General features: G+C 65.0%; 46 protein-coding genes and 2 pseudogenes. 33 read left to right on the forward strand and 15 right to left on the reverse strand.

Annotated elements, in window-relative coordinates:
* Positions 1-862: 862 nt before the first annotated feature.
* The 4 genes from KGQ91_RS02855 to KGQ91_RS02870 form a co-directional block, all read right to left on the reverse strand.
* On the reverse strand, positions 863-2,164 hold the full coding sequence (locus KGQ91_RS02855) for a TRAP transporter large permease (protein WP_163650610.1): 1,302 nt from the start codon (positions 2,162-2,164) through the stop codon (positions 863-865).
* Positions 2,161-2,658 carry a TRAP transporter small permease gene (locus KGQ91_RS02860; protein ID WP_163650611.1) on the reverse strand — a complete coding sequence of 166 codons (498 nt, stop codon included), beginning with the start codon at positions 2,656-2,658 and terminating at the stop codon, positions 2,161-2,163. Before KGQ91_RS02860 ends, KGQ91_RS02855 begins: the two co-directional genes overlap by 4 nt.
* Positions 2,659-2,722: 64 nt before the next feature.
* The gene (locus tag KGQ91_RS02865) at positions 2,723-3,754 is read right to left on the reverse strand and encodes a TRAP transporter substrate-binding protein (protein WP_224420196.1); all 1,032 of its coding nucleotides are present in this window, start codon (positions 3,752-3,754) and stop codon (positions 2,723-2,725) included.
* 90 nt (positions 3,755-3,844) lie between these two features.
* Positions 3,845-6,193, reverse strand: a complete 2,349-nt coding sequence (locus KGQ91_RS02870) for a cytochrome P450/oxidoreductase (RefSeq protein ID WP_224420197.1) — start codon at positions 6,191-6,193, stop codon at positions 3,845-3,847.
* 152 nt (positions 6,194-6,345) lie between these two features.
* Here KGQ91_RS02870 and KGQ91_RS02875 point away from each other — a divergent pair, with 152 nt between their 5' ends.
* The gene (locus tag KGQ91_RS02875; RefSeq protein WP_224420198.1) at positions 6,346-7,017 is read left to right on the forward strand and encodes an IclR family transcriptional regulator; all 672 of its coding nucleotides are present in this window, start codon (positions 6,346-6,348) and stop codon (positions 7,015-7,017) included.
* A 115-nt stretch (positions 7,018-7,132) separates the two neighbouring features.
* On the opposite strand, the gene KGQ91_RS02880 is transcribed toward KGQ91_RS02875, so the two are convergent.
* From KGQ91_RS02880 to KGQ91_RS02890, 3 genes are all read right to left on the reverse strand, one after another.
* Entirely contained in the window at positions 7,133-7,615 is a 483-nt protein-coding gene (locus KGQ91_RS02880) for a YqhA family protein (protein ID WP_224420199.1), read from the reverse strand.
* A 101-nt stretch (positions 7,616-7,716) separates the two neighbouring features.
* Positions 7,717-8,298: a hypothetical protein gene (locus KGQ91_RS02885; protein WP_224420200.1), complete on the reverse strand. Its 582-nt coding sequence runs from the start codon at positions 8,296-8,298 to the stop codon at positions 7,717-7,719.
* 124 nt (positions 8,299-8,422) lie between these two features.
* On the reverse strand, positions 8,423-8,668 hold the full coding sequence (locus KGQ91_RS02890; RefSeq protein ID WP_163650616.1) for a hypothetical protein: 246 nt from the start codon (positions 8,666-8,668) through the stop codon (positions 8,423-8,425).
* Positions 8,669-8,952: 284 nt separating this feature from the next.
* Between KGQ91_RS02890 and KGQ91_RS02895 the strand changes: the two genes are divergently transcribed.
* A complete protein-coding gene (locus KGQ91_RS02895) occupies positions 8,953-9,135 on the forward strand; it encodes a hypothetical protein (RefSeq protein WP_224420201.1) in 183 nt (60 codons plus the stop codon).
* A gap of 58 nt (positions 9,136-9,193) precedes the next feature.
* Here the strand turns inward: KGQ91_RS02895 and KGQ91_RS02900 are convergent, their stop codons facing one another.
* Together KGQ91_RS02900 and KGQ91_RS02905 are read right to left on the reverse strand one after the other, a co-directional pair.
* Positions 9,194-11,236 carry a CocE/NonD family hydrolase gene (locus KGQ91_RS02900; RefSeq protein WP_224420202.1) on the reverse strand — a complete coding sequence of 681 codons (2,043 nt, stop codon included), beginning with the start codon at positions 11,234-11,236 and terminating at the stop codon, positions 9,194-9,196.
* Between the two features lie 38 nt (positions 11,237-11,274).
* Positions 11,275-12,576 carry an ATP-grasp domain-containing protein gene (locus KGQ91_RS02905; RefSeq protein ID WP_224416363.1) on the reverse strand — a complete coding sequence of 434 codons (1,302 nt, stop codon included), beginning with the start codon at positions 12,574-12,576 and terminating at the stop codon, positions 11,275-11,277.
* A gap of 352 nt (positions 12,577-12,928) precedes the next feature.
* Between KGQ91_RS02905 and KGQ91_RS02910 the strand changes: the two genes are divergently transcribed.
* Together KGQ91_RS02910 and rapA are read left to right on the forward strand one after the other, a co-directional pair.
* On the forward strand, positions 12,929-13,735 hold the full coding sequence (locus tag KGQ91_RS02910) for a TlpA family protein disulfide reductase (protein ID WP_224420203.1): 807 nt from the start codon (positions 12,929-12,931) through the stop codon (positions 13,733-13,735).
* Positions 13,736-14,037: 302 nt separating this feature from the next.
* Complete coding sequence (gene rapA / locus KGQ91_RS02915) at positions 14,038-16,974, forward strand: RNA polymerase-associated protein RapA (RefSeq protein ID WP_224420204.1); 2,937 nt, start codon at positions 14,038-14,040, stop codon at positions 16,972-16,974.
* Between the two features lie 126 nt (positions 16,975-17,100).
* On the opposite strand, the gene KGQ91_RS02920 is transcribed toward rapA, so the two are convergent.
* Positions 17,101-18,012 carry a TIGR01777 family oxidoreductase gene (locus KGQ91_RS02920; RefSeq protein ID WP_224420205.1) on the reverse strand — a complete coding sequence of 304 codons (912 nt, stop codon included), beginning with the start codon at positions 18,010-18,012 and terminating at the stop codon, positions 17,101-17,103.
* Positions 18,013-18,138: 126 nt separating this feature from the next.
* On the opposite strand from KGQ91_RS02920, the gene KGQ91_RS02925 reads away from it, so the two are divergent.
* From KGQ91_RS02925 to KGQ91_RS02965, 10 genes and pseudogenes are all read left to right on the forward strand, one after another.
* Positions 18,139-19,179, forward strand: a complete 1,041-nt coding sequence (locus KGQ91_RS02925) for an NAD(P)/FAD-dependent oxidoreductase (RefSeq protein ID WP_163650623.1) — start codon at positions 18,139-18,141, stop codon at positions 19,177-19,179.
* Complete coding sequence (locus KGQ91_RS02930) at positions 19,172-19,552, forward strand: sirohydrochlorin chelatase (RefSeq protein ID WP_224416360.1); 381 nt, start codon at positions 19,172-19,174, stop codon at positions 19,550-19,552. Before KGQ91_RS02925 ends, KGQ91_RS02930 begins: the two co-directional genes overlap by 8 nt.
* Before the next feature lie 123 nt (positions 19,553-19,675).
* Entirely contained in the window at positions 19,676-20,587 is a 912-nt protein-coding gene (locus tag KGQ91_RS02935) for a MerR family transcriptional regulator (RefSeq protein ID WP_224420206.1), read from the forward strand.
* A 27-nt stretch (positions 20,588-20,614) separates the two neighbouring features.
* Complete coding sequence (gene phrB / locus KGQ91_RS02940) at positions 20,615-22,030, forward strand: deoxyribodipyrimidine photo-lyase (protein ID WP_224420207.1); 1,416 nt, start codon at positions 20,615-20,617, stop codon at positions 22,028-22,030.
* Between the two features lie 353 nt (positions 22,031-22,383).
* Entirely contained in the window at positions 22,384-22,812 is a 429-nt protein-coding gene (locus KGQ91_RS02945) for a nuclear transport factor 2 family protein (RefSeq protein ID WP_224420208.1), read from the forward strand.
* Positions 22,813-22,836: 24 nt separating this feature from the next.
* Positions 22,837-23,634, forward strand: a complete 798-nt coding sequence (locus KGQ91_RS02950; RefSeq protein ID WP_224420209.1) for an SDR family NAD(P)-dependent oxidoreductase — start codon at positions 22,837-22,839, stop codon at positions 23,632-23,634.
* Positions 23,631-24,944 carry an NAD(P)/FAD-dependent oxidoreductase gene (locus tag KGQ91_RS02955; protein WP_224420210.1) on the forward strand — a complete coding sequence of 438 codons (1,314 nt, stop codon included), beginning with the start codon at positions 23,631-23,633 and terminating at the stop codon, positions 24,942-24,944. Before KGQ91_RS02950 ends, KGQ91_RS02955 begins: the two co-directional genes overlap by 4 nt.
* A pseudogene (locus tag KGQ91_RS16780) lies at positions 24,941-25,081 on the forward strand (DUF1365 family protein); the annotation flags it as partial. The gene KGQ91_RS02955 and the pseudogene KGQ91_RS16780, both read left to right, overlap by 4 nt.
* Before the next feature lie 88 nt (positions 25,082-25,169).
* Positions 25,170-25,760 (forward strand): DUF1365 domain-containing protein, encoded by a 591-nt coding sequence (locus KGQ91_RS02960; protein ID WP_318010234.1) that lies wholly within the window; start codon positions 25,170-25,172, stop codon positions 25,758-25,760.
* Complete coding sequence (locus KGQ91_RS02965) at positions 25,757-27,028, forward strand: class I SAM-dependent methyltransferase (protein WP_224420211.1); 1,272 nt, start codon at positions 25,757-25,759, stop codon at positions 27,026-27,028. Before KGQ91_RS02960 ends, KGQ91_RS02965 begins: the two co-directional genes overlap by 4 nt.
* Before the next feature lie 24 nt (positions 27,029-27,052).
* Here KGQ91_RS02965 and KGQ91_RS02970 read toward each other — a convergent pair whose 3' ends face one another.
* On the reverse strand, positions 27,053-28,882 hold the full coding sequence (locus KGQ91_RS02970) for a putative bifunctional diguanylate cyclase/phosphodiesterase (RefSeq protein ID WP_224420212.1): 1,830 nt from the start codon (positions 28,880-28,882) through the stop codon (positions 27,053-27,055).
* Positions 28,883-29,105: 223 nt separating this feature from the next.
* On the opposite strand from KGQ91_RS02970, the gene fabA reads away from it, so the two are divergent.
* Both fabA and fabB read left to right on the forward strand, forming a co-directional pair.
* Positions 29,106-29,621 (forward strand): 3-hydroxyacyl-[acyl-carrier-protein] dehydratase FabA, encoded by a 516-nt coding sequence (gene fabA / locus KGQ91_RS02975; RefSeq protein ID WP_224420213.1) that lies wholly within the window; start codon positions 29,106-29,108, stop codon positions 29,619-29,621.
* A gap of 13 nt (positions 29,622-29,634) precedes the next feature.
* Entirely contained in the window at positions 29,635-30,852 is a 1,218-nt protein-coding gene (fabB, locus tag KGQ91_RS02980; RefSeq protein ID WP_224420214.1) for a beta-ketoacyl-ACP synthase I, read from the forward strand.
* Between the two features lie 143 nt (positions 30,853-30,995).
* Here fabB and KGQ91_RS02985 read toward each other — a convergent pair whose 3' ends face one another.
* Together KGQ91_RS02985 and KGQ91_RS02990 are read right to left on the reverse strand one after the other, a co-directional pair.
* Positions 30,996-31,751 (reverse strand): lysophospholipid acyltransferase family protein, encoded by a 756-nt coding sequence (locus tag KGQ91_RS02985; RefSeq protein ID WP_224420215.1) that lies wholly within the window; start codon positions 31,749-31,751, stop codon positions 30,996-30,998.
* Entirely contained in the window at positions 31,748-32,620 is an 873-nt protein-coding gene (locus KGQ91_RS02990) for a sugar nucleotide-binding protein (RefSeq protein WP_224420216.1), read from the reverse strand. Before KGQ91_RS02990 ends, KGQ91_RS02985 begins: the two co-directional genes overlap by 4 nt.
* A 192-nt stretch (positions 32,621-32,812) precedes the next feature.
* On the opposite strand from KGQ91_RS02990, the gene KGQ91_RS02995 reads away from it, so the two are divergent.
* The 17 genes and pseudogenes from KGQ91_RS02995 to KGQ91_RS03075 all read left to right on the forward strand — a co-directional run bounded on the left by KGQ91_RS02995 (position 32,813) and on the right by KGQ91_RS03075 (position 55,334).
* Positions 32,813-33,676, forward strand: a complete 864-nt coding sequence (locus KGQ91_RS02995; RefSeq protein WP_224420217.1) for an SMP-30/gluconolactonase/LRE family protein — start codon at positions 32,813-32,815, stop codon at positions 33,674-33,676.
* Between the two features lie 257 nt (positions 33,677-33,933).
* Positions 33,934-34,791 (forward strand): hypothetical protein, encoded by an 858-nt coding sequence (locus KGQ91_RS03000; protein WP_224420218.1) that lies wholly within the window; start codon positions 33,934-33,936, stop codon positions 34,789-34,791.
* A gap of 319 nt (positions 34,792-35,110) precedes the next feature.
* Positions 35,111-36,271 carry a DUF4214 domain-containing protein gene (locus KGQ91_RS03005; protein WP_163650639.1) on the forward strand — a complete coding sequence of 387 codons (1,161 nt, stop codon included), beginning with the start codon at positions 35,111-35,113 and terminating at the stop codon, positions 36,269-36,271.
* 123 nt (positions 36,272-36,394) lie between these two features.
* Entirely contained in the window at positions 36,395-38,923 is a 2,529-nt protein-coding gene (locus tag KGQ91_RS03010) for a glycosyltransferase (RefSeq protein WP_224420219.1), read from the forward strand.
* On the forward strand, positions 38,907-41,282 hold the full coding sequence (locus KGQ91_RS03015) for a glycosyltransferase family 2 protein (RefSeq protein ID WP_263478935.1): 2,376 nt from the start codon (positions 38,907-38,909) through the stop codon (positions 41,280-41,282). The genes KGQ91_RS03010 and KGQ91_RS03015 overlap by 17 nt, the downstream gene beginning before the upstream one ends.
* Positions 41,283-41,432: 150 nt before the next feature.
* Positions 41,433-42,032: a class I SAM-dependent methyltransferase gene (locus KGQ91_RS03020; RefSeq protein WP_224420220.1), complete on the forward strand. Its 600-nt coding sequence runs from the start codon at positions 41,433-41,435 to the stop codon at positions 42,030-42,032.
* A 49-nt stretch (positions 42,033-42,081) separates the two neighbouring features.
* On the forward strand, positions 42,082-43,140 hold the full coding sequence (locus tag KGQ91_RS03025; protein ID WP_224420221.1) for a tetratricopeptide repeat protein: 1,059 nt from the start codon (positions 42,082-42,084) through the stop codon (positions 43,138-43,140).
* Complete coding sequence (locus tag KGQ91_RS03030; protein ID WP_224420222.1) at positions 43,137-44,897, forward strand: coiled-coil domain-containing protein; 1,761 nt, start codon at positions 43,137-43,139, stop codon at positions 44,895-44,897. The genes KGQ91_RS03025 and KGQ91_RS03030 overlap by 4 nt, the downstream gene beginning before the upstream one ends.
* Before the next feature lie 51 nt (positions 44,898-44,948).
* Positions 44,949-45,947, forward strand: a complete 999-nt coding sequence (locus tag KGQ91_RS03035; RefSeq protein ID WP_224420223.1) for a class I SAM-dependent methyltransferase — start codon at positions 44,949-44,951, stop codon at positions 45,945-45,947.
* Between the two features lie 37 nt (positions 45,948-45,984).
* Positions 45,985-46,608 carry a hypothetical protein gene (locus KGQ91_RS03040; protein ID WP_224420224.1) on the forward strand — a complete coding sequence of 208 codons (624 nt, stop codon included), beginning with the start codon at positions 45,985-45,987 and terminating at the stop codon, positions 46,606-46,608.
* Between the two features lie 18 nt (positions 46,609-46,626).
* The gene (gene rfbB, locus KGQ91_RS03045; protein ID WP_224420225.1) at positions 46,627-47,706 is read left to right on the forward strand and encodes a dTDP-glucose 4,6-dehydratase; all 1,080 of its coding nucleotides are present in this window, start codon (positions 46,627-46,629) and stop codon (positions 47,704-47,706) included.
* A pseudogene (rfbD, locus tag KGQ91_RS03050) lies at positions 47,703-48,580 on the forward strand (dTDP-4-dehydrorhamnose reductase). The gene rfbB and the pseudogene rfbD overlap by 4 nt, the downstream one beginning before the upstream one ends.
* A 77-nt stretch (positions 48,581-48,657) precedes the next feature.
* Positions 48,658-49,527, forward strand: a complete 870-nt coding sequence (rfbA, locus tag KGQ91_RS03055; protein WP_224420226.1) for a glucose-1-phosphate thymidylyltransferase RfbA — start codon at positions 48,658-48,660, stop codon at positions 49,525-49,527.
* Between the two features lie 73 nt (positions 49,528-49,600).
* Positions 49,601-50,158, forward strand: a complete 558-nt coding sequence (gene rfbC / locus KGQ91_RS03060; protein WP_224420227.1) for a dTDP-4-dehydrorhamnose 3,5-epimerase — start codon at positions 49,601-49,603, stop codon at positions 50,156-50,158.
* A gap of 28 nt (positions 50,159-50,186) precedes the next feature.
* Positions 50,187-52,547, forward strand: a complete 2,361-nt coding sequence (locus KGQ91_RS03065; RefSeq protein WP_224420228.1) for a glycoside hydrolase family 99-like domain-containing protein — start codon at positions 50,187-50,189, stop codon at positions 52,545-52,547.
* 204 nt (positions 52,548-52,751) lie between these two features.
* A complete protein-coding gene (locus KGQ91_RS03070; protein WP_224420229.1) occupies positions 52,752-53,636 on the forward strand; it encodes a hypothetical protein in 885 nt (294 codons plus the stop codon).
* Positions 53,637-54,056: 420 nt separating this feature from the next.
* On the forward strand, positions 54,057-55,334 hold the full coding sequence (locus KGQ91_RS03075; RefSeq protein WP_224420230.1) for a coiled-coil domain-containing protein: 1,278 nt from the start codon (positions 54,057-54,059) through the stop codon (positions 55,332-55,334).
* A 142-nt stretch (positions 55,335-55,476) separates the two neighbouring features.
* On the opposite strand, the gene KGQ91_RS03080 is transcribed toward KGQ91_RS03075, so the two are convergent.
* Together KGQ91_RS03080 and KGQ91_RS03085 are read right to left on the reverse strand one after the other, a co-directional pair.
* Complete coding sequence (locus tag KGQ91_RS03080) at positions 55,477-55,758, reverse strand: anion permease (protein WP_224420231.1); 282 nt, start codon at positions 55,756-55,758, stop codon at positions 55,477-55,479.
* A gap of 60 nt (positions 55,759-55,818) precedes the next feature.
* Positions 55,819-57,335 (reverse strand): IS3 family transposase gene (locus KGQ91_RS03085; protein ID WP_231514359.1). Its coding sequence is split into 2 segments (ribosomal slippage): positions 55,819-56,898 and positions 56,901-57,335, totalling 1,515 coding nucleotides; the frame shifts between segments, so codons are not numbered across the junction.
* Positions 57,336-57,427 lie beyond the last annotated feature (92 nt).

Below are 57,427 nucleotides of genomic sequence, written 5' to 3' on the forward strand. Positions count from 1 at the left end.
CGCCGCTGGAAGTTTATGCCGAAGTGCTCAAGAAATCCGTCGCCGGTCCGAGCACCCTTCAATAGCGTTGCACTTGGAACTTGAGACCGCCACCCTTCCCGCTGAAACCACGCTGGTAATCACACGGCGCAATCCCAGAGCCGTCGACCGCCTCGATGCCAGTCTTTTTAGACCACGCGAAGCGCAAGACACGTCTATTAGACGCCACCCTCCAATAGCCTCAGGCAACCAGCGGAAAATCCCTCCCATCATAGGGATTCAGGCGATACGGCGATATTCGCAGCCCGTCATGCAGAGCTGCATATCGCTGGGCAAGGGGGAGCCAGGGTCCCAATCCACAGCGCTACAAAAGGTGTCTCCAGGACAGGGTTTGCCGGTGTGGGCATGCCATAAAGGAAGCCCGGCCCCCCTGGGCTGGGGCCGGGCTTTCCTTAAGCGCTTAGAGCGCCGCCTTCCTTGCTTACCTTTCGCAGGCTTCCAGCCCGCGCATCCTTGGCAACCGGAGCCATCCTGGCTCGTCCTTCCATGAATTGGGCTTCCTGCCCAACGAGGCTCATTGTGCCAAAGCCACTCCGGCCTCTACATAACCTATGTTAGGTTTATTTGTAAGATATTGCCTACAAAATACTGGAGATCGCCGCGCCCCATCCTTGACCGTGCCCTCCCCCGGAAACCGGTCTGAATCGCTCATGCCATGACGTCACTCCGGACTCATCCCCTCACAACCTGCTACTCATGCATTCTGGGAAAAGGTCCTCCGCCCGGCCCGCCAGCCTCGCCTCGCCTCGCCTCGCCTCGCCTCGCCTCGATAGTCACATTACCTACAGAAACAAGGCGTTGTGATGAAGAATAGCCATTGCCCTCAGAACATCTTGCCGGGCAGCCACAGGGTCAGGACGGGAAGTGCCGCCAGCAGCACGAGCCGTAACACATCCGCCAGGATGAAGGGCAGGATGCCACGGATGACCATTCGCTGGGTCAGATGGGGCTGGGTTGCCTGGACCACGAACAGGTTCATGCCGATGGGCGGGGTGATCAGGCCGATCTCGGCCACCGTCACCACGAGCACGCCGAACCACACCATGTCGAAATCCAGCGAGGCCGCGACCGGCGCCAGGAACGGCACGGTCAGCAGGATCATCGACATGGCGTCCATGAAGCAGCCCAGGATGATGTAGAACAGCATGATCAGGACCAGCACCATGGCCGGCGACAGCCCGCTGGCCTCGATGCCGTCGATCAGCGCGCTGGGCAGCCCGGTGGTTTCCAGGAAATAGTTGAACAGCGACGCACCGATCAGAATGAAGAAGATCATTCCGGTCAGGCCCGCGGTTTCCCGCACCGCGCCCCACAGTGCCTGACGATCGAGCTCCCCGGAGAGCAGTGCCAGGCCGAAGGCGCCGACGGCGCCGACCGCGGCGGCCTCGGTGGGCGAGAACCAGCCCAGATAGATGCCCCCGATCACCAGCGCGAAGAGCAGCAGCACGCCCCAGACCCGACGCAGCGTGGCCAACCGGGTGCCCCACCCGGCCCTGGGCGCGGAAGGCGCCAGATGCGGGGCCATGCGGACCCGCACGATGATCGCCAGCCCATAGAGCACCGCGCCGATGATCCCGGGCAGGATGGCGCCGATGAACAGCTGGCCGATCGAGGTCTGGGTGAGGATGCCGTAGATCACCAGCAGGATGGAGGGTGGGATCAAGACCCCCAGCGTGCCGCCCGCGGCGATGGAAGCGGACGACAGCGAGCCGTCGTAGCCGCGTTTCTCCATCTCGGGGATTGCCACGCGCCCCATGGTCGCGACCGTGGCTAGGGACGATCCACAGATGGCGCCGAAGATCGCGCAGGCGCCGACCCCGGTGACGGCGAGCCCGCCACGCACATGGCCGAGGAAGCTGTTGACCATGTCGAACAGCGAGCGCGACAGCCCGGCCCGCGCGGCAAAGACGCCCATCATCACGAACAGCGGCACGACACTCAGCGAGTACGGGAAGATCGCCTCGAAGGGCGACGAGCCGAGAATGAAGCCGGCGCCCATGAGCCCGTTCAGCCACCAGAAGCCACCGACCCCCACCAGCGCCATGGCCACCGCGACCGGGAAGCCGAAGGCAATCAACACCAGCGTCAAGCCGAAACCGGCCAGACCGAGCATCGCGCCACTCATGAGGCGACCTCCGTGGAAACCGTCGGCTGGGGAGACGGCAGCAGGCCGAGCCCCGTCCCGACGATGGACAGGCCGACACCAAACAGCAGCGGCACCCAGTAGTAGAAGATCGGGATGCCCAGTTGCTGCGAACGATCACCGAACATGACCTGCTGCTGGAAGGTGGCGTAACAGAAGTACAGCATCATCCCCAGCAGCGCCATGGCCGCCAGCCCGGCGATGCCCCGCATCACGCTCGTCCACTGACGGGGCAGCGACTCGACGAGCAGATCCACGCCCACATGGGCCCCGGTCATGAAGGCGTAGGGAATGACCAGCCAGGCCCCGCCCAGCACGCACAACTGAACCAGATCGACCACCCCGGGCACGGGGTAACCGATCTGGCGGCCGATGATGTCGGCCACCGTCAGCAGCGCGGCCGCCGCATACGCCGCGACCCCGGTCACGGCGACCAGCGTGACCAGGGAGCGCAAGGCGGTTATCACATATCGCATAAACAGGGTCACCCTAAGGACGGCGGACCGTCACCCTGACGGGCACCGGTCCGCGCAAGGAGGCTCAGGAGGAGGCGTCTTGCTGCTTCTCGGCGAGCAGCTCGCGCATGCGCTCGTAGATCTCGCGCGCGTTGTCGACCCCGTGGTCGGCGGTCTCCTGAATATAGTGATCAATGGTGGGCTGCAGCGCCTCGCGCCAGCGCTCCCGCTCGGCGTCCGTCAGATGGGTGATGACATCGCCGGAGGCCACGGCTTCCTCGCGGCCGGCGGCGTCCCACTTGTCCCACCAGTCCCCGAACTTGGCCTCCAGCGACGCCCCCGACGCCTCGTCGATGCACGCCTGGACGTTCTCGGGCAGCGAGTCGTACTTGCGCTGATTCATCACGAAGAAGAACGGGACCGTATAGGCGCCGGCATCCAGGTGATAGTGGAGCACCTCGTTCAGGCCGAACGACTTCACCGGGTCCCAGGGGAACACGGTCCCGTCGATCACGTGCTTCTGAATGTTCTCGTAGACCTCGCCCGGCGGCAGGCCCTGCGGGGTGGCACCCAGTGCCGTGAGCATCTGCGAGACGGCGGGGCTGGGGGTGCGCAGGCGCAGTCCCTGCATGTCCTCCATGGTTTCCACCTTCTTGTCCGCCGTGTGGATGAGCCCGCCGTTATGGGCGAACAACGCGAGCACCTTGAGGCCACGATATTCAGGCGCCAGGTACTCGGGATACATCTCCCACAGCGTCTCGCTGGCAGCCCCGGCATCGCGCGTCATGAACGGCAATTCGATCAACGAGGTACGCGGGAAGCGCCCGCGGGGAATCCCCTGGAGGCCAAGTGCGATGTCCACAACACCGGCCAGCACCTGCTCCTGCTGCTTGGCGACATTGCCCAGCTGCGTCCCGCCCGGATAGATCTCGAACTGGACCTCGCCGTTGGTGCACTTTGTGACCTGCTCGGTCCAGGGCTCGATGAAGTCGGTATGGAGGCCATGCACGGGAGGCAGGTAATGGCTGACCTTGAGCGTGGTCTGGGCGGCGGCTTGCGACATCAGCAGCGTCGCGCCGATGGCAAGCGAGGCGAAGGTAAGCGTCTTGTTGTTCACAGGGTGCTCCTGATTGCTCCGCAGGCGCGGAGATGAGGTTGGTATTGTTGTTTGGCCGTCAGGGGCCGGGAGAAAGACGTTATCGACCCACTAGAGCCCCAGCACGAGCTTGCCGCGCTTCGCACGGGAGCAGCAGGTCATCATGCGCCGGCTGGCGGCTCGCTCGTCGGCGCTCAGGACCTTGTCGCGGTGATCCACCTCGCCCGCCATGACGGCTACCTCGCAGGTGCCGCACAGCCCCTCCTCGCAATCGCTGGGCACGTCGACACCGACCGCGCGCAGCGCCTGCAGCACGGTCTGGTCGGCGGCCACGGGGACGGTCAGTTCGGAGTCGCTCAATTCCACTTCGAAGGCCTGCTCCCGGCGGGGATCGAGGATCGCGTGACTCGCGCTGAAGTGCTCGACATGGATGGCATCCGCGTCGTCCCGGGTGAGCGCCGCCAGGGCATCGAGCAGACGCGCCGGGCCACAGGCATAGACCCGAGCCTCGCCGCGCCCGCCCACGACAGCCGGTAGATCGAGGCGCCGCCCCTCGTCCGCGGGGTACAGGCACAGCCGATCGCCATGATCTCGCTTCAGGCGCTCTAGCAGCGGCATGGAGCCCCGGGAACGGCCTGCGTAGTGAATGGCGTAGCGCTTGCCGAGCCGCTTGAGTCGATCCGCCATCGCGATGATCGGGGTGATACCGATGCCCCCGGCGATCAGCAGGTAGCCGTCGGCGGTCTCGTCCAGCCGGAAATGATTGCGCGGCCCCCGCAGGCGCACTCGGGTCTGCGGCTTGACCGTGTCATGAATAAGTCGGGAGCCGCCCCGCCCCGGTTCTTCGCGACGGATGGCGATCTCCAGGCGCTGTTCATCGTCCGGGTCGCCGCACAGGGAGTACTTGCGCGTGATGTCGCCCACGACCAGATCGATGTGCGCGCCGGGGGTCCAGCGCGGCAGCGGCCGACCGCGCGGATCTTCCAGCACCAGGCGGATGACGTCGGGCGTCTCGTGGATGACCCGAGTCACCACGGCCTCCCGCTCGGCATCGCGCCGGGAGGGCGCGCCCAGCGGGAAATCACGCCCCTGCTCCCGTAGCGAGTTGTCGCGGCGTTCGGGGTTACGGGCCGGGTCCCAGCGTACCCACAGATGCTCCGGACCACGGAACGAGGTGTTGGGCACGAAGGTGAATGTCTGGTCGGGAACCAGGGTCATGTGCGGCAGGCGACGCGTGAATTCTTCGAGGAAGATCCGCATCTCCAGGCGGGCGAGGTTTTTGCCCATGCACTGGTGGCTGCCGTAACCGAAGGTCAGGTGGTCGGTGGTGTTGTCCCGGTAGATGTCCAGCTCATCGGGGTTCTCGAAGTGCCGGCCGTCGTGGTTGGCCGAGGCGCTGACGATCAACAGCTTCGCCCCCTGGGGGATCGCCACGTCACCGACCTGCGTATCGGTCGTGGCGATACGCCGCCAGGCGGCCACCGACCCCGACAGACGCAGGCACTCTTCGACGGCATTGGGAATAAGGGACGGGTTGGCACACAGATCCTCCCAGACCGCGCGGTTTTCCAGCAGCAGGCGCAGCATGTTGGCGGTGGCATGCGCCGTGGTCTCGTGGGCGGCGACGATGCCGGCCATCATCATCGAATGCAGGTAGGAGTCGGTGACCACCTCCGGCAGTTCCTGCTGGCGACGAATGGCGTATTTCATCCAGCCATGGCCGGCAGGGTCCTGCCGCATCTTCTCCAGCACCTGGCCGGCATACTGCCAGAACTTGCCCACCGCCTCGGCGACGGCGACCTGCTCGTCCGGCGAGGGCCGCCCCCAGGTGTTCACGGTGTGGGCGATGGAGTACTCGCGAAGCGTGTCCATGTCTTCCTCGGGCACGCCGAGAAAGTGCAGCGCCACGGTCAGCGGGATCTCCCAGAGCATCTCATCGACCAGATCCGCCTCGCCTTTGTCGACCAGCCGATCCAGATACTCGCGCGTCAGGCGCCGCACCATGGGTTCGTGATGGGCCAGCTCCTCCAGCTCGAAGGACTTCATCAGGGCGCGGCGGCGCTCCATGTGGGCCGGCTCGTCCTCGTTGACCAGCGTGCGGTTCATGGCATAGCCGTAGCGCTGGAGCGTGTCCTGCGCGGCCTGGGTGGTCGGCGTGATCTTCTCCAGGGCGATGGACGGCGAGAACGTCCGGTTGTCGCGGAAGATGGCCTTCACGTCGGCGTAACGGCTGACCACCCAGTAGCCGAGCCGGGGACTGTAGAAGACCGGCTCCTGATCGCGGGACCAGCGCAGCGCCTCTGCCGGATCCAGCTGATAGTCGCTTTCGAAGGGGTCGAACGATGCCGCCTGCGGCGATACCGGGCAGCCGTTCGGCGCAGTATCGGGGGCATGAGAGGCGGCGTCGCGAAAAGGACAACGTCCTTCGTCGGCACGCGGCGAGGTCCGAGGCGTGGGCATGGCGAGTCTCGTTATTTACTTTTATTGAAAAGACTTGTTCCGTGAACGAACATAGGTAAGCCCTTGACCGGGGTCAAGGGGCGGACAGGTGATACCCTGGGCTCTCTAGCCCAAAGTCTAAGTTGCAGTTTCTGAACGGCGAGCCACGCACGATGAGTCAATTGCAAACCCTCGATCGGGGGCTCCACGCCCTCAGGATCATCGCCCGTCACCCGGGTGGCCTGAGCATTGCCGAGCTGGCGGAGGCGCTGGGTATCAACCGGGCGATCGTCTATCGCATCGTGGCGACGCTGGAGGCGAACGCCCTCGCCTATCGCCGGGAGGATGGGGCCATCTGTCTGGGTGGCGGGATCCTCGGCCTCGCCGCGCAATTTGAGCCGCAGCTGCGCAGCGTGGCCGAGCCCTTGCTGCGCCGCCTCGCCCGCGAGACGAACGCCACCGCCTACCTGTCGGCCGCGCAAGGCGACGAGTGCGTGGCCTTGATGGTGGCCGAGCCCGAAGAGGCGTTACTGCGCGTCGGCTATCGGGTGGGGAGCCGGCATCCCCTGACCATCGGTGCGGCGGGCATTGCCATCCTCTCGGCACGCCCCGAGTCCGAGTCGGACAGCGACGCAGTGCGCGACGCTCGCCGCCAGGGCTACAGCATCACCCGCGGGCAGCTCCAGCGCGGCGCCGTGGGCGTGGCCTGTCCGCTGTGCGATCCGGCATCACGCCCGGGGTTCGAAGGCAGTGTCGGGGTCGTTGCGCTGGACGACCTGAATGCCGACGCGGCGGCAAGCGCCGTTCAAGCCTGCGTGAAGCGACTCAATGGCCTGCTGGCATGACGAGACGGCGTGCCAGAGTCGGGGCAGGCGTCTGGCAAGGCGGGGCGCCGAGACCAAGACAGATCATCAGGGCGGCGCCCAGGCATCAGCAAGCCGGCTGACGGGCAAGGCGCCTTCAATGCCCCTTGTCGGCTCCCTTGCTGGAGCGGAACGCCCAGCCCGAGGCGGCGATCACCAGCGCGATGGCGATGCCCAGCTCGAGGATCGGCCGCCCCGCACCCAGCTTGACGGCGTTCTCCACGAACAGGATCACCAGCACGATGCCGGCCACCGTGACCAGCGAGTGCTTGAGTTCGGTGAAACTAGCTACCTGCAGAGGCCCGGGGCTTTCGAAGTCGGGGCGCAGGAACAGCCGATACATGCCGTGGGCCATGATCTGAAAACTTGCCGCGATCAGCAGCAGGTCCATCATCTTCAGCAGCCCCACGGCGCTTGCCTTGAGGGTATCGCCATCCCCGGCGCCGCCGGCCACCAGGGCCCACAGCGTCTGCAGCAGGCTCAGGCAGGCCAGAGCGTAGAGCACGAAGGCCGCCAGGATGGCCAGCACCACCGTGACATGAATCATCTGTCGGCTGCGCCGCAACCAGCGCTCGATCATGGCGGTACCTCGGGTATCAGGCTGTCCAGCCTGTTATGCCATCCCTGGTACGGAGGCGCCACTCTCGATGACCTACTCTCGATGATTTCGTGGCGAGCGCGTTACGCTCGAGCGGCGGGACGGCGGATCTGCTGCACCTGGATCTTGAGGTCCGGGCCACCACTCTGGAACACCGCCACGTTGACCTCCCCTCGCGGATTGACCCATTCCATCTGGTTGGAGCCGCTTTTCACCAGGCTATTGGCCTCGGCTGCCGTGGACGGCATTCCGCCATTGAGGGTGCGAATCACCGCCCATTCCGGCACCTTCCCCCGCAACGGACTACCCTGGGCCATGCGCAATATACGTAACCCGACATCCTGATCGTCGGCCAGAAGGTCGATATCCTTGATCGGCTTTCTGCCTCTCGATTTCCGAGAAAAGGCGTCGTCACTTTCGGCGTCATTCTCCTGCATGACCGTATCGAGATCCTCATTCAACTTAGAACAAAGAAAGGCAATCCCGATGAATGCCATCACGAAAAACGCCAGCATCACGGCCACGAATTCCCGCCGCGATAACGGCAGACCGGCGTAGACAGCAGGATTGAAGCGCATCACCACTGCCATGGCGCCGGGAATAAGCAACAGCGTAAAGCTCCAGCAGGCCACAACGGCTCGCTGCCGCACCTTGCGCGCCAGCATGGTGTTCCTCACTTTTCTTATATGGCATCTCTTATAGACGTCAGCGTGAGAAACAACAATTTCATCAACGTTTTATACTGTTTACTTGCGCATCCTTTTGTTAATTGCCGCACAAGGGAAGACGTCAGTCAGACATCCAGGTCTCGGAAGCCCGCCGGGCCCGCTCGGCGGCCGCCTTGCGCGCCCGATTGCGGCGGTAGAGACGCACCAGGGCGATGCTCAGTGCCGCCGTCAGCATCACCGCCAGGGTCACGCCCTGCCAGGGGCGCGCCGCATCGCCGAGCATGGTTTCCAGGGTGATGATGAGGATGAAACCCACGGCCTGACTGGCAATCGCCAGGGCGCGCAGGGTGTCGACTCGCTTTGCCATGGACACTCCGGGCGGCAGGACCGCCTCAAGCCAACGGAAATCAGGCTCCGGGCCACAGCCCGCAGGCGGCTCATTGTAGCCCGGCGTCACGCCGCTGGCGACGCGCGGCCGTCGATCCGCCCGTCAGCGGTACTTCTGGCTCCCGCAGGACGAGTTTCCTGCTCTTCCCAGGACAGTTTCCTCCGCGCGTCTGACGGTCTTATTCACGAAGGAAACCGCGTTTCCCGCCTCATGCCACTCTTCCATGCTTGTTTTGTATCCTTGTGTAACATCAGGAGGATGTCATGGCGATTCGCAGCTTCAAGATCGCGCCGGCCAACCTCGGCTCGGGCAGGCAGCTCAAGCAACCCGACTACTGGCTGCTGCTGGAAACCACCGGCGGCAAGATCCGCGAGGTCGACCGCTACCCCACCTATACCCAAGCTCTTCAGGCCAATCGCGCCCTGAGCGAGCCCCGGCTGCACTGACGTGCCGCCGGTGCCACTACCGGCAGCATCCCCGGCGGCCTGGCGCAGCGTCAGAGCGTCACACCAGGTCGCGCGGGATCGTCTCGTCCCAGGTCTTGGCGAACACCCGGCTCTCGCCCTCGTAGGCATCCAGGGTGGCACGCAGGCGGAAATGCTCGGCGTCCGAGGTCATCAGTGTGCGGGCCACGGTGTGCACCTGCCAGTCGCCACGGGCGAAGCTGCGACGCCATTCGGTCCAGCCGCTCAGGCTGTCGTAGTTGCCGTAGGCATAGCTGTAGCGCTCGGTGACCCGCACCGCGAGCTCGAGGTCGATGTCGTCGAGGCGGTAGGTGCCTTCATCGTTGATCACTTCCAGGGTGGTGCGGTCGTTGCCCAGGTCGCGGATCACCCGCCAGGCCTCCTGGCTGGGCTGGATCAGCGTACGCGCCAGCGGCGTCGCGCCCTCGGGCTCGGCGAAGGCGGGCAACGCCGCCTCCTCGTCCGGCTGCGGCTCGCGACACGGCAGGACCAGCCGGCACTCGGCCGGGTGCAGGGTCAGCTTGGCCGGGATCGGCGCCGGCCAGGCCAGCGGCCAGTAGCTGCTCGACAGCGACAGGCGGATCGCATGCCCCGCGGGGAACTGCTGGGCGATGTGCTTGAGCAGGACGCGTACCCGGTAGCGCCGGCCCGGCTCCAGCGGCTCGGGAAACTCGTCGCTGTCGCGATGGGTCAGGTTGAGCAGCCCGTAGGAGACTCGCGTCGCCTTGTCGTCCTCGCCGACATCGATCAGGCGCAGCGCGACCATCGCCACCGGCTGGTCGGCCTCCAGGTCGAGCTCCACCACCGGCTGGCCGCAGATCTCCAGTGGTGCCTCGAGCGGGGCGGTCTGGAAGATCAGCGCGCCGCCGTCCTCGTCGCGCTGGTCGTGGGGCAGGTCGGGCGGCGCGTTGTAGGAGCACCATTTGCCGGCATACAGGCCGACGAACAGCGGCGAACGGATCGTCAGGGGCACGTCGTCGAGCGCGCTGTCGGCACCGATCCGCGCCACCTCGGGCTCCAGGTCGTGACCGCTGGTGAGGCGAAACGGCGTCGGCACGATCCGCGGCGAGGGCCACTCGGGCTCGCTGACCCAGCGCCCCGGACGCACGTCATAGCGTGCCGAGGGCGGCACCGACTCCTGCATCCACACGCGCAGCATCGGTTCGTCCATGATCCCGGTATCGATGCCCTTCAACCAGTGGTCCCACCAGCGCAGTGCATCCTGCAAGAAGCCGATCGCCGGCCCCGGCACGCCCAGATGCGGGTACTTGTGCGCCCAGGGCCCCACCAGCCCCTTGCGCGGCACCTCGAGCCCGTCCAGCAGCCGGAATACCGCATTGCAGTAGCCGTCGGCCCAGCCGCTGATGGCATAGACCGGGCAGCGGATGCGCGAGAAGTCCTCGCATACCGAACCGTGCTTCCAGTAATCGTCGCGGCGCTGATGGGCCAGCCAGGTGGCCAGCCACAGCCCGCTGCCCTCGAGGCGCTCCATCCACATCTCGCGCCAGCGCTCGCCGACCAGCGCCGGATCCGGCGGGCAGGCGTTGGCGTCGAACATCGTCGAGGCCCAGGACAGGTTGTCACCCAGCAGGCAGCCGCCCATGTGATGGACGTCGTCGGCATAGCGGTCATCGGTGGAGCACAGGGTGATCACCGCCTTGAGCTCGGGCGGCTGCAGCGCGGCGATCTGCAGGCCGTTGAAGCCGCCCCAGGAGATGCCCACCATGCCGATGTCGCCGGTGCACCAGGGCTGTGCGGCGATCCATCGCAGCACCTCGACGCCGTCGTCGAGCTCCTGCTGCAGGTACTCGTCAGTGAGCACGCCATCCGACTCGCCGCTGCCGCGGATGTCCACCCGCACCCCGGCGTAGCCGTGCCCGGCCCAGTAGGGATGGGTCTGGGCGTCGCGGCTCGCAGTCAGATCGCGCTTGCGATAGGGCAGGTACTCGAGGATCGCCGGCACCGGATGGCGCTCGGCATCGACCGGCCGCCAGAGGCGTACCGCCAGCCGACAGCCGTCGCTCAGGGTGATCCAGGTCTCCTCCTCGTGAACCCGGTGCGAATAGGTCTCGACGATGCGCATCCGCTCCCCTCCTTTCCCGTGTCGTTGTCGCCCCGGTGTCAGCCGATGATGTCCTCGAACGCGAAGACCAGTTCCTCGGCCAGCCGGGCGTAGTTGGCCTCCAGCGCCTCGTCGCTGTCCGCGCCCATCCAGACCAGCGCCAGCGCATAGCTGTAGCTGTCCTGCTCGGGCAGCTCCGACAGCCGCATGCCCGGGGTGACCTGAAGCTCGATGTGGGTGCCGGGGAAGCGCCGCTCCAGCGCCGCGATCGCCTCGGGATCGGGAACGCTCACGATCGTGGCGTCGACGAAGAACACCCGGTAGAAGAACTTGCCGGCCACCGCGTACTCGCCCTCGCGATGAGGCATGTCGGGACGCTGGCCCAGCGCCAGGTCGACGGTGACCTGCTGATGGCTGACACCGTCGACCTTCTCGAACAGGTCGCAGTGCGACTGCGAGATGCGGGTATTGATCTCCAGCAGCCAGATGCGGTTCTGGACCTCGTCCCAGAAGAACTCGATGTTGAAGGCCGCGTTGTCGTAGCCAATGTGGGCCATGATCGTGCGGGTGAGTTCCTCCATCCGGCTCTGGATGCGCGCCGGCAGTCGCGACGGATAGCGGTAGCAGAAGAAGCTCAGCACCTGCGGATAGCGGATCGAGTCGACGATGCCGTAGGGCACCACCTCGCCCTCGAAGACATAGCCTTCCACCGTGCACTGCCAGCCGCCGATGATCTCTTCGGCCATGCAGTGGCCGCCGTCCACGGCACGCACCGCCTCGGGCAGGCTGGCCTGCTCGAGGACGAAGTTGAACGGCTCGGAGATCAGGCCGATCTCGTCGCGCAGCCGCCCGGTCGCCATGATGAAGTCCTCGGGGCTGTCGATGCGAAAGCCCAGCCGCGAGCCCGACGACTTGATCGGCTTGACGAAGAACGGGAAGTAGAGCCCCGCCTGGCCGATCTTCGACAGCGCCTCGTCGTCGAAGGGATCGAAGGCGGTGAAGCGCGGAATGTAGTTGCCGATCACCTCGCGCTGGACCAGCCGGCTCCAGTACTTGTGCTCGCACTTGAGCAGGCTCTCGAGACTCGCCGTGCGCGTGCCGAAGCGTTCGCAGAGCAGCGGCAGCATGGTCGACACCGGAAAGTCCATATAGCCGACGATGGCGTCCACCGGGCCGTCGAAGTCGCGCAGCGTGGCCTCGGCGCGCGACAGCATGTCCTCGATCGGAAAGACCTCGGTGTCGTAGACCTCGGCGGGTTCGATGACGCCGTGAAAGCGATAGTCCTGCGCGCCGCGCAGCTGCTCGAGACGCGCGCGATTGAAGTCGTTGAGTCCGACGACGAAGATGTTGCGCTGACCCATGGCAGCCTCCCGGGCGGCCCGCCAGGCCCGCCTCGCCGGCGAGGAGCTGAGAAAGGAACGCGCCACGGCAGGCAGCGGCCGGCGGCCGACCCTCGCCCCGTCGGCCGGCCGCGTCCCGGCGTGCAACGTTGAAGTCACGTTGTGCTCGGAAACGTCGTTCTCAGGATAGTCGCTCTCGCCGCGAACAGGGGAAATGCCGGGATAAAACCGTCACACGCCGGTTGGCACCCCACGGGCAATGACAATCCAGGGCGCGGGCCGTAGGCTGGTCGCTGGTCCCGACGCCGTCGCGCCGACGGTGCTCGTTCGGCCGCCCTGACCCTTGATCGCCCCAGGCTCTGCTCGACCGCCCATGAATGCCCTTGCCCTCGGCTCCTGGCTCGTCCCCCTGCCGCACCTCTACGCCGGACTGATCGCCGGCGGGGTGCTGGTCGCCGCCACCTGGCTGCTTGGCCTGCCGCGCCGACGCCGCGCCGCCTGGTTCGGCGGCGGCCTGGTCGGCGCCCTGCTCGCCGCCCGGCTGGGCCATGCGGCCCTGCATCCCGCGGCCACGCTCGCCGCACCGCTGGACCTGTTCCGCCCCTGGCTGCCGGGCTACCAGCCGCTCGCCGGCTGGCTGGGCGCGGCGGCCTGGAGTGCGTGGGCCCTGCGCGACCGCCGACGCCCCCGGCTCGCCGCCCAGGGGCTGCTCGTGGCCGCCGCCCTTGCCTGGCTGGGCCTGACGGCCTGGCAGCCGTTGGGGCGAGCCCCGACGCTGACCCACCTGCCCGACCTGGCCCTCGACACCCTCGAAGGGCGGAGCGTCACCCTCGCGCCCGCCGACGACCGGCCGCTGATCGTCACCCTCGTCCAGACGCGCTGCCGGGCCTGCCGGCATACGCTGCCCCGCCTGGCGGCACTCGCCGCGCGGGGCGAGGCCCGGGTGGCGGTGATCGCCGAGGGCGACAGCCTGCTCGCCGTCGGCCGCTATCTCGACCGGCACGGCCTCTCCCTGCCCCGGGTGCTGCTCGACCCGCACGAAAAGTGGCTGGCGCTGAGCCACGCCCCCGGGCTACCCGCGACCCTGGTGTTCGATCGCCACGGCCGCCGGGTGGCGAGCCACGCCGGGGAGCCGACACGGGCGCTGCTCGACAGCTGGACCCGGCTGGCTCAACGCTGAGGAACGAGAAAACGCGGGCGGCGCTTGGAACTCGTTCCCAAGCTTTCGGAACGATGGGCGCCGGGGGACAAGGCGAAGCGAGGGTCCTTTGCCATGGATGGCAAAGGTAGCGCCCAGGGAGGGGTTTACAGCGCCCTCGCGAAGCCTTGCCGCCGGAAAAGCCCATCCCGACGACCGGTTGTAAAAGGAGCGCTTAAGCCACCTGCCGCTTTGCGTTAGTATACGGCGCCCCATCGCCGGGCGGCCGGGACCGCAAGCCCGCCGGCCCGCAAGCCCCGATTTCTTCGAGCATTTAGGACACCATGAGCGACTTCATTCCCGGCCAGCGCTGGATCAGCGACGGCGAGGCCGAACTGGGCCTGGGTACCATCCTCAACGTCGATTTCCGCAGCGTCACCGTGCTCTTCGCCGCCAGCCAGGAAACCCGCACCTACAGCGCGCGTCAGGCACCGCTGACCCGCGTGGTCTTCGGCAGCGGCGATCACATCGAGTCCGCCGAGGGTGTCACCCTGACCGTCGACGACACCAAGGAAGTCGACGGCCTGGTGATCTATATCGGCATCGACGCCGCCGGCGAGTGGCACGAGCTCTCCGAGGCCAAGCTCTCCGACCGCATGCAGTTCAACCAGGCCCGCGATCGCCTGCTCACCGGCCAGGTCGACCGCAACGACTGGTTCGACCTGCGCTTTCGTACCCTGCATCACCACCACCGCATCAGCCAGAACCCGGCGCTGGGCCTGGCAGGGCCCAAGATCGACCTAATCCCCCACCAGCTCTATATCGCCGACGAGGTCTCGCGCCGCCATGCACCGCGCGTGCTGCTCGCCGACGAGGTGGGGCTGGGCAAGACCATCGAGGCCGGGCTGATCCTGCACCGCCTGCTGCTCACCGGGCGCGCCGAGCGGGCGCTGATCCTGGTGCCCGACAGCCTCACGCATCAGTGGCTGGTCGAGCTGCTGCGCCGCTTCGCCATCGAGGTCACCCTGCTCGACGAGCGCCAGAGCCAGGCCCACGGCGAGGCCAACCCCTTCGAGGCCGGCCAGCTGATCCTCGCCAGCCAGCAATGGCTGTTCGCCAACCCCCACCGCCAGAGCCAGGCCGAGGCCTGCGCCTGGGACCTGCTGATCGTCGACGAGGCGCATCACCTGGACTGGACGCCGGAGGAAACCGGGCCCGGCTACGCCTGCGTCGAGCGCCTGGCCGCCGTGGCGCCGGGGCTGCTGCTGCTCACCGCCACCCCCGAGCAGATGGGCCTGGAGAGCCACTTCGCCCGGCTGCGGCTGCTCGACCCCGACCGCTACCATGACCTCGAGCGCTTCCGCGCCGAGGAAGCCGGCTACGTGCGGGTCGCCGAGGCCATCGACGCCCTCGACGCCCTGCCCGGCGACGCCGCGGCGCTCGACACCGCCGCCACGGTCATCGACGACGCCGACAGCCGGGCGCTGCTCGACACCCTGGCCGACCCCGAGAGCGATAGCGCCCAGCGCGAGGCCGCGCGGACCCAGCTGCGTGACCAGCTGCTCGACCGCCACGGCACCGGCCGGGTGATGTTCCGCAACAGCCGGCGTCACGTCGGCGGCTTCCCCGAACGGCGCCTGCACGTCGCGCGCCTCGACCCGCCCTCGGCCTACCGCCGCGTGCTGCGCAAGCTCGCCCGCGACGAGGACTCCCTCGACGAGCTGCTGATCGAGACCGGACTCGACCACCCCGACGTGATGCTCTATCTCGACGCCACCTACCGGGCGCTGGACGACGACCCGCTCAACGGCGAACCCTGGTGGCAGATCGACCCGCGTGTCACCTGGCTGCTCGAGCGGCTCACCGAGATGGGCCGCGACAAGGCGCTGGTGATCGCCCACGACCGCCGGACCGCCACCGACCTGGCCGAGGCGCTGCGCGTGCTGGGCGGCGTCCACGCCCCGGTGTTCCACGAGGGGCTGACGCTGGTCGAGCGCGACCGCGCCGCCGCCGACTTCGCCGACGCGGAGGACGGCAGCCAGCTGCTGATCTGCTCGGAGATCGGCTCGGAAGGGCGCAACTTCCAGTTCTGCCGCCATCTGGTGATGTTCGACCTGCCCCAGCATCCCGACCAGCTCGAGCAGCGCATCGGCCGCCTGGACCGCATCGGCCAGCGCCACGCCATCGAGATCCACGTGCCGGTGTTCGCCGACAGCCCCGGCGAGCGGCTGCTGCGCTGGTACCGGGAAGGCATGGATGCCTTCAGCGCGCCCCACGGCGTGGGCAGCGAGCTGTTCGACGCCTTCGGCGACGAGCTGGCCGAATCGCTGCTCGACGACGAGGCCCTCGCCGAGGTGATCGACGAGACCCGCGCGCTGTTCGACGCCAAGCTGGCCGAACGCAACGCCGGACGCAACCGCCTACTCGAGCTCAACGCCTGCCGCAACGAGCGCGCCGATGCCGTCGCCACGGCGATCCGCGAGCTCGACGCGGACCGCGCCCTGCCGCGCTACCTGGACCAGGCGCTGGACATCTTCGGTGTCGACAGCCAGGACCTGGGCGGCGAACTGCTGCACCTGCGCGCCGGCCCGCAGATGCTCGACGGCCTGCCGGGGCTGGTGAAGGGCGAGGAAGGCTTCACCGCCACCCGCTCCCGCGAGCGCGCCCTGGCCCGTGACGACGTCCAGCACCTCTCCTGGGAGCACCCGCTGGTCCGCGAGATCATGGAGCGCATCCTCGACGGCACCCTGGGCAACACGGCACTGGCGCTGCTCGATCATCCCGCCATCCCGCCCGGCCGGGTGCTCACCGAGCTGGTCTTCTGCACCCACTGCCCGGCGCCCACGCACCTGCACGTGGACCGCTTCCTGCCGCCCACGGCGATCCGCGTGCTGCTCGACGAATCCGGCGCCAACCTGGCCGACAAGGTCTCGTTCACCGGACTGGCCAAGAACCTGCAGAAGGTCAAGAAGGCAGTGGCCCGCGACCTGATCAAGTCACGCCACGAACAGCTCCGCGACCTGCTGACCCGCGGCGAGAGCGAGGCCGAGCGCGAGCTGCCGACCATCCTCGAGGCCGCCCAGAGCCGCATGCGCGAACGCCTCGACGGCGAGCTGACCCGCCTGCAGGCGCTGGCCCGCCACAACCCCTCGGTGCGTCAGGACGAACTCGACGCCCTGCGCGACGAGCGCGCGGCCCTCGACACCGCCATCGAGGGCGCGCGGCTGCGCCTCGACGCGGTGCGGGTGATCGTGACGGTGGACAAGGAAACTCGACGCTAATATCACGTCGTTGCGGGAGCGAGTTCATCCGCGACAGGCAAGCCCCGGGGCTCCGTCCTCGGGGATGAATCCCCTCCCACAAGCAGCCATCGAGACATCTTCCCTGTGGGCATTGTGGGAGCGACGTCAGTCGCGACGCTTGCCCCGCGAAAGGATCGCGGCGAGCGCGGCGTCCAGCGTCTCGTAGTCGAAGCGAAAGCCGGCATCGAGCAGCCGGCGCGGGCGCATGTCCGCGCCGGTAAGCAGCAGTCGCGCCATCTCGCCCAGCGCCAGCTCGAGCAGCCTGCCCGGCACCGGCAGCAGCGCCGGGCGATGCAGCCGCTGCGCCAGAGTGCGGGTGAACTCGGCGTTGGTGACCGGGTGCGGGGCCGAGGCGTTGAACGGCCCGTCAAGGTCGTCCCGCGCAAGCAGGAACTCGATGCTGCGCACGTGATCCTCGCGGTGGATCCACGGCATGAACTGGCGGCCATCGCCGAAGCGCCCCCCAAGGCCCAGCCGGAACGGCGGCAGCATCTTCGCCAGGGTGCCGCCGCCGGCATCCAGCACCAGCCCGGTGCGCAGCAGCGCCACCCGCACGCCGGTCGACTCGGCCTCGCGGGCCGCCGCCTCCCACTCGGCGCACAGCCGGTGGGCGAACTCGTCGTGGGGCGGCGTGTCCTCGTCCACGACCCGCTCGCCCTGAGCACCGTAATAGCCCATCGCCGAGCCCGAGACCATCACCCGGGGCGGCGTGTCGGCCGAGCGGCACAGCGTCACCAGCTCGCGGGTGATGGTGACCCGGGAGTCGACCAGGCGCCGCTTCTGTGCCGCGCTCCAGCGCTTGTCGGCGATCGGCTCGCCGGCCAGGTTGACGATCGCCTCGACGCCGGCATCGCGGAAGTCGAGCACCCGGGAGCGGATCGCGGTCGCCGACGGCAGCACCCGGGCCGCCGCCTCGGGGTCCCGGGACACCACCGACAGCGTGTGGCCGGCCGCGGCCAGCCGCTCGGCGAGCCGACGTCCCACGAAGCCGGTCCCGCCGGTCATCAACACATGCATCGGGCCTCCTTGGCTCGGCTGAAGCCGAGTTATACAGACGTTGTACGCTTTGCTAGTCTAGTCGGCGCAGTGCGCCGCCGACCACCTGCTCGGCGGCCTCTTTCGCCCCGCACAGGAGAGCCTCGCATGACGGTCGCCCCGCTTGCCATCATCGGTGCCGGCATCGCCGGTCTGGCCTGCGCCCGCGCACTCGTCGACCAGGGCCGGGCCGTGCAGCTCTTCGACAAGGCCCGCGGCCCCGGCGGCCGCCTGGCCAACCGTCGCATCGGCGAGACGGTCTTCGACCTCGGCGCCCAGCACTTCACCGCGCGCCACCCGACGTTTCGCCGGGCCCTGAGCGCCTGGCGGGATGCCGGCCTCGTCGCCCCCTGGCCGACCCGCCCGTGGCGGGTCAGCGCCGATGGATGGCAGCCGGCGAGCGCCGCCGAACGCTTCACCGCCGTGCCGCGCATGAGTGCTCTGGCCCGGCATCTGGCACAGGGGCTCGATGTCCACACCGGGCAGCGAATCACCGCCCTGCAATCGACCCGTGACGGCTGGTGGCTCGAGACGGAGTCCGGCGCGCACCATGGCCCCTTCGCCGGCGTGGTGCTGGCGCTGCCGACGCCCCAGGCCGCCGCGCTGCTCGGCCCGGTCGCCCCCGAACTGGCGGCGGCCTGCACGCAACGCCCGATGACACCCTGCTGGGCCGCCTGCGTGCGGTTTTCCACGCCACTGCCGGCACTCGACGCCCCGGCCCCGGACTGGCAGACGGCGGCCTTTCTGACGGGCCCGACGCGGACGCTGCATCGTGCCATCCGCAATCACACCAGGCCCGGCCGCCACGCCCAGGGCGAGAGCCTGACCCTGCTCGCCGATGTGGCCTGGAGTGTCGAGCACCTGGAGGACGACCCCGCCACGGTGGCCGACGCCCTGCTCGCCGCCTTCGCCGCGCAGTACCCCGCGCCCCTGCCCGCCGCCGAGTGCCTGACGGCGCACCGCTGGCGCTACGCCCAGCCGGCCGCGGCGGACACCGGCGGATCCGGCTATCGGCTGGGGGCGGACGGCCTGGCGCTGTGCGGCGATGCCTGGCGGAACGGGCGCATCGAGGACGCCTGGCTGTCCGGCCACGCCCTGGGCCATCACCTGGCCACCCATTCCGCCGACAAGGAGAACCTGCATGCATGATGCCCTGATCCTGCTCGCCCACGGGTCCCGCGACCCGCGCTGGCGCGCCCCCTTCGACAGCCTGGGCGAGGGCCTGGCCGAACGCCTCGAACGCCCGCTGCGCCTGGCCTACATGGAACTCTGCGAGCCGTCGCTGGACAGTGTCGCCGCCGAACTGGCCGCCGCCGGCTGCCGCCGCGCCGAGATCCTGCCGCTGTTCTTCGCCGCGGGCCGCCACCTGCGCGAGGACGTCCCCGGCCAGCTCGAGCGCCTGAACGCCGAGCACCCCGACCTTGCACTAACGCTGCTGCCGCCGGTGGGTGAGCATCCCGCCTTCGTCGACGCCCTGGCAATGATCATCGAGAGTCGCGCACACCCCACGGCGTCGCGATAGAATGAACGCGGATACGATTTGTACAACGCGGTTGCCTTGTACAACTATCTCCCCCATTCTGTAAATGACAACGGCCTCCGGGAGGCGTGCCTTGTCGTTGGACTGCAAGAGGCCCGAGTGCGCATGAGTGACAAATCAACGGATCCGACCGGCGCTCCGCTGTATCCGATTCGCGAAGTTTCCCGCCTGACCGGGGTCAACTCCGTCACCCTGCGGGCCTGGGAGCGACGCTACGGCCTGATCCGCCCTCAGCGCACCCCCAAGGGGCACCGCCTCTACGCCCGCGACGACATTCAGCGCGTCGAACGCATCCTGCAGTGGCTCAACCGCGGCGTACCGGTCAGCCAGGTCCGCGACCTGCTCGACCAGCCCGAGACGCCCCCCGAGCCGGTCGCCGACGACGGCGGCGACTGGGAGGCCCAGCGCCGCCAGCTGCTGGCCGGCATCGAAGCCCTCGACGGCGCCCGGCTGGAATCGTTGTTCAATCAGGGGCTGGCGCTCTACCCCGTTGCCACCTGCCTGCACGAATTGTGGGAGCCGCTGATCGGTGAACTCGAGGAGCGCTGGGGCGACCAGTTGGGCGCCGGCCTGCAACGCCAGTTCCTGAGCGCCTTCCTGCGCACGCGCATCGGCACGCGGCTCTACCACGCCAACCTCCGCGCCAGCGGCGGCCTGATCGTGGTCGCCTGCCTGCCCGACGACCCCGGCTCGCTGTGGTCGCTGCTGTTTGCCCTGGCCGCCGGCGATGCCGGCTATCGAGTGCAGCTGTTCGATGCGCCGCTGCCCCAGGGGGACTGGCCGCTGGCGGTGGAACGCCTGCGCCCGTCCGCCGTGGTGATGCTCAGCGGCCGAGCCGAGCGCAACGAGCTTGTACGCCGCCAGCTGCCGCGGCTCGCCGACCAACTGCCGGTGCCGGTGTGCCTGGCCGGGCCGGTGACCCGTATCCGCGCCGGCGACATCGAGGCCACCGCCCTGGCCTCGCTGGGCGACCAGCCCAGCCAGGCGCTCGACCGGCTGCGCCCGCTGATCGGCTGATTTCACGTCTTCCCGGAAGGAGCCCCCATGGCCCGCCAACTCGTCTGGTTCCGCAGCGACCTGCGCACTCTCGACAACTCGGCGTTGGCCGCCGCGGCCAGCCGCGGGCCGGTAATCGCGGTGTTTTTGCACTGCCCGGCGCAGTGGCAGGCCCATGGCCACGGCGCCAACAAGGTCGACTTCCTGCGTCGCGGCGTGGCGGCGCTCGGCGATACCCTGGCCGGCTACAACATTCCGCTGCTGCAGCGCGACATCGGCGACTTCTCGGCCACCGCCGAGACCCTGCTGGCCATCGCCCGCGAGCATGACGTCGCCGCGCTGCACTTCAACCGCGAATACCCGCTGAACGAAGCCCGCCGCGACGCCGCCGTACAGGCAGCCTTCCACGCCGCCGGACTGGCCAGCCACGCCTGGACCGACGCCGTGGCCTTCGAGCCCGGCGAGCTGCTGACCGGCCAGGGCCACTACTACAGCGTCTTCACCCCGTTCGCCAAGGCCTGGCAGCGCCAGGTCGACGCCGGGCGGCTGGCCCTGCGCGACGCACCGTCCGTGCAGGCCGCGTTGCCGATCGCCGCCGAGGCGCTGCCGGACGCGCCACGGCTGGCCGATACCCCGGTCGACGCCCGGCACTGGCCCGCCGGCGAAACGGCTGCCGCCGACCGGCTGGCGCGATTTTTGCGCTACCGAGCGCGCCACTACCATGAACAACGCGACCTGCCGGCCATCGCCGGCACCAGCGAACTCTCGCCCTACCTGGCGCTGGGCATGCTCTCCCACCGCCAGTGCCTGCAGGCGGCGATGGCGGAAAACGACGGGCATCTCGGCGACGGCGACGCAGGCCTCACCGGCTGGGTCAACGAACTGATCTGGCGCGAGTTCTACCAGCATATCGTGGTCGGCTTCCCCGAGGTCTGCCGCCACCGTCCCTTCCAGCGCCACACCGAGGCCCTCGCCTGGCGCGACGACGACGCGGCCTTCCGCGCCTGGTGCGAGGGGCGCACCGGCTACCCGCTGGTCGACGCGGCGATGCGCCAGCTGGTCCAGACCGGCTGGATGCACAACCGCCTGCGCATGGTCACCGCCATGTTCCTGACCAAGCACCTGTTGATCGACTGGCGGCGCGGCGAGGCCTTCTTCCTGCGCCACCTGATCGACGGCGAGTTCGCCGCCAACAACGGCGGCTGGCAGTGGGCGGCCTCCACCGGCACCGATGCGGCGCCCTACTTCCGCCTCTTCAATCCCACCACCCAGTCGCGGCGCTTCGACCCCGACGGGCGCTTTCTCGCCGCATACCTGCCCGAGCTCGCCGAGCTACCCGCGAAGGCCCGGCACGCCCCACCCCGCGACGCCCTGGGAGCGGCCGACTATCCGCCGCCGATCGTCGACCACAAGGCGGCCCGGGAGCGAGCCCTGGCGGCCTTCAAGGCCCTGCCCAGGAGCTAGATGAGATCTCTCGGCAGGTTGTCCATCCGGAGCCTGGCCGTGGGAGCGACTTCAGTCGCGATGGGTCGACTACCGGGCTCCGCCGTCGGGGATGAGTCGCCTCCCCCCAGGTAACTCCGGCGGGTCGGCCAGCCTGGCCACCGTCGTGGTGGGAGCGACTTCAGTCGCGATGGGTCGGCTACCGGGCTCCGCCGTCGGGGATCAATCGCCTCCCCCAGGTAACTCCGGCGGGCCGGCCAGCCTGGATGCCTCTCCGGTTAGCCGGCCAAGCCCTTTCGTGAATAACCTGGCGGGGTTACACCGCTAGCTCCGCTTTCTCCCGGCCGATCCCGGCCCACACCCCGGAGGCGACGATGACTCGCGACCCGTCCCTGGAGGCCTTCTGCGCCTTCTACAACAAATTGGACAAAACCTGTACAAATCGACTCGCGGAGTTTTACACTGAGGACGTCAGCTTTCGCGATCCCTGGCATCGCATCGAGGGGCGGGAGGCACTGATCCGCTACTTCGACACGCTCTACGCGCGGGTCGGCGAGTGCCGCTTCACCTTCGCGGAACGGCTGCGCGACGGCGATCAGGCCTTCGTCCGCTGGACCCTGACGGTGACGCACCCGGCGCTGGCCGGCGGTGATCCCGTCACGGTGGACGGCTGTTCGTACCTGCGCTTCGAGGCCGAGCGGGTCCGCGAGCATCACGATTACTTCGATGCCGGCGCGCTGCTCTACGAACACGTGCCGCTGCTCGGCGGCGCGATCCGGTACCTGAAGCGCCGACTGGACTGATCGACGGCGCGAGGAGGGGGCATCATGCAGGGACTGTCCGGCCGGCGGCGCATCTGGCTCGTCGGCGCCAGCTCGGGGATCGGCGAGGCGCTCGCCCGCCGGCTCCTCGAGCAGGGCCACCGGGTGGCACTCAGCGCGCGCCGCCGCGACCCGCTCGAGCGCCTGGCCGAGCAGCACGCCGGCGCGCTGGTCCTGCCCTGCGACCTGACCGACGCGCAATCGGTGCACGAGGCCGCCGGCACGCTCGATGCGCGCTTCGGCGGCCTGGACGTCCTCCTGCACGTCGCCGGCACCTGCGAATACCTGGACGCCCACCGCTTCGACCCGGCGCTGGTGGAGCGGGTCTTCGCGGTCAATTTCCACGGTGCCGTGCGGGTGATCGACGCCGCGCTGCCGCTGCTGCGCCACGCCCGCGACCCGGACACCCCGCGGCCGCTGCTGGCCGCGGTGTCGAGCGCCGCCGCCTACCTGCCGCTGCCCCGGGCCGAGGCCTATGGCGCCTCCAAGGCCGCGCTCAGCCACTTCCTCGAGTCGCTGCGCATCGACCTGGCCGACGAGGGCATCGACATCAGCCTCGTGCACCCCGGCTTCGTCGCCACGCCGCTGACCGCGCGCAACGACTTCACCATGCCGATGCGCATCGACGCGGACACCGCCGCCCGGGCGATCCTCGACGGCCTGGAGCGCCGCCGCCTGGACATCCACGTCCCGCGCCGCTTCACCACCCTGGTGAAGCTGGCCGGCCTGCTGCCACCGGCGCTGCGGCTGCGCCTGGGGCGGCGGCTGATCCGTCGCCGCTCCCCCTCGGAGGCCGCATCATGAGTCACGCCCAGCACATCGCGGTGGTCGGCAGCGGCATCAGCGGCATGGCCGCCGCCCACTACCTGTCGGCCCGTCACCGGGTCACGCTGTTCGAGGCCGGCCCGCGCCTCGGCGGCCACACCGCCACCGTCGACGTCACCCTCGGCGGCCGAGACTACGCCGTGGATACCGGGTTCATCGTCTTCAACGACCGCACCTACCCGCACTTCAACCGGCTGCTGAGCCACCTCGGCGTGCCCGCCCAGCCCACCGAGATGAGCTTCTCGGTGCACGACGCCCGGCACGACTTCGAGTACAACGGGCATACCCTGGCCACGCTGTTCGCCCAGCGCCGCAACCTGCTGCGGCCGCGCTTCTACCGGATGCTCGCCGACATCCTGCGCTTCAACCGCGAGGCGACGCGCGATCTCGACGGCGGACGCCTGGACGCCTCGCTCACCCTCGGCGCCTACCTGGACCGCCACGGCTACGGCGCGGACTTCCGCGAGCGCTACCTGCTGCCCATGGGCGCGGCGATCTGGTCGGCCAGCATTGCCGAGCTCGACGCCTTCCCGCTGGCGTTCTTCGTGCGCTTCTTCCATCACCACGGTCTGCTGTCGATCGACGACCGGCCGCAGTGGTACACCATCCCCGGCGGCTCGCGGCGCTACATTCCCGCTCTGACGCGGCCCTACGCCGAGCGCATCGCGCTCGACTGCCCGGTGCGATCGATCCGCCGCGATGCCGAGGGCGTCACCCTGTCCACGGCCCGCGGCGAGGCCCGCTTCGACCAGGTGGTGCTGGCCTGCCATGCCGACCAGGCGCTGGCGCTGCTCGCCGACCCCAGCCCCGCCGAGCGCGAGATCCTCGGTGCCCTGCCCTATCAGGACAACGACGTGGTGCTGCACACCGACACCCGGCTGCTGCCGCGCCGGCGCCGCGCCTGGGCGAGCTGGAACTACCGCCTGGACGGGCGCGGCGACGACGCCCGGGTCGCGGTGACCTATAACATGAACATCCTTCAGGGGATCGAGGCGCCTCGCACCGTCTGCGTCACCCTCAACGACACCGCCAGCATCGACCCCGACCGCATCCTCGGCCGCTACCGCTACGCGCATCCGAGCTTCACGCTCGACGGCATCGCCGCCCAGGGTCGCCATGCCGAGATCTCCGATACCGCCCGGCGCACCCACTACTGCGGCGCCTACTGGCGCAACGGCTTTCACGAGGACGGCGTGTGGAGCGCCTGGCGGGTCGCCGCGGCCCTGGGCACGGCGCCGGAGGCCGCGGCCTCGCCGGCCGGCGCGCCCGCCATGGAGGCACCGGCATGAAGGCGCCCCCACGCAGCCGCCTCTATCGCGGCGAGCTGCGTCACCGCCGGGTCGTGCCGCGCGCACACGCCTTCACCTACCGGCTGTGGATGCTCTGGCTGGAGCTCGACGAGCTGCCCGCGCTGTTCGACGGCGTGCCCGGCTTCAGTGCGCGTCGTCCGGCCCTGGCGCGCTTTCGCCGCGAGGACTACCTCGGCCCCTCGCGACCGGCCGCTGGACGAGGCGGTGCGCGAGCGCCTGCGCCAGGAACTGGGCGACACGGTGGCGGCCCGTGCCGACGGCCGCATCGCCATGCTCACCCAGCTGCGCCTGTTCGGCATGGCCTTCAACCCGATCACCCTCTATTACGTCCACGACCGCGACGGCCGGCTGCGCGCCCTGCTCGGCGAGGTCACCAATACCCCCTGGGGCGAGCGCCGGGTCTACGCCTGCGAGGTCGATCCCGCCCGCCACAGCCATGCCGCCCACTTCACCAAGGCGCTGCACGTCTCGCCGTTCAACCCCATGGACATGACCTACCGCTGGCGCTTCAACGCCCCGGGCCGGTACCTGTATATGCACATGGAGGCCCACCGCGCGGGAGTCCGGCACTTCGACGCCACCCTGACTCTCGAGGGGCAGCCGGCGACCCGCGCCGCGCTGCTGGGCATCCTGGTCCGCCATCCGTTGATGAGCCTCAAGACCGTCGCCGCCATCCACTGGCAAGCCCTGCGCCTGTGGCTCAAGCGCACGCCCGTCCATGACCACCCCGGCGGCGGCCGCTGCGCCCGCAAGCCCCCCGACGCCGGCGCCGCCACCGAGGAGAGCCGACCGTGACCTCACTGCGCCCCCTTCCCCTGCGCCGCCCGGCCGCCCAGCGCGACGGCTGGCTGCTGCGCCATCTCAAGCCCCGCCTGCTGGACCGCCTGGATGCCCTCGAGGGCGGGCGACTGCTGCTGATCGACGGCGACACCCGCCACCGCCTGGGACGTGGCGGCGACCTGAACGTGACCGTGGTGCTGCACCGCCAGCGGGCCTGGCGACGGCTGGCGCTGGGCGGCACCGTGGGGGCCGCCGAGGCCTACATGGACGGCGACTGGGAAACCGACGACCTGGTCGCCCTGACGCGGCTGTTCGCCCGCAACATCGCCCACGTCAACGCCCGGGTCGAGACCGGCAGCGCGCGACTGGCGAAGCTCGCCCTGCGCGGGTTCCATGCCCTGCGCCGCAACACCCGGCGCGGCGCGCGGCGCAACATCCAGGCGCACTACGACCTCGGCAACGAGCTGTTCGCGCTGTTCCTCGACCGCGAGCACCGCATGTACTCCAGCGCGCTGTTCCCCACGGCCGACGCCGACCTGGAAACGGCCTCGACCCGCAAGCTCGACCACCTGCTCGACAAGCTCGACGTGCGCGCCGAGCATCACCTGCTGGAGATCGGCACCGGCTGGGGCGGGCTGGCGCTTCACGCCGCACGTACCCGCGGCTGCCGGGTGACCACCACCACCCTGTCCGACGAGCAGTACGCCGACGTCGCCGCGCGCATCGCCGCGGCCGGGCTCGAGGATCGCATCACGCTGCTCAGGCAGGACTATCGCGAACTGCAGGGGCGCTTCGACCGGCTGGTCTCGGTGGAGATGATCGAGGCCGTGGGCCATCAGTACCTGCCCGCCTACCTGGCGACGCTGGACCGGCTGCTCACCGACGACGGCCTGGCGGCGCTGCAGGCGATCACCATCCACGACCAGCGCTACACGGCGGCCCGACGCGAGGCGGACTTCATCAAGCGCTACATCTTCCCCGGCGGCTTCCTGCCCTCGCACACCGCGATTCTCGAGGCCATGACCCGCCACAGCACGCTGAACCTGATCGACCTGGAGGAGATCGGCCCCCACTACGCCCGCACCCTGGGCGAGTGGCGGCGGCGCTTCGAGGCCCGCCTCGACACCGTGCGCCGGCTGGGCTACGACGAGCGCTTCATTCGCCTGTGGCGCTATTACCTGAGCTACTGCGAGGGAGGCTTTCGCGAACGCACCATCGGTACCTGCCAGCTGCTGCTGGCCAAGCCCGGCGCCCGCCCGGCGCCGCGCACCGGCGCACCATGACGGGGCCCGGGGGAGACGGACGGGTCAGGCGGTCTGCAGGGCGCGCAGGTAGCGGGCCTCGACTTCCGCCGCGGGCTGGGGCCGGGCGAACAGGAAGCCCTGGGTATACAGGCAGCCCTCGGCGATCAGGAAGTCGCGCTGCGGCTCGGTCTCCACGCCCTCGGCGATCACCTCGAGCGACAGCCCCCGGGCCATGGCCAGCACCGCCGCGACGATCGCCGCATCGGCGACATCCTCGGGCAGCGCGCGGATGAAGGCGCGGTCGAGCTTGAGCTTGTCGACCGGCAGGCGCTTGAGGTAGGCCATCGACGAGTAGCCGGTGCCGAAGTCGTCGATGGCGATGGGATGGCCCTGGGCGCGCAGCGCCTCGAGTCGCGGCGAGACGTCGCCGGCCCGCTCGTCGAGCAGCACCGACTCGGTCAGTTCCAGCCCCAGCAGGGCGGCGGGCACGTGATGGCGCGTCAGCGCCGCCGCCAGTCGCGCCTCCAGGTCGCCCTGGATGAGCTGCAGCGCCGAGATGTTGACCCACACCGGCACCCGCGGCATGCCCACAGCCTGCCAGTTGGCCAGCTGCGCCACGGCGCGATCGATGACCCAGTTGCCCAGCGCGGCCATCAGGCCGTGACGCTCGGCCAGCGGGATGAAATCCCCCGGCGAGATCATGCCCTGCTGGGGATGGCGCCAGCGCAGCAGCGCCTCCATGCCCACCAGACCGCCGTCCTCGAGACGATGCTGGGTCTGGTAGTACAGCTCGAGCTGGTCGCCCTGGGCCAGCGCACGGCGCAGCTCGTTGACTAGTTCCAGCTGGCGGTCGCCCTCGACCTCCAGCGACGGCCGGAAGCGCCGGTTGTGATTGCGGCCATGGCGCTTGGCGGTATAGAGCGCCGACTCCAGGCGCTGGAACAGCACCCCCGAGTCACGGCCGTCGTCCGGGGCGCGACAGCTGCCGATGGTCAGCCCCAGGCGCAGCGCATTGCCGGCGATGTCGAACGGCTCGCACAGGTGATCGCGCAGGCTGGTCACCCACGCCTCGTGGTCGTCGAAGGTGGTGGTGCGGATGACCATGAACTCGTCGCCGCCCAGCCGGCCGACCACGCCGCCGGCGACGAACGCCGCCAGGCGCTGGCCGAAGCGCGCCAGCAGCCGGTCGCCATCGTCCACGCCCAGGGCATCGTTGATCGCCTTGAAGCCGTCGATGTCGATCAGCGCCAGGTCCAGCCCCTCGCCGGCGCGCAGGCGGTTGAGCCGCGAGGTCAGCAGGTCGTGCAGCCGGCGGCGGTTGGGCAGCCCGGTCAGCGGGTCCTCGAAGCCGATGCGGCGCAGGTCCTGCTCGCGGGCCTTGTGACGGGAAATGTCGGTGAACAGGCCCACATAGTGGCTGACCCGGCCCTTGGCATCATGGCAGGCCTGCATGCGCAGCCATTCGGGAAACTGGTCGCCGTGCTTGCGCTGGTTCCAGATCTCGCCCTCCCAGCGCCCGGTGGCCTGCAGGGTCTGCCAGTAGCGTTCATAGAAGGCCTTGTCGTGGCGCCCCGAGGAGAGCATCGAGGCGTCCATTCCCAGCACCTCCTCGCGGGTGTAGCCGGTGATCTCGGTGAACGCCGGGTTGATGCCGAGGATGCGGTTGTGGCGATCGGCGATGATCACCCCGTCGCCGGAGAGCTTGATGGCCTCCTCGCTGAGCCGGCGACGCTGATGTTCCCGATGGATCTGTCGCCAGCCGTCGATCAACGACACCGCGACGATGGCCAGCGCCGCCAGGCGCAACGACGCCAGCGGCAGCCAGCTCATGGCCGCCAGCGCCGCCAGCCCCATCCACGTTGTCGGCCGGTTAAGCGAAAAGGAGGGCCACATGTCGTCTCGTCATGATCGATTCACAGTCGCGCGCGAAAACCAGAGGCATCATGCCCCGCCCGGGAAGCCCGGCGCAAGCCGCCGTGCGTCCAAAGGCGCGTTGCGCCGTGGATTCGCGCCCACTAGCCTAGGGGGCCGGCGTGCATTCATTTCGCGCTGCCAGTAGACTAGGCGCGTCGCGCAGGGTGCGGGACACAACAATTCTGACTCTCGGAACGACTCAGTGACCAAGCAACACTCCTTTAGCTACGAAGAACTGCTGGCGTGCAGCCGCGGTGAACTCTTCGGTCCGGGCAACGCCCAGCTGCCGGCCCCCAACATGCTGATGCTCGATCGCATCGCCAACATCCAGGAGACCGGCGGCGAACACGGCAAGGGCGAGCTGATCGCCGAGCTGGATATCCATCCGGACCTGTGGTTCTTCGATTGCCACTTCCCCGGCGACCCGGTGATGCCCGGCTGCCTGGGACTGGACGCCATGTGGCAGCTGGTCGGCTTCTACCTGGGCTGGCTGGGCCACCCCGGCCGGGGACGCGCGCTGGGCTGCGGCGAGGTCAAGTTCTCGGGCCAGATCCTGCCGGACGCCGGCCAGGTCACCTATCGCATCAACATCAAGCGGGTGATCACCCGGCGGCTGATCCTGGGTATCGCTGACGGAACCGTGTCGGTCGACGGCCGCGACATCTATCAGGCCAACGACCTGCGTGTCGGTCTGTTCACCTCCACCGCGAATTTCTGATCAGGAGGCTTCCATGAGACGAGTGGTAGTCACCGGCCTGGGCATCGTTTCCTGCCTGGGCAATGACCAGCACCAGGTTCTGGACGCGCTCAAGGCAGGGCGCTCCGGCATTCGCTTCAAGGACGAGTACGCCGAACTGGGCTTTCGCAGCCAGGTGGCCGGCGTGGTCGACATCGATCTCGACGCCCTGGTCGACCGCAAGCAGCGCCGCTTCATGGGCGATGCGGCGGCCTATGCCTACGTGGCGATGGCCCAGGCGATCGAGGACGCCGGGCTCACCCCCGAGCAGGTGTCCAACGAGCGCACCGGGCTGATCGCCGGTTCCGGGGGCGCCTCCAGCGCCAACCAGGTCGAGGCGGCGGACATCCTGCGCCAGAAGGGCCTGCGCCGCGTCGGCCCCTACCGCGTCACCCGCACCATGGGCAGCACGGTCTCCGCCTGTCTGGCCACGCCGTTCAAGATCAAGGGCGTGAACTACTCGATCTCCTCGGCCTGCGCCACCTCGGCGCACTGCATCGGCAACGCCGTCGAGCAGATCCAGCTCGGCAAGCAGGATGTGGTCTTCGCCGGCGGCGGCGAGGAGGAGCACTGGACCCTGTCGTGCCTGTTCGACGCCATGGGCGCCCTGTCCACCGGCTACAACGACAGTCCCGAGAAGGCCTCGCGCCCCTACGACAAGGACCGCGACGGCTTCGTCATCGCCGGCGGCGGCGGCATGGTGGTGCTCGAGGACCTCGAGCACGCCAAGGCCCGCGGCGCGACGATCTACGCCGAGGTAGTCGGCTACGGCGCCACCTCCGACGGCTACGACATGGTCGCCCCCTCCGGCGAGGGCGCGGCGCGCTGCATGCGTCAGGCCATGGCCACCGTCGACGGCGGCATCGACTACATCAACACCCACGGCACCTCCACGCCGGTCGGCGACGTCGCCGAGCTCAAGGCGATCCGCGAGGTGTTCGGCGATCGCACGCCGGCGATGAGCTCCACCAAGTCGCTCACCGGCCACTCGCTGGGCGCCACCGGGGTCCAGGAAGCGATCTACTCGCTGCTGATGATGAAGAACGACTTCGTCGCCGCCTCGGCCAACATCGAGTCGCTCGACGACCAGGCCGACGGCTTCGACATCGTCACCCAGCGGCGCGACGGCGTGAACCTGGAGCGGGTGCTCTCCAACAGCTTCGGCTTCGGCGGCACCAACGCCTGCCTGGTGCTGCAGAAGTACCGCGACTGAGCGACTCTCGCCCCCGCTGAACCGAGACGCCCGGCCGATTGGCCGGGCGTCTTGCGTTTCACCGTAGAAGCGACTTCACTCTCGATGCTTCCCGTTGCGGGAGCGAGTTCAGTCGCGACGCTCGAGCCACTCGCGGCGACTGCTCACGCCGAGGCGGCATCCTTCCGGGTGGCCGTCGCCGGACGCGGCACCTCGGAGATCTCGGCCAGCCGCGCCTCGATCCAGCTCTCGACCTCGACGAGCACCTCCTCGGGGGTGCGCCCCTCGGTGGCGATCGGCTCGCCGACCACCACCGACAGCCGCCCCGGGTTCTTGACCCAGTGCCGCCCCGGCCAGCGCTCGCCGGCGTTGTGCGCCACCGGCAGCACCGGCACCCCGGCGCGACAGGCGATCACCGCGCCGCTCTTGTTGTAGCGCCGCCGCACACCGGGCTCGACCCGGGTGCCTTCGGGAAAGATCAGTACCGACAGCCCCTCGCCCAGCCGCCGCGTGCCCTGGGTGAGTACCTGCTTCATCGCCCGCGCCGGGCGGGAACGGTCCAGAGCGATGGGATGCAGCAGACGCAGCGCCCAGCCGAACAGCGGCAGGCGCAGCAGCTCCTGCTTGAGCACGGTGCACACCGGCGGCTTGAGCACCTGCAGGAACAGCGTCTCCCACTCGCACTGGTGATTGGCGAGGATCACCACCGGCCCGGCGGGCACGTTGTCGCGGCCGCGAATCTCGTAGCGCACGCCGCACACCCCGGCGAACCAGCCGACGATGAAGTGGTTGTAGAGATTGAGCAGGCGATAGCGCCCGGCCAGCGGCAGCAGCGGCGCCACCGGCAGGCACAGCAGCCCGAAGACCAGGATCGCCAGGAAGTAGCCGACATAGAAGATCGCGCTGCGCAGGGCGTTCATGACACCTCCTGGCTGTGGTAGGCCTGACACCAGGTATCCAGCATGCGGCCCAGCTCGAGACGCCAGGGTTTCTGGTGCACGCCGAAGGCATCCAGCACGCGCCGGCAGTTGAGCACCCGGCGCAGCGGCTGGTCGTGATGATGATTGAGCGCCTTGAGCTCGCCCAGTGTCACCGCACAACCCATCCCCTCGAGCCGCGTGGCCAGCTGGGTGCGCACCACCGAGGCGAAGGTGTAGATGCTCACCGGCTCGGTGCCGGCCAGGTGATAGGCGCCCCAGGCGTCCGCACCGCAGCCCAGCTGCTGGAGCATGCCGACCAGCGCCAGCGCCACCGAGTCCACCGAGGTCGGGCAGACGATCACGTCCTCGGCCGCGCGTACCGTCTCGCCGGCCATCAGCTGGTCGATCAGCTCGTTGAGCCAGGCCCCGCCGCCCTCGAGCGCGAACAGCGGCCCCAGTCGCACGATCAGGTGGCGCGGCAGGCCGGCGCGGATCCGGTTGCCGGTCTTGACCAGCCGCCGCAGGTTCTCGTCGCGGGGCTCGGGAATCATGTGCTCGTCGATCGGTGTCTCGCCGCCATCCTCGTAGAGCTGGTCCGACACGCACCACACCAGCGGCACGCCGGCCACCTGGCAGCTCTCCAGCGACGCCTCGACGGCCTCGGCATGGGCCATCACCGTCGACGGATCGGCGCTGCTGGGCTCCACCAGCGGCGGGATCACCACGGCGTCCGGCGCCAGCTGTGCCAGCCGGCGCGGCGACAGCGACACGCCCTCCTCGATCACCAGCTCGGTATCCCCGCGGCGGTTGGCCTCGCGCGCCAGCGCCAGACTCAGGCAATGGCCGGCATCCAGAATCAACAACTTCACGGCGCTTCCTTTTCTCGAATTGGCTCGGCGCCACCCGCCCGGCGGGCGCACCCCCAGCACCTGTCTCCTGCCCGGTACCCGGCAGCCGGCACCCGGTTGCCCGGCGCCCGGTTGCCCGGCGCCCGACATTTCCATCGGCGCCCCGATCCGTCAGGCTACGCCCTTCGACCCGACACCATCGAGGAATCGCCCATGTCCGACACCCCGCACTGCCTGTGGCCGGGCCGCGCCCGGCTCGGCGAAGGCCCGTTGTGGTCCCGCGAGCTGCGGCGCCTGCTGTTCGTCGACATCCTCGGCAGCCGGCTGATGAGCCACGACCCCGTCACCGGCGATACCCGGAGCTGGCCGCTCGACGAGGCCTGCTGCTGGCTCGCCCCGCATGCCGACGGCGGCTTCGTCGCCGGGCTGCGCACGCGCCTGGTGCGCCTGCACCTGGACGCCGACGGCCCGCGCCTCGGCGAGACGCTGGCCCGTCCCGTCGCCGACACCCCGGGGCACCGCCTCAACGACGGCAAGGCCGACCCCGCCGGGCGCCTGTGGTTCGGCATCATGGACGAACACGAACAGGCCGCCAGCGGCCGGCTGCTGCGTCTCGACGCCCGCGGCCTGCACCGCGTCGACGCGCCCTACACGGTGACCAACGGCCCGGCGATCGGCGCCGACGGCCGCACGCTCTACCACACCGACAGCCCGGCGCGCACGATCTACGCCTTCACCATCGACGCCGACGGCAACCTCGTCGACAAGCGCGTGTATCGGCGCTTCGCCGAGGCGGACGGCTACCCCGACGGCATGACCCTCGACGCCGAAGGCGGCCTATGGGTCGCCCACTGGGACGGCGGCCGGGTCAGCCGCTTCCTGCCCGACGGTCGCCGCGACCGGGAGATCGCCCTGCCCGCCTCGCGGGTCACCTGCTGCACCTTCGGCGGCGACGACCTGGGCACCCTGTATATTACCACTGCTGCCGTCGGCTGCGATGACCAGCCACAGGCCGGCGCCCTGTTCGCCGTGCGCCCGGGGGTCACGGGCCTGCCGGCCTGCGTGGTGACAGCGTAATCATGCCGTGTTGCGATGTCCCCGGCTCACAGGGGCTCCATCGCAGCGGACCGTGCCACGCCAGCCATACCCACGCCGACCCCGGTCAGATGCCAACAAAATGACATATCTTGCAGACAACGGCTGGTTTTCCAGGCTTTGCATGTAGGAGATCTCTGACAGTATGGGTTGAGCGGTTACACCCTCCATTTGTTTGAGTTAGCATCACCCGCAAGCTGTCCGCAGTTTACTTAACTAAACTTCATCGAAGCGCACCCATGCCTCAACCAGCCGATATCAACGACGCCATCGCGGTACGTACCGTGCTCAAGGCTCTCAAGCCGGGGCTCTACGTCATCCGTTACATCGCCGCACAGGGGGCGACCGAAGCCACGCCGCTGGGCGTCGGCCAGGCGCCGCTGTACCCCTCGGGCCAGTTGTCCATCACCACGCCCGACGGCGGTACAGAAGGAGCGCTGCAGCGCCCCGGCGACTACCTGGTTCTCAATGTCACCGGCGGCAACGTCGTGGTGGCCATCAGCAAGTACGCCCCCAAGCCGCTGCTCGACACGGCGGGCGTGCACTGGCGTATCGAGCCGTTGGCACGGGCCAGCCAGCAAGCCCCGGCCCCCCGCCTGGAAACCGCCGAGGCATTCTCTCTTACCGGCCACATCGAACGCCGCGGCGATGTCACCGTGGGCAATGGTGAATGGCTGGGCAATCCCGAAGGCCGGGCACGCCTGGAAGGCGTTCAGATCGACTGGCCGACACGCCCCGCCACGGTCGACATCAGCGGCTGGTGCCAGGTAGGGGAGCACCGGCTGAACGGCCAGGCCGGAGACTACCTGGGGACGCGTCGACGTGCCGCGCCGATTGCAAACATCGGCTTCCAGCTGCAAGGCGCCGAGACAGAGAACTACCGACTGACCGGTGAAGCCGCGTATTCCGATGGCACGCGATTGCCGCTCGACGGCACGCGACGGCCGGCGGCCGGGGCGCACCTGGTGGCCCTCAGGCTGCACCTTCAGCACCGGGTCCGCGAGGCGCACCGCGAACAGCCAGCGCCCCCGCAGCGTTCATCCTGGCTGGACCCCGAGGTCACGCACATCACCACGGATGACACCCAGGAGGCGTGAAACAGCGCCTTCATCGAAAGCGCGGAAGCTGACAGGTAAAACAGACGCTCGCGATGAACGATGCCCGATCCCGAGCGTTTCCCCCCAAGGCTCATCACCGAAACAATCGACAACGGGCCGCCAGGGGCTCGAGGCGCTGCCCAGGTCTCGACGACACGGCCCCGAGCCCGACGACAAGTATGGCGCATGCGTGCTGATCGCCGTGTGCGGCCGCGCAGGCAGCAACCACGCACGCGCGATACGGGCCGGCCCAGCGCCGGCATTTCAGTGTGAGCTCGCAAGGGCTCATGAAAAGGGAATCCACGAAAGGGGTTAAGCAATGGCCCAGCAGTATGCTTCTATTCAAGAGGCGACTGACAAGGTAGAAGCCGCTCATGGCTCAGAGCTGAAGGCAGCGATTGATACGCTGCTACAACCTGATAGCTCTGCCGAGCAGGTCGAAACTGTCGCCGATCTACAGAGCAGCAATGCCGACGCGCTGTTCATCAACCTGGGGGATGGCGAAGGGCGCGGCACGACCGACAGCCCGCTCAACTTCGACGACTCCGGTCGCGATTCAGGCCGCGCCTATGTCTTCGACGGAGCCCAAGGGTATGTCGCCCACTTCAACACCGTCGATCGCGTAATCGTCGGCTCCGACGGCGACGACCAGTTCACCGTCGACGGCGACCACAACACCACCATCGATGGCGGCCTGGGCGACGACACCCTGATCACCACCGGCGGTGACGACAGCGTCAGCGGCGGCGCGGGCAACGACACCATCGATGCCGGTGCCGGCAGCGACACCGTGCGTGGCGGCACCGGGGACGACTCCATCGATGGCGGCGCCGGCAGCGACACCATTCACGGCGGGGCCGGCAACGACTCCATCGCCGGTGGTGCCGGTGACGACAGCATCTACGGTGGCGGCGGCGACGACACCGTCGTCTTCGACGGCAACGCGGCAGACTACACGATCACCCAGAAGGGCGCGGTCGTGACCGTGGTCGACAACACCACCGGGGAAAGCGACTCGCTGGTCAACGCCGAGAACCTGCAGTTCGCCGACGAGAACCAGATCATCGAATACGATGACAACGTCTCTGCCCTGGCCACGCTGTATGACACCGCCCTCGAGCGCGATGCCGACCAGAGCGATGCGGACCTGGGCGGCATGCAGTACTGGACCGAACAGCTGCAGTCTGGCGCCCGGCTGGGCGACGTCGCCGCCAGCTTCGTTCTGTCCGACGAAGGCCAGGCCCTGTACGGCGATATCCCGCTCGACCCGAGCACGCCGACGCAAATCACCGACACGGTCAATGCCTTCTACCAGGCCTTCCTGGATCGCGACCCGGATGCCGAGGGCGCGCAGTACTGGTCGGATGAATTCGCGAAAGGGGCTTCCCTGAGCGATGTCGCCAACAGCTTCGTCGAGTCCGACGAGTTCAACAACAACCTGCAGCAGCAATCGCCTTCCGACTGGGACTTCCTGGTCTAAGCACGGCTACGCGTCTGGCGGGGGGAGTCTTCCCCCCGCCTTTGTCACCTTGCAGGCCCGCTTCCCGAGCCGTTGACGACGGTTCGGGAAGCGCGCCTTGTGTTGTTCCGATGGACCGTTTTCGTGGCAGATACCTTCAACCGTCTACATCGCGAGCTCCAGACCCGGCTGGCCGCGGGCGACAGCGACAGCGTCCTCGACGTCGCCCGCGGCTTGCTGGGCGACCCCCGCACGCGAGACGACGCCCTGCTCTGGATGGGCCTGCTGGCCGCACGTTCGCCTGCCGCCGAAACCGTCGATACCGGTCTGGCCGCACTGGCCTCGCTCGTCCTGAAGAACGAGGACGTCTCGGCCCTGCGGCTGCTCGAACGGCTGGCCACGATCCGCTCGCCACGCGCCGGGGATGCCCAGGCCTGGCGAGCCCTCGCCTCGGTAGCCGCCGCGGAGGCCTACCGCAGCGAGCCGACCCGTCCCGACCTGCTGGTTGCCCATGCCACGCACCTGGCCGACGCCGCATCGCCGGCGCCCCTGCGCCAACTGCTGGCCCGTCACGCCCCCCAGCTGAGCGCTCCCGACGAGCTGCGCCGGCTGGCGCCCCTCTTTCAACGGGCCTTCGGCTGGCCGTTCGGCGCGATCCGCCAGGCCGGGGAGCGCCTCCAGGGCTGGTGCCTGATCGCGCCCGACACCCCGACGCCGACACTGACCCTGCAGGCGGGACAGCGACGCATCGCCTTCAATGCCACCCGGAGGCATTCCTTGTCGCTCGACAGCAATGAGCGTGTCGACTGCCTGCGCTTCGAGCTGGCCCTGCAAGGGCAGGCCGAGTCGCTGGCGGTCAGCATCGCCGATGCCGAGGGCCAGCCTCGCCAGCTGGTCGGCGGCCCGCTGAGCCTGCAGGACACCCGGCCGCCGCACCGCCGCCCCGACGCCTCGCTGCCGGCTGAAGACGCTGAGCCTCAGCGTCGCGCGGTCACCGTGCTGATCCCCGTGTATCGAGGCCTCGAGGTGACGCGCCGCTGCCTGGACAGCGTGCTCGCCCACCGGGCGGCCAACCGGGCCTTCCAGCGTCTGGTGGTGATCGATGATGCCAGCCCGGAACCCGAGCTCGTCGCCCTGCTCGACGCCTACGCCACGCGCGGCGACATCGAACTGCACCGCCAGCCGCTCAACCGGGGGTTCATCGGCACCGTCAATCACGGCCTGGGCCTGCACACCGCCGACGACGTGGTGCTGCTCAACAGCGATACCCGCGTGCACGGCGACTGGCTCGACCGGCTGCAGCACACCGCCTATCGTCACGCGCGTACGGCCTCGGCCACGCCGCTTTCCAACAACGGCGAGCTGCTCAGCTACCTGGCCCCCTGCGATCCCGCGCCGGCCCCCGACGACGATGCCCTAGCCCGGCTCGACCGCGCCGCCAGTCAGGCGAACGGCAACGACGCAGCCCGCGACGCGCGCATCCCCACCGGCTGCGGCTTCTGCCTCTACCTGCGCCGGGATGCCCTCGACACCCTCGGCGGGCTCGACCCCACCCTGATTCGGGGCTACGGCGAAGAATCCGACTGGTGCTACCGCGCCGCCGTCCAGGGCTGGCACCATCGCGGCGCGCTCGATGTCCTCGTCGCCCACGAAGGCGGTGTCTCGTTCGGCGCCGAGAAGCGCCTGCGCGTCATGCAGAACCTCAGCGTCCTCGAGACGCGCTATCCGCAAGCCGAACGCGCCTTCACGGCCGCCTTGCAGCACGATCGCCTGCTCCCCGGCCGCCGGCGCCTGTGGCGCCACTGGCTGCGCACCCAGCCATTGTCAGCACTGCGCGATCTGGACGCCCCGGCCACCCTGCCGCTGTGGCCCAGCCTGGCCCATGCCGAGCGCGCCCTGGACGCCGCCGACACCCAGGGGCAGCGGGGCATCGTCCTGGCCCTGTCTCGCCGGCGCCAGCGGCTGACCCTCACCGGCAACGCGCCGCATCGCTGGCGACTCGACTACGCCTTGCCCGACGACAGCGCACTGCTCGGCGACGACCTTCACGCCCTGGGGATGACCGCCATCGACGCCCGGGACGACGGCGTGCCGAACTGGCTTGAGCGCTGGCTGCCGGGCTGGTGCCCGCCGCGGCCACGCTCGCAGGCCGAGCCCCCGGCCCTGGCCCCGGCCATCCCGGGCATCGCGGCGGAAGCCCCCCGCCTGCTTGCCGTTGCCGGCACGAGCGCCAGCCTCACCCGGCCGCGCTTCGTGAACTGGCTGCAGGCCCAGGCGCGCGAGCCCCGCGGTGCCCGCCTGCTGCCGCTGCGGCGCGCCGCCTGGCCGGCCTGCGCCTGGCGCAGCGGCCATCTATTCCCGCTGCCCCTGGCCGAGAGCCGCTACCGCGAACGGGTCGAGCTGCTGCGCGATCACCTGCCCCTGGCCGGCGTGGTGCTGCTCGACACCACGCCGCTGACCCTGGCCGACGCCCGCTGGCTGGACACCGCCGAGCGCTCCCTGCCCTGGTGGCTGCCCGACGACCTGGCCGACACGCTGCCCGCCGACGCCCTGGCGACCGCCGACGGCGGCCGGCGCCCGATTCACCGCCTCGCCCTGGCGTGCCACGCGACACCCTCGCGCCGCGGCCGCCACGCGATGCCCCTGGAGAGCCACCATGACGGCACCGTCTGACCGCCAGGGCCGGCTGACCGGCCTCTACGGCAACCTGCTCAAGGGCTGGGCCTGGGACGCCGCCAGCCCCGGGCGCCGCTGGGCCGTCGCCATTCACGGCGACGGCCGCCCGCTGGCCCTGGCCCAGGCCGAGGACTTCCACCCCGAGGCCCCCGGCGATGGCGCTCACGGCTTCAGCGTCGTGCTCAGCGATACCCAGCTCGACGCCTGCCGGCAGCTGACCCTGACGCTCGCCAATGCCGAACGGCCGCTCGACACGCTGACACTGCCCGCTGCCCCGCCGGCCAACCGCACCCCCGAACACTCGCGCGTGCACTGGCAACCCGGGCTGGTGCTGCGCGGCTGGCTGGTTGACACCCACGACCCACAGCGCCAGGCGAGCATCGAGGTCCACGAGCAGGGGCAGCGGATCGCCCGCACCACGCCGACCCGCTGGGACGCACTTCCCACGCCCGCCGGCGAGCCCCACGAGCGCGTGGAAGGGGGCTTCCAGATCCGCCTGCCGCTGTCGCTGGCCGACGGCCGGCGCCATGTGCTGACCGTGCGCGACGACCAGGGGCGCGAGCTGGCCGGCAGCCCGGTGGTGATTCAGGAATGGCCCGAAGGCCTGGCCCACTGGCAGGCGCACGCCGCGACCGAGAGCCAGCGCACGCTGCTGACCCGCCAGCTGGAGCGCTACGAGCAGTTGCTGCCGCGGGGTGTCGATCCGGCGGACTACCCGGCCTGGCTGGCGGCCTTCCCGGTCACGCCACCCGAGGCGCCCTCGCGTTCGGGGCCGGTCACGGTCGGCGTGATCCAGCTCGGCAGCGGCGCTCTGCACCTGCCCGACACGCCCGCGCTCGGCGTGCGCACCTGGGTCATCGATGCCCCCGACGATACGCACGCCTACCAGCAGGCCCTCAGCGATGCCTGCCGACGCTGCGACGCCATCGCCCAGCTCGAGCCCGGCGACCGCCTGGCCGAAGGCGCGCTCGCCCGGGCCTGGCAAGTGCTGCACGAGCAGCGCGCGGCGATCGTCTACAGCGACTTCGATGCCCCCGGGCGCCGGCCCGACGCCCCGCGCCAGCCGGGCTTTTTGCCCGCCTGGGACCCGGACCGCCACTGGTGCCAGGATTTCCTGAGCGCCGGGCTGTGCCTGATACACAGCGACGTGCTGCGCGACCACCCGCGCCCGCCGGCCACACCCGGTGAGCTCACCTACGCCGCCGTGGAACGCTGCGACGCCGAGGCGATCTGGCACCTGCCCGAGCCGCTGCGTCACCGCGCCCGTCCCTGGGCGGAAGACGGCCTTGCCGACGCCCCCTGCGCCGCCGAGCGCCTGGAGCGGCTGCAGGCCCGGCTGGCGCACCACGACCCGCTCGCCACCCTGGCCGCGCACCCTACCCATCACGGCCTGCGCCGCCTGACCCGCCGGCTCGACGACTGGCCGGCGGTGGCGCTGATCGTCCCCACCCGGGACGCCCTGGGGCTGCTCAAGCGCTGCCTCGACACCCTGCTGGCGCACACCGACTACCCGGGCCAGGTGCACGTGCTGATCGTCGACAACCAGTCGCAACGCCCCGAGACACGGGCCTACTTCGCCGAACAGGCCGCGGCAGGCACGCGCCCCTTGGGCCGCCGCGGCGGGCGCCTCACGGTCGAGGTGCTGGCCTACCCGCATGCCTTCAACTATGCCGCCATCAACAACGCCGCCGTGGCCCACCTGACCCGCACCCACGGCGAGGCCGCCGCCCCGGTGATCGGCCTGCTCAACAACGACATCGAGTGCCTGCACGACGACTGGCTGTGCCGCCTGGTGGCGCTGCTGATGCGCCCCGGCACCGGCGCGGTGGGCGCCAAGCTGCAATGGCCCAACGGCATGGTCCAGCACGGCGGCGTGATCGGCGGCGTGCACGGCCTGGCCGCCCACGTCGGCAACGCCTGGCAGCACGACGACACCGGCCATCTGGGCATGAACCACCTGACCCAGCGTTTCTCGGCCGTCACCGCCGCCTGCCTGCTGATGCGCCGTGCCGACTACCAGGCGATCGGCGGGCTGGATGCGCGCGACTTTCCTGTCGGCTTCAACGACGTGGACCTGTGCCTGAAACTGCGCGCCCGCGGCCAGGCCGTGGTCTGGACGCCGGAAGCCCGGCTGATTCATGCCGAATCCGCCACCCGCGGCAAGGACGAAAGCGCCGAGAAGGCCGCCCGCGCCCAGCGCGAGATGGCCAACCTGCGCCGCCGCTGGAGCCAGGCGTTGCTCAACGACCCGGCCTACAACCCCAACCTCTCGCTGGACACGGCCTCGGACCCGTTCACCAGCCTGGCCCTGCCCCCGCGAGAGCGCCGCGCCCGTAACGCCCGACTACCGCGTTAACTGCCAGCGGCAAACACCCCAAAACGCCTCACGGACGAGGCCACAACACCTGCGCGGCCGCGCCTAGGCGAGACCTTCAGCAAGGCCTTGCCCGGCGGTAGCGTGCCCGAAACCCGGCTGCGAGCGCCCCGCGCCGCCCAAGGAATCGCCATGACCATGACCGCCGCCGACCTGCAGGCCCTGCAGCCGGCCATGAACGACACCGCCCCCAGGACCTTTCTCAACGTCGGCTGCGGCAGTGCCGGCCCCGAACGCCTACCGGAATGCCTGCGCCAGCCCGGGTGGCGGCAGATTCGCCTGGACATCAACCCCGACGTCGAGCCCGACATCCTCGCCGACACCACGGACCTTTCCGCGGTGGAAAGCGAGAGCGTCGATGCCGTCTTCTCCTCGCACAACCTGGAACACCTGGACGACCACGCCGTGCCCACCGCCCTTGCGGAGATGCACCGGGTCATCCGCCCCGGCGGCTTTCTGCTGATCACCCTGCCGGACCTTCAGCAGGTTGCCCAGTGGGTCGCCCAGGGCAAGCTCACCGAGACGCTCTACGACTCCCCGGCCGGGCCCATCACGCCGCTGGACATCCTCTACGGCCATCGCGCTTCCGTGGCCAGGGGCAACCACTACATGGCGCACCGCACCGGCTTCGACACGCAGCGGCTCGGCCAGGTCCTGCGCGCGGCTGGCTTCGCCGAAGTGCGCGTGACCGCCGATGCGCACTACAACCTGTGGGGTTATGCGCGGAAATAAGCGCCAGGCAATCACGTCAACCAGCGCGCCGAAACAGACAGGACTGACCATGAACCAGCACATCGCGCCCCCGGTCGCCGAAACCACGGTGATCGGCAGCTTCGACTACCTCAAGGGTGACCTCGCCTACGGCTGGGCCTTCGACCCGGCCCGGCCACAAAAGCGCCTGGCGGTCGAGCTCGTCTGCGACGGCATGATCGTCGGCTACGGACTGGCCGATCAGCATCGCGAGGATCTGGCACCGGCCGGTATCGGCGATGGCCACCACCTGTTCTGCCTGGCCATCTCTTGCGAGCTTTACGACGGCAATGTCCATACCCTGATCGCACGCGAGGCCGAGAGCGGCGCCCCCCTTGGCGAACAGCGCCACACCTTCGGCCCTGCCACTCGTGAACTTGACCTGGACCGCATGCCCCGTCGCGAGGGGGAACGCTGGCTATATCAGCTACTGCACGACCATGGCTGGAACACCGGGCAAGCCCGCAACGTCATCCGCGCCTTTCACCTGACCGCGACCTTTCAGGAAACCGGCCGTGCCAGTGACGCGCTGAACGCTTGGGATGCGCTCGCCCAGCGCCTGGGTGACAACGCCCTGTGCCACCAGCTGCGCGGCGAAGCCCACCTGCTCAACGGTGACGCAACTGCCGCCCAGGCCAGCTACCGGCAAGCCCGGGAAGGCGCCCCCGAATCGCCCTGGCCGCACATCGGCCTGGCCAACACCCTGCAGCAGCTAGGCCGCTATCAGGACGCCGAACACGCCATTGCCCGCGCCCTGGCACTGGCACCGGAACACTCGACCGCCCGAACCCAGGCCCAGGCGCGACAGCACACCCTGCAGCGCATCAGCCTGCCGGAACAGGTCAGCGCCCTGGTGGACCAAGGCGAACAGCACGCCGCCCAAGCGCTGTTGATCAGCCGCCTGCTGGCCCAGCCAGACGACGAGCAAGCCACCGAACTGCTGGGCCAGCTGCTGCTCCCCGCGCCTGACGCAGACGACGAGCCGCTACCCGGTGCCGATACGCGACTCGCTTTTCAACGCCAGGAGCGCGTGCTGAACGCCCTGCTGGATCACGTAGACACCCCGTCAACCGAGCCGCAACGCCCATGAACGCCCTGCTGAATCACCTACGCACCCAAAGCACCGCCCCGCTGGCACACACCTTTATCATCGGCGCAGGCGACGGCAGCCAGCTAACCCAATGGCGTGACCTCAACAGCGAACACCTGCATCTGGCGGAAGCCCACCCTGCCCACGCCGAGGCGCTACAGCAGCACATCCAGGACCACCCGCAGGAACACCTCTACCTGGGGGCCATTACCGCTGAAGCTCAGGAAACCGCCACCCTGCATCGGCTCACGCTGCCGCAGTTCAGCAGCCTGAACGCCCCCACGGGCCTGACCGAACGGCTGCCCAACGTCAGTGTACAAGGCACTGAAACCGTGCCCGCCCAGCCATTAGCCACTTGGCTAACCCAAGCAGAGCTGGACCCCAATGCTACCCACACCCTGGTGATCAACGCCCCCGGCCAGGCCCACGCGCTGCTAACCGCCACGCCCGACGAGCTGCTGCACGCCGTCACCTGGATAGTGGTCAACACCGCCGATGAAGCACTGTTCGAGAACGATGTGGACAGCGCCACGCTGGACTCCGCCCTGACCCAGCGCGGTTACGCCTGCGTCGCAGAAGACGACACTGCCACCTACCCCACCGTGGCAAGGCTTTACCAGCGCCAACCCAGCGTCATCGAAAAACTCAACCTGACCGCCGAACGCGATACCCTGGCCAAGCAGCTGGAAGACACGCGCGCCAAGGCGAAGCGTGACACCGAGGCGCTCACCAAGGCACTTGAAGACGCCGAAGCCGCCCGGAACGCTGCCGAGAGTGAAGCAGAGACATTAACGACGCAGTTGAAAAAAACTAACGCGCAGGCGCAGAGCGACGCAGAGAAACAAACTAAAGCACTGGAAGAGGCCAACAATCAGCTCGCCGAGCGCAATAAGCAACTCGAAGCCGCCAAGAGCGAGGCCACAAAGCTGGCCAAGCAGCTAGAAGAAGCCCGCGCCGCCGCCAAGAGCGAAGCCGAGAAGCTAGCTAAAGAGCTAGAAGGGGCACGTGGCACGGCGAAGAGCGAAGCAGCGCAGCAATCCCAAGCCCTGGAAGCCGCCCAAAACCAGCTAGCCGAACGCAACCAGCAGTTAGAAGAAGCCCGCAATGCCACCAAACAGCACGAAGAGGCCCGTGCCGCTGCCAAGAGCAAAGCTGAGCAGCTAGCCAAGGAACTTGAAGCAGCCCGCGTCAACGCACAGGACGAAGCGACGAAGCACGCTCAAGCGCTGGAAGACGCCAAGAACCGACTCGCCGATCGCGATAAGCAACTCGACACCGCCAAGGGCGAAGCCGAGGCACTAGCCAAGGAACTTGAAGCAGCCCGCGCCAACGCACAGAGCGAAGCAGCGCAGCAATCGCAAGCCCTGGAAGCTGCTCAAAACCAGCTAGCCGAACGCAACCAGCAGTTAGAAGAAGCCCGCAATGCCACCAAGCAACACGAAGAGGCCCGTGCCGCTGCCAAGAGCAAAGCCGAGCAGCTAGCCAAGGAACTTGAAGCAGCCCGCGCCAACGCACAGGACGAAGCGACGAAGCACGCTCAAGCGCTGGAAGACGTCAAGAACCGACTCGCCGATCGCGACAAACAACTTGCCGAACAAAAACAAGCTTACGAAAAAGCACAGCGAGTGATCAAAAAGCACGAGATGGAAAGTCAATCATTACAGCATCGTCAACAATTACTTCAAGACGAGCTAGTAAAAAGCGAAGCGCAAATAGACCTGATAAAAGACCTGCTGCTGAGAGAACCGGGGTTGTAAATCACCAGCCGCCACGCATACCCAACAGTGGCAACCAACAAGGCAGCCGCCATGACGCAACCTACATTGACCGAGTGTTACAAAGCCCATGACGGACGCGTTTCCGATAAGTGGTCGCTTTACCTGGATGAATACGAACGGCTATTCGCTCCTATCCGAAACAAGCCCATCCACCTACTCGAAATAGGCGTGCAAAACGGTGGCTCATTAGAAATTTGGGGGGAATACTTTCCCCAAGCACAAAAAATTGTCGGCTGTGACATTAACCCGGCGTGCGCACAGCTAAATTACAGAAAACCCACTATTAATGTCGTGATCGGCGATGTCAACAAAGACGATACACTTGCCCAAGTATTCAAGCACGCCGAACAGTACGACATAGTGATTGATGATGGCTCGCATACCAGTCAAGATATCATTCACACATTTTGTACGCTGCTCCCCCATGTAAAGCAGGGCGGTCTGTTTGTCGCCGAAGACCTGCACTGCAGTTACTGGAAAAAATTTAACGGCGGTTTATACGAGCCACGCGCTGCCATGGCATTTTTTAAAGCTCTAGCTGATATTCCCAATTTCGAGCACTGGGGGTTAGAAGGTCACACCCGCCGCCGCGTATTGGCTCCCTTTGGCATTTCCGAAGAGCTGACTGAAACTCTGCTGACAGAAATCCACTCGGTGGAATTCATTAACTCCATGTGCGTGATTAATCGCCAGCCAGCCGAGAAGAACGTATTAGGCCTACGATGCGTAGCAGGTGAACTGGAAGAAGTTGCATCGGTTAAACAAGTCAATGGCACTAGCAGCCCCACACCTGCTCAGCAATTCCCTGCCCCCAATACTGGTTCGCTAACAAGCAACTTACAGGAGATAACAGAAACACTGCAGGCGAAAATAGCGGAAAACGAAGCTCAGCAGGAATTGTTAAAAAGCAAAAATAAAGAAATACAAGAACTTAATCATCTACGCGAACAAATGCATGAACAGCTGGTGCGCGCTGAAGCACAGCTAGCGTTGCTTAAAGACCTGCTACTAGACGATTCAGTACTTTAACGGCAATCCGGCACAGGGCATGTGAAAGGAGCATTCCATGATCTCATCACTCGGGCGCTGGTGGCGTAATCGACTGCGTCCAACCACACCGCTAAGCCAATCAACCATGGAAACTACCCCGACCGAAAGCACCGCCCAGCCCGGCGAATGGGTCGCCTACGACGAGGACTTATTAGAACGCGCCCGCACTCAATGGCAGTTTGGTGACTGGGAAAGTCTGGCCAGCTTACAGCGCGACACCCTGCAGCACCATCCCGATCGCGCCAAACTGGCTTTATTAGCCGCAGCGGGGCTGCAACAGTCAGGAAATTCAGAACAAGCGCGACAGCTTGTCCGCTTAGCCACCCAGTGGGGAGCAAGCAAAAAACTTATCGCCCAAGTGTTGATAGCAGGGGTGCATAACACGCTTGGCCGTGCCGCCGCCATTAACGGCAGCCAACAGCGGGCGCTCAACCATTTTGAAAAGGCAGTCGCCAACGTCAACACCCAAGGCGATACACGACTATTAATTCAGGCACGCACCCGCAACGAACTGGAGCGCCTGAATATTGCTATTGAGCCACAGGTACTTTCCCGGGTGGGACAACGCTTTGTATCTCCGCTGCATTACCAAGTACCTCATACCACCATACAAGACACTTCCAAGCCCGTTCAGAGATAGCTTAAGGAGCAGGTCAAGATGCAGCAAGGGAATCCACGTACTTTCTTCATCACAGGTGGGGCAGGCTTTATCGGCTCTGCCGTTGTGCGCGAGCTAATCGCTCACACTCAGCACAACGTTATTAACGTGGACAAGCTAACCTATGCGGGCAATCTGGAGTCGCACAGCAACATAGAGCACAGTGAACGCCACACCTTTGTGCAGGCGGATATTTGTGATGCTGCCACCATGCAGCGGCTTTTCCAGAAACACCAGCCGGACGTGGTGATGCATTTAGCTGCCGAGAGCCACGTAGACCGTTCGATTGACGGCCCAGCAGAATTTATTCAAACCAATGTAGTAGGTACCAGCGTGCTGCTGGAAGTCGCTCGTGCCTATTGGAAAAGCCTGCAAACCAGCGCACCGGATAAAGCCGCCGGTTTCCGTTTTCATCATATTTCCACCGATGAGGTGTACGGCGACCTAGAAGGCCCGGAAGGCTTATTTACGGAGCAAACACCCTACGCCCCCAGTTCACCCTACTCCGCCAGCAAAGCCAGTTCAGACCACTTGGTGCGCGCTTGGCAGCGCACCTACGGCTTGCCCACCCTAATTACCAACTGCTCTAATAATTACGGCCCTTACCACTTCCCTGAAAAATTGATCCCGCTGATGATTTTGAACGCATTGGCAGGCAAGCCCCTGCCGGTGTACGGAAACGGGCAACAGATCCGCGACTGGCTATTCGTAGAAGACCACGCTCGCGCCTTGGTACAGGTAGCCACCCAAGGTGAAATTGGCGAAACCTACAACATTGGCGGTCGCAATGAAAAAACCAACCTGGAAGTGGTGCATACACTGTGCGACCTGCTGCAAGAGTTAGTGCCCAAAGACACTCGCTACCGCGACCTGATTACTTTTGTAAAAGACCGTCCTGGCCACGATCTGCGCTACGCCATTGATGCCAGAAAAATAGAGCGTGAACTGGGCTGGGTGCCACAAGAAACCTTTGAAACCGGCCTGCGTAAAACCGTGCAGTGGTACCTTGCCAACGAAAGCTGGTGGCAGCGTGTGCAAGATGGCAGCTACCAAGGCGAACGCCTTGGGGCTAGCGCATGAACATATTGATTACCGGTGCAAACGGCCAAGTAGGTTTCGAGCTACGGCGTCATTTTTCCCTAGTTGGTAATGTGCTTTCCCCTGATCGCGCCACGCTAGACCTAGGGATGCTCAGGGCGTCGAGCGCTACCTGGCAACCCATCGCCCTAAGCTTGTTCTAAATGCAGCAGCGTATACCGCCGTCGATAAAGCTGAAAGCGAACCGGCACAGGCCGAACGGTTAAACAGCGGGCTACCGGCACAGTTAGCCGGGTATGCTGCCGCCATGGGCGCTTACTTGGTACATTACTCTACCGATTATGTGTACCCCGGCTATGGAGAGTCCGCCTGGCATGAACGGAGCGACACACAACCGCTGAGTGTTTACGGAAAAACCAAGCTGGCTGGCGATGAAGCTGTGATGTATAGCGGCTGTCAACACCTGATTTTTCGCACCAGCTGGGTATATGCCGCCCGTGGCAAGAATTTTTTGAAATCCATGCTAACGCTAGGCCGTGAGCGCGACTCGTTGGCCGTTGTGAACGACCAAATAGGCGCCCCCACCCCAGCTCGGCTTATTGCACTCGTAACCCTTCATGCATGGCAACAACGTATTGCATCAGGGGTTTACCATCTGGCACCTACCGGCACTACCAGTTGGCACGGCTTCGCCAGTGAAATCTTTAAGCAAGCAGAAGAAGCAGGGGTAACGCTATCCATTTCATCTGGCCAAGTAAGCGGCATTCCCACTGAGGAATATCCCACCCCGGCCACGCGCCCATTAAACTCACGCCTAGCTCTAAACAAGCTGGAAACTGCCCTGGGCATCACCATGCCCCATTGGAAAGATCAGCTAGCGTTGACGCTACAAGAACACCTAGAACCTTTGACCTGACTCTGCATCATTGCGTAATGCGCATATATAAAAAAATTTCCATCATCCATCAAGTGAATCAACTCAAGGAAACACCTATGTCTCGCAAAGGAATCATTCTGGCCGGGGGTTCCGGCACGCGCTTACACCCCATCACCCGCGGGGTTTCAAAACAGTTGCTGCCCATTTACGACAAGCCGATGATTTATTACCCCATTTCGGTACTGATGTTGGCCGGCATCCGCGAAATCCTTGTTATTTCTACACCAGAAGATTTACCCCAATATAAAAGTTTACTAGGTAGCGGTGAAGATTTGGGCCTGCGATTTGAGTATGCCGTACAGCCTAGCCCGGATGGCCTAGCCCAAGCGTTCATCATTGGCGAAGAGTTCATTGGCAACGACTCTGTATGCCTGGTGCTAGGCGATAATATATTCCACGGACAGCATTTCTCGGACCAGTTAACGCGCGCCAGCGATCATACCAGCGGTGCTACCGTATTTGGCTATTGGGTAACCGACCCGGAACGCTTTGGTGTGGTGGAATTTTCTGAAAATGGAAATGCCATTTCCATCGAAGAAAAACCCAAAAACCCTAAATCCAGCTATGCCGTAACGGGTCTATATTTCTACGATAACGACGTGGTGGAAATGGCTAAAAGCGTACAGCCTTCGGAGCGCGGCGAACTGGAAATTACCAGCGTGAATAATGCCTACCTAGAGCGTGGCGATCTGCGAGTAGAGCGCCTGGGCCGAGGCTTTGCCTGGTTGGATACCGGCACGCACGACAGCCTGCTGGAAGCCAGCCAATACGTACAAACCATTGAGCACCGTCAGGGCCTAAAGGTTGCCTGCCTGGAAGAAATTGCCTGGCAACAAAAGTGGATCAGTGATGAACACCTAGCCGCACTGGCCAGCCCATTAGCTAAAACCCAGTACGGCCAATACCTGCAACGTTTGCTTAACTAAAAAGCAAAGTAGCCATCAGAGGGGCCACTCGGCCCCACCGCAATGCCTTACTTATTTCTACGGTACCGTCCTCATGCAGTTCGAAAAGCTCTCCATTCCCGATGTTGTGCTAATTACCCCGCAAGTATTTGGCGACGAACGAGGGTTCTTTATGGAAACCTTTCGCCAAAGCGAGTTCGAGGCCCACTGCGGCAACTACCGGTTTGTGCAGGATAACCACAGCAAATCGAAACAGGGGATTCTGCGTGGTCTTCACTACCAGCTAGAAAAACCCCAGGGCAAACTGGTACGTGTTACCCAGGGGGAAGTTTTCGATGTAGCGGTAGACCTAAGGGAAAGCAGCCCGACGTTTGGACAATGGGTGGGGGTATATTTAAGTGCCGAGAATAAGCAGATGCTGTGGGTGCCATCGGGCTTTGCCCATGGGTTTTATGTAACGAGTGAAGAGGCTGAGTTTCAATATAAGTGCACGGACTATTATAATCCTGGGGACGAGCACTCTATCATCTGGAACGACCCCGACATTAAAATCCAGTGGCCTACCACGTGCACACACCCTTCCCTTAGCGATAAAGACAAACTGCCACTAGCCTCTTACCAAAAAGACTCCCCCAACTTCAAAACCATTTAATCTACCATCTCACAAGCATTTAAACATTATGCAAAAATCGCCCAGCCATCTTAAAAAAGCAAACGCACTGTTCAGACAAAAAAAACTCGAAGAAGCCGAAGAGGTTTACCAAAAAGCGTTGCAAAATGCAGAAGGACCATTGATAGACGCAATATTTTTCAACATTGAATATACTCGAAAAAAGCTTAGAGAGGAAGTGAAACAAGCCAACCCAAATGCTTTAAAAAAACCTGATTGGCTAGACAAGGAAGTATTCGAAAAAATCGTAGATTTGGCACTGTTTGACATAAGTTTTTACGAGAAAAAATACCCTGAAATAGCAAAATCAGAAAAAAATCTACTTGCACATTACCTGACAAAAGGGGTAAAAGAAGGGTTAGATCCGTCTGAAAAATTTAACACAAAATATTACATCAATGAAAACCCTGACGTGGCAAGTGCAGAGATAAACCCTTTTATTCACTATGTCACGAGCGGCAGACATGAAGGGCGTTTTGCCAAACCCACACCTTACATAACAAAGTACAAACCAGAACCCAAACAATATATTCCGAGAATAAAAGACTCTGCTAAAAAAACACCACAAATAATTAAGCCAATTTGTTTTTACCTACCTCAATATCATGCTATCCCCGAAAATGATAAATGGTGGGGGGCTGGCTTCACTGAATGGACGAACGTTAAGCCAGCAAGGCCACAGTACAAGGGTCATTATCAGCCCCATATACCTCATGACGACATTGGTTATTACAACCTTTTAAGCAGCGATGCGCAAAAAAAACAAATTGAAATTGCCAAGCAATACGGCGTTGGAGGGTTTTGCTATTACTTATACTGGTTCTCTGGAAAAAGATTGCTGGAGAAACCTTTAGATAACATGCTAGCCGACCCTACAATAGACTTCCCTTTTTGCGTTTGCTGGGCAAACGAAAATTGGAGTAGGCGGTGGGATGGCTTAGATCATGACCTGCTGATGGTTCAGGATTACTCCGAAGAAGATGATATCGCTTTTATAGAAAACATCTCAAAATATCTTAAAGACAAAAGATATATCAAAATTGATAACAAGCCGTTGATCTTGATTTATCGACCCAATCTTTTCCCTGACATGAGAGCGACTGTCAAGCGCTGGAGAGACTGGTGCTCAGAAAACGGCATCGGCGAAATCTATCTCGCATATCCTCAATCATTCGAACATGTTGATCCAGCGGTTTATGATTTTGATGCTGCCTTGGAATTTCCGCCAAATAACAGCAATCCACCCAGCATAACTAACGAAGTAACCCCTACTAACGAAGCTTTTTACTCTAAGGTTTATGACTGGAGAGTTCTGTTAGATAGAAGTGATAACTACAAAGATCCAGGGTACACATTGTTCAGAAGTACAAATCCATCATGGGACAACACTGCGCGCAAGAAAAACAAGGGCATCATATTCGAAAATAACTGCCCGAAGCTTTTTGAAAAATACCTAACAAACGCATTTTCGGAAACGCTTGCACGACGCGAAAACGAAGATGAGAGAATTGTATTTATTAATGCCTGGAACGAATGGGCTGAAGGCGCACACTTAGAACCAGACAAAAAACATGGGTACGCTTGGCTGCAAGCTGTGCGAAACTCTCAGCTTTCGCTAAGAGATGCTTGCAATACTAAACTTGCGATAGTCATTCACGCATTTTATACTGATGTACTTGAGGAAATTTTACATGAAATCCAATGGGCAAAAAATATAGAATCCTCTATATATATAACTACCCCGCATGAGAAAAAGAAAGACGTAGAAGATGTGGCTTCACACTTCAGCTATAAAATATTTGTCAGGGCTTATGAAAATAAAGGAAGAGACGTTCTTCCTTTTTTAAAAACCATCCCTGAAATTGCCGAAAACAATCATGAATTCTTAATAAAAATCCACACGAAAAAGTCACTCCATAGAGCTGATGGCGATAACTGGAGAAAGGACCTATATAGCCAACTGCTATCATTCCCTAAGTATGTGAGAGGACTTATTGATTTCAGAAACGAGAAAGATTTAGTCTTGATGTCGCCCGATGGAAGCCTGGTCCCTATTTCTTACTACTGGGGTGCAAATGAGGAAAACGTCTTAAAATTATGCGAGAAATACCAAATAAAATTTTCGCGAGATGGTCATTATAAATTCATAGCAGGGACAATGTTTGTTGCAAGGGTTTCGTTTTTCAAAGAATTGGTTGATAAGGAATATATCTTAAGCGATGACTTTGATCGAGAAGCAGGTCAAGTCGATGGGACCTTAGCTCACGCCTACGAAAGGTTCTTTGGAATATTTGCATACGAAAAATCAAAAAAAATAACCAGCTTCGGGTATCAGGAAAAGGAGTTCTCTTATGCTGAAAAAACAATTTAAAGTCAATCTACCCGAAATCTATTTCATCGAAAATTGCGATCAAAATCTTTAGTAAAGACTTCCCAATTAACCACCACAAACCATTCGTCGAGCATAATACCTTCCCAGGTATCACTACTGCTTAGGCAGCAATCGTTTTTAGGAAGTTATTTAAACTCCAAATAACCACATCCAAACTTTCGGATCCCATAAGGTCGTGACGGAATGAGTGAAAGAACAGTATATTTGCATATAGGATTTGGAAAAACGGGCACTACGTCAATACAAAAAACCCTTGCTTCTAATAGAGAACTGCTATCAAGAAATAAAATACTATTTCCGGCTACAGGAATTTCTGACAGTGGGCATCATGGCTTAGCAAAGCTAGGGGATGGCCAAATGGCGAAAGACACAGCAAAACTTTACTCCCAACTAGTCGACGAGATTGAGTCCAGCGACGCCCATAAGATAATAATATCATCTGAAAACTTTTGCTTTATGACAGAAGATTATGTCAAGGATGTTAGCAAGTTCCTAAATGCTTACAATGTCAAAGTTATTTTTTACGCGAGGCACCATTTAGAGCTTATTGCGAGCACTTATTTACAATGGGTGAAAGCAGCAAGCCAACCTCCTTATTTCGATATTGAGGAATTTTGGAGGAGCCACCAAAATTCTTTTTTTTTCATGTCTAGGATAGAGCCGTTTATAAAGCACTTTGGGGAGGATAGCTTATCATGCCACTTATTTCATAAAAAGGCTACTGAAAATGATGTTGTTAAAGACTTCCTTGGAAAAACCGGAATCGCTGGATGCCAATTACAACGGCTCCGAACCTTTGAAAATACCAGCCTGATACCTGAGCTTGTAGATTTGGCCAACAATGTTAACTTGATCCAAAAAAACGTTGCGGAACGCGAAACAACTATTCAATCTCTAATTGATTTTTCACAGAAATTTAAAGCCTACTCTAGGCAGCCTTTGATTTGTGGAAGGTTAAGCGAAGAAATTCTTGAATTTTATAAAAATTCTAACGTTGATTTCTCTAACTTCTTTAAAACACCGTTAGAAAGAGAGGTGTTTCTCCAGCAGCATGAGCACGCTACTTAAACCTTGCCTCCTTCCAAACATTAGCTCATCACAACTTTATTAGATCACAGCAGGGTTAATAAACAGAATAAAAAGTAATTCTTTTAGGTCCGCAGCCACTGAAATCTACTCCTCGCAGCAAGAGACATAATATCTCGCCCAACTGAAATTCAGCTTAAAAATAGTTGCGCAACCATTCGCCTTCGACGCCCCTAATCATAAACCTTGCAAAACCACATATCTTAAACATTAATTTCTAAAAGCCTTTACTCCCCTCGAATCTAGAAATATTAACTTTTTATTCAAGGTTTACTCATGCCACGACCTATTAATCATGTGTTTGTCTCTGGGGTATCCGAGGAAACCATTACCGCTTACCTAGGCCCTACGTTGTTGGAGGCGCTAAATGTCCAGTGGGTAGCCCCCGAGCACAGCCTTGCCTTGGCCCAGGAGGATAAAAATGCTCACTGGCTGTGGCTGTACCAGCCGCCGTGGCAGCTTGCGGATGCGGCGCAGCCCGAGTGGGAGGTCTGGGTTTCTCGAAACCGACACGCACTGCGTTTGCAGCGTATGGCAGGTAAGCGGTTATACGTGGTGAATGCGGCACGCATGCCAGCAGCTGCACTGGCCGAGGCACTCGGCGTCTCGGCTGCCTGCCCGGCCGAGCAGGAGGCCCCCGCTTATCTGGGCGCCCTGGCGGCGCTGTGTGCGGACCTGGCGGCCACGCTGCCCGCCGTTCGCCAGGCGTGGGCGCTTTACGAAACTCTGGAAGCCACCGCGTGGCTACCGAGTGGTATGGCACCGGAATTCCGTGCATCGCTCAGCGTGGATGAGTCGGCCCTGGCCAGCCTGTTGCAGGTGGTAAGCGCTGGCGCGCAGGCTCCGGCACGGGAACAGGCCCACCAGGCAACCCGGGCGGCCCTGGAAGAAACCCGGCAGCGGGAGCAGGCACTGCAGCAAACAACCAACCAGCAGGCCGCCGACCTGCAGGCGCTGCGCGACGAGCACAGTACGCTCGAGGCGGCTCATGACACACTGAAAGAGAACCACGACGCCCTCAGTGCGAGCCATGCCACGCTCCAGGAAACCCACCACGCTGCATGCGAGGCACGCAAAGAGACCGACGAAGAGAACGAGCTGCTGCTGGCTCAGCTTCACCAGGTGCAGGAGGAACTGGAAAAGCACTACCTGGAAGGTCAACAGCGGCGCCAGCAACTGGACGAACTGCACCAGCAGCTTGCGGCCGAGCAGCAACACGCTTCACAGGCGACAGCAGCCCAGGAGCGAGAACGAAGCGATGCCGCCGCCGAGATCGCCAGACTGACCAAGGCGTTAACCGAACAGCAGCAGGAAACCCGGAACGCGCGACAGGCACAGCAGGCGGCCGAAAAAGCCGCGGCCGACGAAAAGCAAGCACTGAACGCGGCCAGGCAGCAATGGGAAACGCAGACCCGCGAAAGTGATACAGAGCTGGCCTCCCTGCGAGAGCAAGTGGCCGAGTTGAACACGACAGTAGACAGCGCCAGGGCAGAACATACCGAGATGCAGGAAGAAAACGACCTATTGCTGGCCCAGCTGCACCATGTTCAGGAAGAACTCGAGCGCTATTTCCTGGCTAACCGCGAGTATGAAAGGGCCATGACCAGCGCGCAGCCGACCTTCCTGCGCGCCCGTCAACAAATTAGCCGTTTGTTTGCCGCCACCAATATTGAATGCTGACATGACTGATGTGGTTTTTACGGCAAGCGCCGCTTCTTTGAAGGTGTTCAAGAAAGAGTCGGAGTCTTGACCCTCTCTACTATGCAGGGATAAAACTTTCACGACCCCATGATGCGCGGGAGGGTTATTCTCGGCCCTGCGTCTAGAACGAAAATATCCACGGCGTCAGCACCAGCACGGCCACCGAATAGGTCAGACTGACCGGCAACCCGATGCGCAGGAAGTCGCCCAGCGCATAGCGTCCCGGTGAATAGACCATCAGGTGGGTCTGGTAGCCATAGGGAATCAGAAAGCAGGCACTAGCCCCGTAGGCCACCGCCATGATGAAGGGCATGGGGTCGGCACCGAAGGCCTGCGCGGTCGACCAGGCGACCGGGAAGGCCAGCGCGGCGGCGGCGTTGTTGGTGACGGTTTCCGTCAGCACCAGCGCCAGCAGGTAGCGGAGTCTGTCAACATAGATGGCACATGAAATGGTTCTGGCTCTTTAAAATCCCGCTGCCTGTGGCACCGGGTCCCGCTCGGGATTTAGGTGTACGATCTCAGGCAGGCTGAGTTTCCGGATGTCACCCGACCAGCGCTCCGGGTGGCGCTGCTTAGCCGCCTCGAAGACTTCCCGGCGCTGCGCCAAGATGCCCTTGGCCTCGCCGTTATGGCGCTGACTCGGCGTGACGTAGCGAAGGGCACTGTGCCGGTGCTCATGGTTGTACCACTCGGTAAATTGCTGAACCCAGTCCTGAGCCTCGGTCAGGGTAGCGAACCCCTCGGCGGGGAAGCCCGGCCGGTACTTGAGCGTCTTGAAGGCCGACTCGGCGAAGGCGTTGTCGTTACTCACCCGTGGACGGCTGTACGACGGGGTGATGCCCAGGTCGTAGAGCTTCTCCAAGAAGGTTGCTGCCTTCATCGGGCTGCCGTTATCTGAGTGAAGGATCAGGGGCTTGTGACGATCGGTGAGGTGCTCTCGCCAGCAGGCCTTCTGGATCAGCTCGGCGGCCAGCTCGCCAGTCTCCGTCTCGTAGACCTCGTGCCCAACGATCTTGCGGCTGAAGACGTCCATGATCAGGTACAGGTACCACCAGGTACCGCGTGCTGGGCCCGGCAGCCAGCTGATATCCCAACACCACAAGTAGTTAGGCGCCGTGGCTTGGTGCGTCGTCGGAGAGCGCTTGCGCTGCGGGGCCTGCTGTCGGCCCCGGTGGTGTTGCTGGTCGTATTCATGGAGCACTCGATACATCGTCGACTCAGAGGCCAGGTAGCGGCCCTTGTCCGCCTGATCGGCCACGATGAAGGCCGGAGGGCGGCTCCGGTACTCCGGGGCGTTGCACAGCGCCAAGACCGCCTCTCGCTCCTCAGGCGATAGCTTATTAGCCGGTTCCGGGCGGTCGGCGTCGGGGCGGCGATCCGCCGTCACCTCGCCTTCGGAGACCCAGCGATAGTAGGTCCGCACGTTAATGCCCATCACCTGACAGGCCTTGGCCAGCCGAGCACCGTCACGCTGGGCGTCTTGCACCAGGGTCACGATGCGCTGGCGATCCGGGAGGCTGGTCAGTCGTCCTCGTCGTTGGTCGTGCCCCAGATCGCCTCGGCCTTTTTTGACAGGGCCAGCAGCGCCGCCGTCTCGGCCAGGGCCTTGTCCTTGCGGCGCAGCTCACGCTCCAACTGACGGAGCCGCTTTTGCTCGGCCTTCCGCGCCTGGCGAAGCTGCTTGGCCTGCGCTGCCGCATCGTCGTTGGCGTTCATGCAGGCATCCCGCCAGGCCTCCACCTGCTCGGGATAGAGCCCACGCTCGCGGCAATAGGCGCTGAGTTCGGCCTCATTCATCGGGGCCGTTTCCAGGACGATCTGGAATTTCTCCTGGCTGGTCCAGTGATCGGGCTTGGTGGAACGTGATGGCAAAACCTGTCCTCGTGCTCTGGCCTGTTTCCGCCAATTGTAGAGGGTTGTCGCGGTGATGCCTTCCTGCTCGGCCAATTCCGGGATGGTCATGCTCATGGGCGGTGCCATCTTCTTGAGGATGGCTTCCTTACGTTCTGCGGGGTAACGCACGTTGTTCACCTCTCAATCCGTTTAGGTGACAACTACGTTGAAGCATAGGG

This window comes from Modicisalibacter tunisiensis (genome assembly GCF_020148005.1).
Taxonomy (GTDB): Bacteria; Pseudomonadota; Gammaproteobacteria; order Pseudomonadales; family Halomonadaceae; genus Modicisalibacter; species Modicisalibacter tunisiensis.

Bases quoted from the DNA above. Each gene is read 5' to 3' on its own strand.
- KGQ91_RS02950 (WP_224420209.1), top strand. From the start codon at position 22,837: ATGCAGGGACTGTCCGGCCGGCGGCGCATCTGGCTCGTCGGCGCCAGC.
- KGQ91_RS03025 (WP_224420221.1), top strand. From the start codon at position 42,082: ATGAACCAGCACATCGCGCCCCCGGTCGCCGAAACCACGGTGATCGGC.
- KGQ91_RS02920 (WP_224420205.1), bottom strand. From the start codon at position 18,012: ATGCATGTGTTGATGACCGGCGGGACCGGCTTCGTGGGACGTCGGCTC.
- KGQ91_RS02935 (WP_224420206.1), top strand. From the start codon at position 19,676: ATGAGTGACAAATCAACGGATCCGACCGGCGCTCCGCTGTATCCGATT.
- KGQ91_RS02910 (WP_224420203.1), top strand. From the start codon at position 12,929: ATGAATGCCCTTGCCCTCGGCTCCTGGCTCGTCCCCCTGCCGCACCTC.
- KGQ91_RS03070 (WP_224420229.1), top strand. From the start codon at position 52,752: ATGAGTGAAAGAACAGTATATTTGCATATAGGATTTGGAAAAACGGGC.
- KGQ91_RS03030 (WP_224420222.1), top strand. From the start codon at position 43,137: ATGAACGCCCTGCTGAATCACCTACGCACCCAAAGCACCGCCCCGCTG.
- KGQ91_RS02860 (WP_163650611.1), bottom strand. From the start codon at position 2,658: ATGCGATATGTGATAACCGCCTTGCGCTCCCTGGTCACGCTGGTCGCC.
- KGQ91_RS02985 (WP_224420215.1), bottom strand. From the start codon at position 31,751: ATGAACGCCCTGCGCAGCGCGATCTTCTATGTCGGCTACTTCCTGGCG.
- KGQ91_RS03005 (WP_163650639.1), top strand. From the start codon at position 35,111: ATGGCCCAGCAGTATGCTTCTATTCAAGAGGCGACTGACAAGGTAGAA.
- KGQ91_RS02875 (WP_224420198.1), top strand. From the start codon at position 6,346: ATGAGTCAATTGCAAACCCTCGATCGGGGGCTCCACGCCCTCAGGATC.
- rapA (WP_224420204.1), top strand. From the start codon at position 14,038: ATGAGCGACTTCATTCCCGGCCAGCGCTGGATCAGCGACGGCGAGGCC.
- KGQ91_RS02885 (WP_224420200.1), bottom strand. From the start codon at position 8,298: ATGCTGGCGCGCAAGGTGCGGCAGCGAGCCGTTGTGGCCTGCTGGAGC.
- KGQ91_RS02925 (WP_163650623.1), top strand. From the start codon at position 18,139: ATGACGGTCGCCCCGCTTGCCATCATCGGTGCCGGCATCGCCGGTCTG.
- KGQ91_RS02905 (WP_224416363.1), bottom strand. From the start codon at position 12,576: ATGGGTCAGCGCAACATCTTCGTCGTCGGACTCAACGACTTCAATCGC.
- KGQ91_RS02945 (WP_224420208.1), top strand. From the start codon at position 22,384: ATGACTCGCGACCCGTCCCTGGAGGCCTTCTGCGCCTTCTACAACAAA.
- KGQ91_RS02930 (WP_224416360.1), top strand. From the start codon at position 19,172: ATGCATGATGCCCTGATCCTGCTCGCCCACGGGTCCCGCGACCCGCGC.
- KGQ91_RS03065 (WP_224420228.1), top strand. From the start codon at position 50,187: ATGCAAAAATCGCCCAGCCATCTTAAAAAAGCAAACGCACTGTTCAGA.
- KGQ91_RS03040 (WP_224420224.1), top strand. From the start codon at position 45,985: ATGATCTCATCACTCGGGCGCTGGTGGCGTAATCGACTGCGTCCAACC.
- KGQ91_RS02855 (WP_163650610.1), bottom strand. From the start codon at position 2,164: ATGAGTGGCGCGATGCTCGGTCTGGCCGGTTTCGGCTTGACGCTGGTG.
- KGQ91_RS02890 (WP_163650616.1), bottom strand. From the start codon at position 8,668: ATGGCAAAGCGAGTCGACACCCTGCGCGCCCTGGCGATTGCCAGTCAG.
- KGQ91_RS02900 (WP_224420202.1), bottom strand. From the start codon at position 11,236: ATGCGCATCGTCGAGACCTATTCGCACCGGGTTCACGAGGAGGAGACC.
- KGQ91_RS02895 (WP_224420201.1), top strand. From the start codon at position 8,953: ATGGCGATTCGCAGCTTCAAGATCGCGCCGGCCAACCTCGGCTCGGGC.
- KGQ91_RS02870 (WP_224420197.1), bottom strand. From the start codon at position 6,193: ATGCCCACGCCTCGGACCTCGCCGCGTGCCGACGAAGGACGTTGTCCT.
- KGQ91_RS03020 (WP_224420220.1), top strand. From the start codon at position 41,433: ATGACCATGACCGCCGCCGACCTGCAGGCCCTGCAGCCGGCCATGAAC.
- KGQ91_RS03035 (WP_224420223.1), top strand. From the start codon at position 44,949: ATGACGCAACCTACATTGACCGAGTGTTACAAAGCCCATGACGGACGC.
- KGQ91_RS03015 (WP_263478935.1), top strand. From the start codon at position 38,907: ATGACGGCACCGTCTGACCGCCAGGGCCGGCTGACCGGCCTCTACGGC.
- KGQ91_RS02880 (WP_224420199.1), bottom strand. From the start codon at position 7,615: ATGATCGAGCGCTGGTTGCGGCGCAGCCGACAGATGATTCATGTCACG.
- rfbB (WP_224420225.1), top strand. From the start codon at position 46,627: ATGCAGCAAGGGAATCCACGTACTTTCTTCATCACAGGTGGGGCAGGC.
- KGQ91_RS02970 (WP_224420212.1), bottom strand. From the start codon at position 28,882: ATGTGGCCCTCCTTTTCGCTTAACCGGCCGACAACGTGGATGGGGCTG.
- fabB (WP_224420214.1), top strand. From the start codon at position 29,635: ATGAGACGAGTGGTAGTCACCGGCCTGGGCATCGTTTCCTGCCTGGGC.
- rfbC (WP_224420227.1), top strand. From the start codon at position 49,601: ATGCAGTTCGAAAAGCTCTCCATTCCCGATGTTGTGCTAATTACCCCG.
- phrB (WP_224420207.1), top strand. From the start codon at position 20,615: ATGGCCCGCCAACTCGTCTGGTTCCGCAGCGACCTGCGCACTCTCGAC.
- KGQ91_RS03000 (WP_224420218.1), top strand. From the start codon at position 33,934: ATGCCTCAACCAGCCGATATCAACGACGCCATCGCGGTACGTACCGTG.
- KGQ91_RS02955 (WP_224420210.1), top strand. From the start codon at position 23,631: ATGAGTCACGCCCAGCACATCGCGGTGGTCGGCAGCGGCATCAGCGGC.
- rfbA (WP_224420226.1), top strand. From the start codon at position 48,658: ATGTCTCGCAAAGGAATCATTCTGGCCGGGGGTTCCGGCACGCGCTTA.
- KGQ91_RS02995 (WP_224420217.1), top strand. From the start codon at position 32,813: ATGTCCGACACCCCGCACTGCCTGTGGCCGGGCCGCGCCCGGCTCGGC.